Source organism: Limnohabitans sp. (assembly GCF_030158565.1).
Taxonomy (GTDB): domain Bacteria; phylum Pseudomonadota; class Gammaproteobacteria; order Burkholderiales; family Burkholderiaceae_C; genus Limnohabitans_A.
Genome location: NZ_JAOASQ010000040.1, coordinates 1 through 48,967 on the forward strand (window position 1 = coordinate 1; position 48,967 = coordinate 48,967).

General features: G+C 61.1%; 48 protein-coding genes, 1 tRNA gene and 1 pseudogene. 21 read left to right on the forward strand and 29 right to left on the reverse strand.

Features of this window, described 5'->3' with window-relative positions; genetic code table 11:
• Positions 1-57: 57 nt before the first annotated feature.
• From atpG to Q1W40_RS08675, 6 genes are all read left to right on the forward strand, one after another.
• The gene (gene atpG / locus Q1W40_RS08650) at positions 58-945 is read left to right on the forward strand and encodes a F0F1 ATP synthase subunit gamma (protein ID WP_108326835.1); all 888 of its coding nucleotides are present in this window, start codon (positions 58-60) and stop codon (positions 943-945) included.
• Positions 946-983: 38 nt separating this feature from the next.
• Positions 984-2,387: a F0F1 ATP synthase subunit beta gene (gene atpD / locus Q1W40_RS08655; RefSeq protein WP_300710988.1), complete on the forward strand. Its 1,404-nt coding sequence runs from the start codon at positions 984-986 to the stop codon at positions 2,385-2,387.
• A 70-nt stretch (positions 2,388-2,457) separates the two neighbouring features.
• Positions 2,458-2,871: a F0F1 ATP synthase subunit epsilon gene (locus Q1W40_RS08660; protein WP_108326836.1), complete on the forward strand. Its 414-nt coding sequence runs from the start codon at positions 2,458-2,460 to the stop codon at positions 2,869-2,871.
• 179 nt (positions 2,872-3,050) lie between these two features.
• The gene (locus tag Q1W40_RS08665; protein ID WP_300710989.1) at positions 3,051-3,500 is read left to right on the forward strand and encodes a nuclear transport factor 2 family protein; all 450 of its coding nucleotides are present in this window, start codon (positions 3,051-3,053) and stop codon (positions 3,498-3,500) included.
• A 1-nt stretch (position 3,501) separates the two neighbouring features.
• On the forward strand, positions 3,502-4,515 hold the full coding sequence (locus Q1W40_RS08670) for an alpha/beta fold hydrolase (protein WP_300710990.1): 1,014 nt from the start codon (positions 3,502-3,504) through the stop codon (positions 4,513-4,515).
• On the forward strand, positions 4,508-5,050 hold the full coding sequence (locus Q1W40_RS08675; protein ID WP_300710991.1) for a DUF2946 family protein: 543 nt from the start codon (positions 4,508-4,510) through the stop codon (positions 5,048-5,050). Before Q1W40_RS08670 ends, Q1W40_RS08675 begins: the two co-directional genes overlap by 8 nt.
• Positions 5,051-5,091: 41 nt before the next feature.
• On the opposite strand, the gene Q1W40_RS08680 is transcribed toward Q1W40_RS08675, so the two are convergent.
• A complete protein-coding gene (locus Q1W40_RS08680) occupies positions 5,092-5,613 on the reverse strand; it encodes a c-type cytochrome (protein WP_300710992.1) in 522 nt (173 codons plus the stop codon).
• Between the two features lie 141 nt (positions 5,614-5,754).
• On the opposite strand from Q1W40_RS08680, the gene Q1W40_RS08685 reads away from it, so the two are divergent.
• A tRNA-Arg gene (locus tag Q1W40_RS08685) sits at positions 5,755-5,830 on the forward strand.
• 59 nt (positions 5,831-5,889) lie between these two features.
• On the opposite strand, the gene Q1W40_RS08690 is transcribed toward Q1W40_RS08685, so the two are convergent.
• A complete protein-coding gene (locus tag Q1W40_RS08690; RefSeq protein ID WP_300710993.1) occupies positions 5,890-6,633 on the reverse strand; it encodes a helix-turn-helix transcriptional regulator in 744 nt (247 codons plus the stop codon).
• Complete coding sequence (locus Q1W40_RS08695) at positions 6,621-8,147, reverse strand: TolC family protein (protein WP_300710994.1); 1,527 nt, start codon at positions 8,145-8,147, stop codon at positions 6,621-6,623. The genes Q1W40_RS08690 and Q1W40_RS08695 overlap by 13 nt, the downstream gene beginning before the upstream one ends.
• Before the next feature lie 562 nt (positions 8,148-8,709).
• Here Q1W40_RS08695 and Q1W40_RS08700 point away from each other — a divergent pair.
• A pseudogene (locus Q1W40_RS08700) lies at positions 8,710-10,578 on the forward strand (carboxyl transferase domain-containing protein); the annotation flags it as partial.
• 169 nt (positions 10,579-10,747) lie between these two features.
• Here the strand turns inward: Q1W40_RS08700 and Q1W40_RS08705 are convergent.
• Entirely contained in the window at positions 10,748-11,716 is a 969-nt protein-coding gene (locus tag Q1W40_RS08705; protein ID WP_300710995.1) for a Bug family tripartite tricarboxylate transporter substrate binding protein, read from the reverse strand.
• Positions 11,717-11,948: 232 nt separating this feature from the next.
• On the opposite strand from Q1W40_RS08705, the gene Q1W40_RS08710 reads away from it, so the two are divergent.
• The 6 genes from Q1W40_RS08710 to Q1W40_RS08735 are packed head-to-tail and all read left to right on the forward strand — an operon-like array spanning position 11,949 to position 18,297.
• Positions 11,949-13,145 (forward strand): CaiB/BaiF CoA-transferase family protein, encoded by a 1,197-nt coding sequence (locus Q1W40_RS08710; RefSeq protein ID WP_300710996.1) that lies wholly within the window; start codon positions 11,949-11,951, stop codon positions 13,143-13,145.
• A 32-nt stretch (positions 13,146-13,177) separates the two neighbouring features.
• Positions 13,178-13,513, forward strand: coding sequence for an EthD family reductase (locus Q1W40_RS08715; protein WP_300710997.1), 336 nt, complete (start codon positions 13,178-13,180; stop codon positions 13,511-13,513).
• A gap of 10 nt (positions 13,514-13,523) precedes the next feature.
• Positions 13,524-14,276, forward strand: a complete 753-nt coding sequence (locus Q1W40_RS08720; RefSeq protein ID WP_300710998.1) for a glucose 1-dehydrogenase — start codon at positions 13,524-13,526, stop codon at positions 14,274-14,276.
• 21 nt (positions 14,277-14,297) lie between these two features.
• Positions 14,298-16,244, forward strand: coding sequence for a hypothetical protein (locus tag Q1W40_RS08725; protein WP_300710999.1), 1,947 nt, complete (start codon positions 14,298-14,300; stop codon positions 16,242-16,244).
• Between the two features lie 2 nt (positions 16,245-16,246).
• A complete protein-coding gene (locus Q1W40_RS08730) occupies positions 16,247-17,176 on the forward strand; it encodes a LysR family transcriptional regulator (RefSeq protein ID WP_300711000.1) in 930 nt (309 codons plus the stop codon).
• Positions 17,173-18,297: a CaiB/BaiF CoA-transferase family protein gene (locus tag Q1W40_RS08735; protein WP_300711001.1), complete on the forward strand. Its 1,125-nt coding sequence runs from the start codon at positions 17,173-17,175 to the stop codon at positions 18,295-18,297. The genes Q1W40_RS08730 and Q1W40_RS08735 overlap by 4 nt, the downstream gene beginning before the upstream one ends.
• A 79-nt stretch (positions 18,298-18,376) precedes the next feature.
• Here Q1W40_RS08735 and Q1W40_RS08740 read toward each other — a convergent pair whose 3' ends face one another.
• From Q1W40_RS08740 to Q1W40_RS08770, 7 genes are read right to left on the reverse strand one after another with little or no spacing between them, the layout of a single operon-like run.
• Positions 18,377-18,679 carry a DUF1330 domain-containing protein gene (locus tag Q1W40_RS08740; protein ID WP_300711002.1) on the reverse strand — a complete coding sequence of 101 codons (303 nt, stop codon included), beginning with the start codon at positions 18,677-18,679 and terminating at the stop codon, positions 18,377-18,379.
• Between the two features lie 6 nt (positions 18,680-18,685).
• Positions 18,686-19,600: an NAD(P)-dependent oxidoreductase gene (locus Q1W40_RS08745; RefSeq protein ID WP_300711003.1), complete on the reverse strand. Its 915-nt coding sequence runs from the start codon at positions 19,598-19,600 to the stop codon at positions 18,686-18,688.
• 31 nt (positions 19,601-19,631) lie between these two features.
• Complete coding sequence (locus Q1W40_RS08750; protein ID WP_300711004.1) at positions 19,632-20,867, reverse strand: ABC transporter substrate-binding protein; 1,236 nt, start codon at positions 20,865-20,867, stop codon at positions 19,632-19,634.
• A 35-nt stretch (positions 20,868-20,902) separates the two neighbouring features.
• Entirely contained in the window at positions 20,903-21,769 is an 867-nt protein-coding gene (locus Q1W40_RS08755; protein ID WP_300711005.1) for an ABC transporter ATP-binding protein, read from the reverse strand.
• A 2-nt stretch (positions 21,770-21,771) separates the two neighbouring features.
• Entirely contained in the window at positions 21,772-22,563 is a 792-nt protein-coding gene (locus tag Q1W40_RS08760) for an ABC transporter permease (RefSeq protein WP_300711006.1), read from the reverse strand.
• Entirely contained in the window at positions 22,560-23,393 is an 834-nt protein-coding gene (locus Q1W40_RS08765; protein WP_300711007.1) for an ABC transporter permease, read from the reverse strand. The genes Q1W40_RS08760 and Q1W40_RS08765 overlap by 4 nt, the downstream gene beginning before the upstream one ends.
• Before the next feature lie 21 nt (positions 23,394-23,414).
• Entirely contained in the window at positions 23,415-24,227 is an 813-nt protein-coding gene (locus Q1W40_RS08770) for an SDR family oxidoreductase (RefSeq protein ID WP_300711008.1), read from the reverse strand.
• Between the two features lie 181 nt (positions 24,228-24,408).
• Between Q1W40_RS08770 and Q1W40_RS08775 the strand changes: the two genes are divergently transcribed.
• The 4 genes from Q1W40_RS08775 to Q1W40_RS08790 are packed head-to-tail and all read left to right on the forward strand — an operon-like array spanning position 24,409 to position 28,261.
• Positions 24,409-25,332 carry an SMP-30/gluconolactonase/LRE family protein gene (locus Q1W40_RS08775; protein ID WP_300711009.1) on the forward strand — a complete coding sequence of 308 codons (924 nt, stop codon included), beginning with the start codon at positions 24,409-24,411 and terminating at the stop codon, positions 25,330-25,332.
• 25 nt (positions 25,333-25,357) lie between these two features.
• Positions 25,358-26,503 carry a mandelate racemase/muconate lactonizing enzyme family protein gene (locus tag Q1W40_RS08780; RefSeq protein WP_300711010.1) on the forward strand — a complete coding sequence of 382 codons (1,146 nt, stop codon included), beginning with the start codon at positions 25,358-25,360 and terminating at the stop codon, positions 26,501-26,503.
• Positions 26,500-27,402 carry a DUF2520 domain-containing protein gene (locus Q1W40_RS08785; RefSeq protein WP_300711011.1) on the forward strand — a complete coding sequence of 301 codons (903 nt, stop codon included), beginning with the start codon at positions 26,500-26,502 and terminating at the stop codon, positions 27,400-27,402. The genes Q1W40_RS08780 and Q1W40_RS08785 overlap by 4 nt, the downstream gene beginning before the upstream one ends.
• 25 nt (positions 27,403-27,427) lie before the next feature.
• Entirely contained in the window at positions 27,428-28,261 is an 834-nt protein-coding gene (locus tag Q1W40_RS08790; RefSeq protein WP_300711012.1) for a CoA ester lyase, read from the forward strand.
• An 87-nt stretch (positions 28,262-28,348) separates the two neighbouring features.
• Here the strand turns inward: Q1W40_RS08790 and Q1W40_RS08795 are convergent, their stop codons facing one another.
• Complete coding sequence (locus Q1W40_RS08795; RefSeq protein WP_300711013.1) at positions 28,349-29,782, reverse strand: aldehyde dehydrogenase family protein; 1,434 nt, start codon at positions 29,780-29,782, stop codon at positions 28,349-28,351.
• Between the two features lie 139 nt (positions 29,783-29,921).
• On the opposite strand from Q1W40_RS08795, the gene Q1W40_RS08800 reads away from it, so the two are divergent.
• Positions 29,922-30,833: a LysR family transcriptional regulator gene (locus Q1W40_RS08800; protein ID WP_300711014.1), complete on the forward strand. Its 912-nt coding sequence runs from the start codon at positions 29,922-29,924 to the stop codon at positions 30,831-30,833.
• A gap of 19 nt (positions 30,834-30,852) precedes the next feature.
• Here the strand turns inward: Q1W40_RS08800 and Q1W40_RS08805 are convergent, their stop codons facing one another.
• The 11 genes from Q1W40_RS08805 to Q1W40_RS08855 all read right to left on the reverse strand — a co-directional run bounded on the left by Q1W40_RS08805 (position 30,853) and on the right by Q1W40_RS08855 (position 40,214).
• Positions 30,853-31,479 carry a glutathione S-transferase N-terminal domain-containing protein gene (locus Q1W40_RS08805; RefSeq protein ID WP_300711015.1) on the reverse strand — a complete coding sequence of 209 codons (627 nt, stop codon included), beginning with the start codon at positions 31,477-31,479 and terminating at the stop codon, positions 30,853-30,855.
• Positions 31,480-31,503: 24 nt separating this feature from the next.
• A complete protein-coding gene (locus tag Q1W40_RS08810; RefSeq protein WP_300711016.1) occupies positions 31,504-31,923 on the reverse strand; it encodes an ester cyclase in 420 nt (139 codons plus the stop codon).
• Positions 31,924-31,959: 36 nt separating this feature from the next.
• Positions 31,960-32,883: a glutathione S-transferase family protein gene (locus Q1W40_RS08815; protein ID WP_300711017.1), complete on the reverse strand. Its 924-nt coding sequence runs from the start codon at positions 32,881-32,883 to the stop codon at positions 31,960-31,962.
• Between the two features lie 72 nt (positions 32,884-32,955).
• A complete protein-coding gene (locus Q1W40_RS08820; protein ID WP_300711018.1) occupies positions 32,956-33,711 on the reverse strand; it encodes a 3-oxoacyl-ACP reductase family protein in 756 nt (251 codons plus the stop codon).
• 42 nt (positions 33,712-33,753) lie between these two features.
• Positions 33,754-34,704, reverse strand: coding sequence for a branched-chain amino acid ABC transporter permease (locus Q1W40_RS08825; RefSeq protein WP_300711019.1), 951 nt, complete (start codon positions 34,702-34,704; stop codon positions 33,754-33,756).
• Positions 34,697-35,626, reverse strand: a complete 930-nt coding sequence (locus Q1W40_RS08830; protein WP_300711021.1) for a branched-chain amino acid ABC transporter permease — start codon at positions 35,624-35,626, stop codon at positions 34,697-34,699. The genes Q1W40_RS08825 and Q1W40_RS08830 overlap by 8 nt, the downstream gene beginning before the upstream one ends.
• The gene (locus Q1W40_RS08835; RefSeq protein WP_300711023.1) at positions 35,626-36,360 is read right to left on the reverse strand and encodes an ABC transporter ATP-binding protein; all 735 of its coding nucleotides are present in this window, start codon (positions 36,358-36,360) and stop codon (positions 35,626-35,628) included. Before Q1W40_RS08835 ends, Q1W40_RS08830 begins: the two co-directional genes overlap by 1 nt.
• Before the next feature lie 13 nt (positions 36,361-36,373).
• Complete coding sequence (locus tag Q1W40_RS08840) at positions 36,374-37,150, reverse strand: ABC transporter ATP-binding protein (RefSeq protein WP_300711025.1); 777 nt, start codon at positions 37,148-37,150, stop codon at positions 36,374-36,376.
• Positions 37,143-38,081 (reverse strand): branched-chain amino acid ABC transporter permease, encoded by a 939-nt coding sequence (locus tag Q1W40_RS08845; RefSeq protein ID WP_300711027.1) that lies wholly within the window; start codon positions 38,079-38,081, stop codon positions 37,143-37,145. The genes Q1W40_RS08840 and Q1W40_RS08845 overlap by 8 nt, the downstream gene beginning before the upstream one ends.
• Before the next feature lie 26 nt (positions 38,082-38,107).
• A complete protein-coding gene (locus Q1W40_RS08850) occupies positions 38,108-38,992 on the reverse strand; it encodes a branched-chain amino acid ABC transporter permease (protein WP_300711029.1) in 885 nt (294 codons plus the stop codon).
• A 22-nt stretch (positions 38,993-39,014) separates the two neighbouring features.
• Positions 39,015-40,214: an ABC transporter substrate-binding protein gene (locus Q1W40_RS08855; protein ID WP_300711031.1), complete on the reverse strand. Its 1,200-nt coding sequence runs from the start codon at positions 40,212-40,214 to the stop codon at positions 39,015-39,017.
• 249 nt (positions 40,215-40,463) lie between these two features.
• On the opposite strand from Q1W40_RS08855, the gene Q1W40_RS08860 reads away from it, so the two are divergent.
• A complete protein-coding gene (locus Q1W40_RS08860) occupies positions 40,464-41,597 on the forward strand; it encodes a CaiB/BaiF CoA-transferase family protein (RefSeq protein WP_300711033.1) in 1,134 nt (377 codons plus the stop codon).
• Between the two features lie 90 nt (positions 41,598-41,687).
• On the opposite strand, the gene fahA is transcribed toward Q1W40_RS08860, so the two are convergent.
• The 4 genes from fahA to Q1W40_RS08880 are packed head-to-tail and all read right to left on the reverse strand — an operon-like array spanning position 41,688 to position 45,425.
• Entirely contained in the window at positions 41,688-43,013 is a 1,326-nt protein-coding gene (gene fahA / locus Q1W40_RS08865) for a fumarylacetoacetase (RefSeq protein WP_300711035.1), read from the reverse strand.
• A 22-nt stretch (positions 43,014-43,035) separates the two neighbouring features.
• Positions 43,036-43,224 (reverse strand): DUF2783 domain-containing protein, encoded by a 189-nt coding sequence (locus Q1W40_RS08870; RefSeq protein WP_300711037.1) that lies wholly within the window; start codon positions 43,222-43,224, stop codon positions 43,036-43,038.
• Between the two features lie 10 nt (positions 43,225-43,234).
• Positions 43,235-44,935 (reverse strand): FAD-dependent monooxygenase, encoded by a 1,701-nt coding sequence (locus Q1W40_RS08875; RefSeq protein ID WP_300711039.1) that lies wholly within the window; start codon positions 44,933-44,935, stop codon positions 43,235-43,237.
• A gap of 19 nt (positions 44,936-44,954) precedes the next feature.
• Positions 44,955-45,425 (reverse strand): MarR family transcriptional regulator, encoded by a 471-nt coding sequence (locus Q1W40_RS08880; protein WP_300711041.1) that lies wholly within the window; start codon positions 45,423-45,425, stop codon positions 44,955-44,957.
• A 182-nt stretch (positions 45,426-45,607) separates the two neighbouring features.
• On the opposite strand from Q1W40_RS08880, the gene Q1W40_RS08885 reads away from it, so the two are divergent.
• Positions 45,608-46,693 (forward strand): type I restriction endonuclease, encoded by a 1,086-nt coding sequence (locus Q1W40_RS08885; RefSeq protein ID WP_300711043.1) that lies wholly within the window; start codon positions 45,608-45,610, stop codon positions 46,691-46,693.
• Between the two features lie 81 nt (positions 46,694-46,774).
• Here the strand turns inward: Q1W40_RS08885 and Q1W40_RS08890 are convergent, their stop codons facing one another.
• Positions 46,775-48,283: an FAD-linked oxidase C-terminal domain-containing protein gene (locus tag Q1W40_RS08890; protein ID WP_300711045.1), complete on the reverse strand. Its 1,509-nt coding sequence runs from the start codon at positions 48,281-48,283 to the stop codon at positions 46,775-46,777.
• A gap of 436 nt (positions 48,284-48,719) precedes the next feature.
• On the reverse strand, positions 48,720-48,967 hold a 248-nt coding region (locus Q1W40_RS08895; RefSeq protein ID WP_300711046.1), incomplete at its 5' end, for a LysR substrate-binding domain-containing protein.

Sequence of the window (48,967 nt, forward strand, 5' to 3'; positions counted from 1 at the left end):
GTGGCCGCTTTCAAGAAAAGCTTTGCTTAATTTCTACCTGATCAAAAGGAGCCGCTGATGGCATCGGGCAAGGAACTACGCACCAAGATCAAATCGGTGGAAAACACCAAGAAGATCACCAAGGCCATGGAGATGATTTCCGTCTCCAAGATGCGCAAGGCGCAGGAGCGTATGCGCACGGCCCGTCCTTACAGCGAGAAGATTCGCACCATTGCGACTCATCTCGGGCAGGCCAACCCTGAGTACGTGCACGCCTTCATGAAGCAAAACGACGGCAAGTCCGTCGGCTTCATTGTGGTGACCACGGACAAAGGCTTGTGCGGTGGCTTGAACACCAACCTTCTGCGCGCCGTGACAGGTAAATTGCGTGAAGTGCAAGCTGAAGGCAAGACGCCCCAGGCTGTGGCGATTGGCGGTAAAGGTTTGGGTTTCCTGAACCGCGTCAACGCCAAAGTGGTGGCGCATGTGACGCATCTGGGCGACAAGCCTCATCTGGACAAGTTGATTGGCCCCGTCAAGGTGCTGCTCGACGCTTATGCCGCAGGTGAGGTGAGCGCTGTGTACCTGTGCTACAACAAGTTTGTCAGCACCATGGCGCAAGTGCCCACCATCGACCAGTTGCTGCCCTTGTCTTCTTCCAAAATGGAAGCAGACACCAAGGCAGCGGGTGCTTCGGCTCATGGATGGGATTACATCTATGAACCCGATGCCCAGTCGGTCATCGATGATTTGTTGATCCGTTATGCCGAAGCCTTGGCCTATCAGGCCGTGGCAGAAAACATGGCCTCAGAACATGCTGCACGCATGGTGGCCATGAAGGCCGCTACAGACAACGCTGGCAATGTGATTGGCGAGCTCAAGCTCGTTTACAACAAGACCCGCCAAGCAGCCATCACCAAAGAACTGTCGGAAATCGTCTCTGGCGCAGCCGCGATCAGCGGTTGATTCCCAGTTCAGCAAATTCAAATTATTTGGAGCGAAAAATGCAAGCCCAAGGAAAAATTGTTCAGTGTATTGGCGCTGTGGTCGACGTGGAGTTTCCACGCAACCAGATGCCCAAGGTTTATGACGCACTCAAAATGGAAGGCTCTGCGCTGACCCTGGAAGTGCAGCAGCAACTCGGCGACGGCATCGTGCGTACCATTGCGCTCGGCTCTTCCGACGGTCTGCGTCGTGGCCTGATCGTGTCCAACACCGGTAAAGCCATCACCGTTCCAGTGGGCAAAGCCACACTGGGCCGCATCATGGACGTGTTGGGTGCCCCCATCGACGAGCGTGGTCCTGTCAGCCAGGAACTCACGGCTTCCATTCACCGCAAAGCCCCCGCTTACGACGAACTGAGCCCATCGCAAGAACTGCTGGAAACCGGCATCAAGGTGATTGACTTGGTTTGCCCCTTCGCCAAAGGCGGTAAGGTGGGCTTGTTCGGTGGTGCCGGTGTGGGCAAGACCGTGAACATGATGGAACTCATCAACAACATCGCCAAGGCGCACAGCGGCTTGTCCGTGTTCGCTGGTGTGGGTGAGCGTACCCGTGAAGGTAACGACTTCTACCACGAGATGGCCGACTCCGGCGTCGTGAACCTCGAGAACCTGCCTGAGTCCAAAGTGGCCATGGTGTACGGTCAGATGAACGAGCCACCAGGCAACCGTCTGCGCGTGGCTTTGACCGGCCTGACCATCGCCGAATCCTTCCGTGACGAAGGCAAAGACGTGTTGTTCTTCGTGGACAACATCTACCGCTACACATTGGCCGGTACCGAAGTGTCCGCCTTGTTGGGTCGTATGCCTTCTGCTGTGGGTTACCAGCCTACGTTGGCCGAAGAAATGGGCCGTCTGCAAGAACGTATCACGTCGACCAAAGTTGGCTCGATCACTTCCATCCAGGCCGTTTACGTGCCAGCCGATGACTTGACCGACCCATCCCCGGCCACCACCTTCGCTCACTTGGACTCCACCGTGGTGCTCTCGCGTGACATCGCGTCGCTCGGTATCTATCCTGCGGTGGATCCGCTCGACTCGACCTCGCGTCAGCTCGACCCGAACGTCGTCGGCGAAGACCACTACAACACCGCCCGTGCGGTGCAGGGCACGCTGCAGCGCTACAAGGAACTGCGCGACATCATCGCCATTCTGGGCATGGACGAACTGGCCCCTGAAGACAAGCTGGCCGTGGCCCGTGCCCGCAAGATCCAGCGTTTCCTGTCGCAGCCTTTCCACGTGGCTGAAGTGTTTACCGGCTCCCCCGGCAAGTACGTCACATTGGCTGAAACCATCCGTGGTTTCAAGATGATTGTGGCTGGCGAGTGCGATCACCTGCCAGAGCAAGCTTTCTACATGGTCGGTACCATCGACGAAGCTTTCGAAAAGGCCAAAAAGGCAGCTTAAAGCAGTGCCACGGGTTGGGTGATCCAGCCCTCCCGTAGCCCGCTTGAATGCACCTTTTTAAGGAGTAAACATGAACACCATCCACGTTGATGTGGTCAGTGCCGAAGAGTCCATCTACTCGGGTGAAGCCCGGTTTGTGGCCTTGCCCGGTGAGTCTGGCGAGCTGGGCATTTACCCCCGCCACACCCCGCTGATCACCCGCATCAAGGCCGGTTCGGTTCGCATTGAGACGGCTGACGGTGGCGAGGAGTTTGTTTTCGTTGCTGGTGGCATTCTGGAAGTGCAGCCTGACTGCGTGACCGTGCTGTCCGACACCGCCATCCGCGGCAAAGACCTCGACGAAGAGAAGGCCAACGCTGCCAAACAAGCAGCCGAAGAAGCCCTTCGCAACGCCAGCAGTGAAATTGATTTGGCTCGTGCCCAGTCGGAACTGGCTGTTTTGGCAGCGCAGTTGTCTGCACTGCGCAAATACCGCAAGAAATAAAAGACCCGCTGACGCTGGCCTTTTTCAAAAACCCGGTTCACGCATGTGGCCGGGTTTTTCTTTTGGGGGTACCCAGCGTGAGTCGCAACACAGATCAACGCCCATGGCGCGGAGCGGTGCTGCAAGTCAAGGCTGAAACCGGCACAATTCGATATTCAGATCAGATTGAGCCATTGCCCATGAAACGCACCAAATTGCAAGCGGCCATTGTTGGCGGAACCCCCGATGACATCGAGCAAGCCTTTTATGAGGCTTTGCACAACGCGGATATCGGGCAGTTGATGGGCTGTTGGGCAGAAGAGGATGAGATTGTCTGTGTCCATCCTGGTGGTCCGCGCCTGGTGGGGGCCGGTGCCATACGCGCGGCATTCGAAGCCATGTTTGCCAATGGCAGCGTGCAGGCATTTCCGGAGCGTATCCACAAAATCCAGTCATTGGCCAGTGAGGTGCATCACTTGGTTGAGCGTGTGGAGGTCATCACGCCGCAAGGCCCGCAACAAGCCTGGGTCATCGCCACCAACGTTTTCCACAAAACGCCGCAAGGCTGGCGTCTGGTCGCACACCACACCAGCCCAGGGACATCGAGCGAAGCGCTTGACCAAGGTGTGAAACCCAAGGTCTTGCACTGACATGCATTACAAAGCGCCAGCGTGGCTGCCAGGGGGCCACGCCCAAACCATCTGGCCTGCCCTTTACGCGCAAAGGCGCAAGGGCGAGGCCAAGCCTTGGTTGCGTGAACGTTGGACAACGCCAGATGGTGATTTTGTGGATGTCGACAGACAACACGCGAGCAGTGGCGCCAGACCATTGCTTGTGCTTTTCCACGGGTTGGAGGGGTCCTCGCAAAGTCACTATGCCGAGGCGTTTGCGGACTGGGCCGCTGAACACGATGTCCACTTCGCATTGCCCCATTTCAGGGGCTGCAGCGGTGAACTCAACGAAGGGCCGCGTGCTTACCATTCTGGCGACCACCAGGAGGTCGATTGGATCTTGCAGCGCATGAGGCAAACGCATCAAGGCCAGGGTGGGCAAGTGTTGCTTGCAGCGGGTGTGTCGTTGGGCGGCAATGCACTGATGCGTTGGGCCGCAGAGCACGGTCAGCATGCGAAAGTCAAAGCGGATGCTGTGGCTTCCATTTGCGCCCCGCTTGATTTGGCGCAAAGTGGTCACGCCATTGGGCAGGGCTTCAATCGTCAGGTCTACACCCGCATGTTTTTGCGGTCCATGAAGCCCAAGGCGTTGGCCAAATGGGCGCAGCACCCAGGATTGTTTGACCGCAAGCGATTGATGGCGGCCCGGAATTTGTACGAATTTGACAATGTGTTCACGGCGCCCCTGCATGGGTTCAAGAACACAGACGATTATTGGGCGCGCGCATCGGCCAAGCCTTTGATGGGGCAGATTGGCATTCCTGCACTTGCGCTCAACGCGCTGAATGACCCCTTTGTGCCGGCGCACAGTCTGCCGAAAACGCGTGATGTATCAACGTCGGTGACCTTGTGGCAGCCAGCCCAAGGGGGGCATGTGGGCTTTGCTCAGGGCATCTGGCCCGGTCAAGTGCGTTGCCTGCCAGATGCCGTTGGGGCTTGGCTCATGCGTGCGGCCCATCAAACCTTGAGTGAGAAGGAAGATGCACATGGATGATCTGGTGCGTCAAGCCATGGCCAAATGGCCCCATGTGCCCGATTGCCATGGTTGGTTGGGCTTGGACAGTCGCGGGCAGTGGTACATGCGCGATGACCGCGTACAAATGTTGGGCGCTTTCCAAAGTGGGATTGCCGGCGCCAAAGGCTCAGCCTTGAAGCATGAGAAGCTGATGGCTTTCATTGACCGCAATTACGAATGCGACGCACAAGGTTGCTGGTATTTTCAAAATGGCCCGCAACGCGTTTACATCGAGTTGGAAGTCGCGCCATTCATCTGGCGATTGGATGAACATTTCTTGCCAACCGCCCACACAGGGCAATGCACCACTGTGCTGGCTTGCCTGCTGGACGATGTGGGGCGTGTGTACTTGGATACGCCATTGGGGTTTGGCTTGGTGCACAGCTTGGATGTCGGGCAAGTGGCTCAAGCGGTGGAGCAGGGCTTATGGACGCCAGAAGAATGCCTGGCGCAAGATCTGCCCGAGCGCTTCCACTTTGTGCTCAGCCCGCAAGCGCTTGAAAGTGGGGCATAAAAAAACCGGCCAAAGCCAGTTTTTTTGAGAGGCTGAAGAACTTATTTCTTTTCTTCCGCGGCAGGTGCCTTGGGTTCTTCGAACTTGGCGCCAGCGTTGTTGGCCATGTAAGCCACAGCACGTGCAATTTCGGTGTCATTGAAGTCGCCGCCGCCTTGAGCGCCCATGGCACCCTTGCCTTTGAGGGCAGAAGTGGTCAAAGTCGCCAAGCCTTGCTTGATGCGTGCACCCCAAGCGCCTGCATCAGCAAACTTGGGTGCGCCTGCAGCACCCGTGGCGTGACAAGCCGCGCACTGTGCTTTGTAAACTTCCTCTCCAGCCTTCAAGGGACGGTTGGCATCACGCACTTCAACGGTGCCAACTTTTTGGATACGTTCAGCGACGGAACGCTCAGCATCGCTGGCCCCTGGTGCTTCTTTGTTGGCAGAAGTGACGTAAAACACCAAACCGATGATGATGAACACAGGGATGATGAAAGAAGCCAAGCTGAGCAAAAGCATCTGCTTGGGGGTTTTCACCGGACCGGTGTGGGCTTCGTGTTGATCGTGGCTGTTGTCGCTCATGACATCCTCTTGTTGGGCTGGCCCGTGGGCCTGTGAATTGACCGGAATCAACCGGGCATTATAGCGGTCCAACCTTCACGGAGCTTGCAAGCCAATATGAAAGAGTTCAGCCGTGAGATAATGCGAGTCACCAACAGCGATGCGGCTGTAGCTCAGTGGATAGAGTATTGGCCTCCGAAGCCAAGGGTCGTGGGTTCGATCCCCGCCAGCCGCACCAAACGCTAAGACGGCATCTGTTTCGATGGCTCTTAGTTTGGTGTCTGGCTTGTTGCTCGTTCACCAAGGCCAATAAAGACGGTATGGGCTGTATTCCACAAAAGCGTAAGCACCTGCAGCACCTGCAGCGGTGATCAGCAGCAAGGTGAGGACTATGCCACCCCAGCTGGATTCTTTGCGTTGAGAATCCGTTGCAATATCTGCCATGTAGGGTGGTGTGTTGGGATCAACCAGCAAAGTCTCACTGGCCGGGGTTGTCAGTCCCATGGCAACGGCTTGCGTATCCTTGACCGATGAAAGTTGGTGCGGCTCATCGGCCGTCATGGTGATACGGGGTTCATGTTCGCCGTATGTCTGTGAAGTGGTCGCCCCAGCATTCTGTGAAGCGGCAACCGTAGACGGTCGCTGCAAATGCACCACATTGGATGTGGTTGCGCGTACGGGTTCGTTCTTATCGTCCCCCAACGTATCCCAATCAGCCCCCAGCAGTTGAGCTACACGGCGGCCCGCCTGACGGCGTAAAGAATCAGAATAGAAGCGAGAATAGCCGCCCTCCTCCAGCTCATAAAGCTGTGACAAGGACATGCATGCTTGGGTTGCAAGTAAGGATGGATCGATGCCAACTTGGAGGCGCAATTGACGCAATACGCGCCCTTTTGGGTCCCCTGGTGTATCCATGGGCTGCCCCAACAAGTGCAGCGCTTCCCTGTTGGCGTTTTGCAAGGTGCGCGTACCCCCAGGAGAGCCTGATTTTCGAACCAGAGCCGAGGGCTTCAAGGGTTGGTTGAATTTCAAATCTGACATGAAGCGACCACCCCGGTGAGATAGGCGTGCATCCAAATGGGTGACATGGGACCAGAGACCACCTGGATGGAGTTGGTTGTGCCGCTTGTGTGTTTGGACAAAAGGTCTTTTTCTTCAGTCACCAAAACAACCGACAGAGGTGCACGTCCACGGTTATTGAAGTTTTCGAGCGCCTGGAGGGTTTTTTCTTGTTGCGCGCGTGGCATGGACATCTCAACAACCAGCATGTCTGGCCGATTGCTGGACAAATCCAATAAACCTTCTGTGACAGAGTCAAAAAAAGTGACCTCGGCTGCAAACTGCCAATTCGCACTGGCGAGCATCAATTGAGACATCAATTGAGCGCTTTCGACGACCACAGTGACCCGTGGTTTCATCATGGATTTGATGGCAACGCCCATCGCGCTGCGAGATGCGTTTTGGTAGCCTTCAACAACTTTGTCGCCCACGTCTGATTGCGTGGATCCAACGCCCGCTCGAGATTGGGCGGATGCCCATTCCTGCCAAGCGAGAGCCGCTTTCTCGCGTGCCAGCAGGCGAGCTTCTTCGAGCGCGAATTGAGCTGCTCTGAGCTGTCCTTGAGCGGCCTCGACGGAAGCTGAAGTCGCGCCCCCGTTGAACACAGGTGCATTGACCTGTAGTTGCGTGAAGGTCTCAAAACGCAGAGTATTTGTGTTGTACTGGCGGGACATGGCCGCATCGACAGTTGGCCAGTACTGTCCTTTGGCCATACGGACGGCCGCTTCGGCTGCCACCACTTGTGCTTTGTATTGCGCAATGCTTGGCAAGTCGTCAGTGACGCGCTGTACGGCCTGCGCCAGGCTCATGGGTATTTGCCCAAGGACGCCGTTTTCTGCAAGCGCTGCCTCCAGTCCAACAGGACGAGCGTCCATGTCCTCTGCCCAGAATCGTCGGAGTTTTTGCATGGCTTGGGCCAAATCTGCTTTGCGCTGTTGCAAAGCCAATGAGGCGTTCTCCATGCGAACCAGCGCTTGCTCGTAGTCAATGCGTCGCCCCGTGTCGACTTGAGAAATTTTCTGAATGTCGTCCAGTGTTTCCCGGTGCGAATTCAAGTTGCGTACAGACAGACTGTACAAATCTGCCGTTTTGTCCCAGTTCAAATAAGCTTCAGAAGCTTGCTGGGCCACATCTTCGAGCGTGCCATCGCGCTGCTGTTCGGCCGCTTTGGTCAGCGCCTCGGCACGCTGAGCCTCCGCTTCGATCTTGCCGCCAGACCACAAGTTCAGTTTGGCTGTGGGCGAAATCGTAGTGCGGCCAAGCGACGAAGGTATAGACCCGGATCCATATTGGTTGCCATAAGCTGTGACGCCAATTTGCGGTTGATGCGCACTCCTTGCACGAGCGATGTCCGACTGTGCGGCCTGCGCTTTGGCATTGGCAGTTTGGATCGATGGATAGACTTGCAAGGCACGCTCCACCACTTGAGGCAAAGTCTGAGCCTCCAAACTGGAGAGGCCGAGTCCACTTGCGCATGCCAAAACAGTCAGTTTCATCCCGCCTGCGTTGCACAGGCGGTGCCGCAGAACAGGCCGAAGCAAAGGACTCAGTTTTTGACGAACAAGTTGAAACATCAGCTGGCAAATGCAAATTACGTTAAAAATGCAATTTTCGGTAATAAGGCTTATTTGTAAATCCGCCAATTGGCGTACGCCAATTGGCGGATTTGGGGTATTTGGCACGAAACAGACTTCGGATAATTTTTCTGAGTCATTGATTAGATCTGATATCTATTTTCAAATATCAAATTTAAACATTGTTTTGTAAACCAATGTAATCATAAAAGACTTTTTACCAATTAAAAATGAAGATTCGAGTCGATCTTCATTAGGTAACTCAAATTAATTATCGATTTCACTGGAATAATTGATATTTATGTTTTTATCAATAAATGCTAATTGAAGAAGCTGAGAAATTTTCGACATTTCAATAGACGCGCCAGCGTGCGCTCAACAGGCTGAAAATTAAATCTTCCGGACATTAAATTAGACGCTGGAGTTTGTCTCGCACCTGACCGTTGGCTGATGGGGGGGCTCGCACAATGGCCGCATGCAAAACATCCAATCTCCCCTTCAGGCGCAAGTGGTGCAGTGGCTCGTGCAGGCGGGCGACGTGGTCGCCGCGGGCGATGTGCTGGTCATCGTGGAAGCCATGAAGATGGAGCATGAGATCCGGGCGCCGCAGGCGGGCCGTCTGGGCGAGCTGTTTTTTCAGCCCGGTGAGTCGGTCAACGAGGGCGAGGCGCTGGGCTGTTTGCAGCCCGTCGCAGCGCACGATGCGGTGCACACGGCGCAAGATGCCGCGCCATCATCTGAGCCTGTTGCGACCAGCGCCTTACCCAGCGCCTTAACCGGTGCGACACCCAGTGCGACATCCAGTGCGACATCCGGTGCCCCGCACATCCGCGCCGATCTGCAAAAACTGCAAACGCGCCTAGCCTTCACGCAAGACGCGCAGCGTCCCGAAGCTGTGGCCAAGCGCCATGCCCTGGGCTTGCGCACGGCGCGCGAGAACATCGCCGACTTGTGCGATGCGGGCAGCTTCATCGAATACGGTGCCCTGGCCGTGGCCGCGCAAAGCCGCCGCCGATCTGCAGACGACCTGGTGCGCAACACGCCTGCCGACGGCATGGTGACTGGCATCGGCCAGATCAAGGGTCAGCGCGCGGTGCTCATGTCTTACGACGCGACGGTGCTGGCCGGCACGCAAGGCATGCGCAACCACCAGAAAACCGATCGCATGTTGGCCATTGCGCTGCAAAACAAGTTGCCGGTGGTGCTGTTCGCCGAAGGCGGCGGTGGCCGACCCGGCGATGTGGACGTGGCCATCGTGGCCGGACTCAACCTCACGACCTTTGCCGCCTTTGCCCGCCTCAATGGCCAGGTGCCGGTGATCGGCGTGGTGGCCGGGCGTTGCTTTGCGGGCAATGCGGCGTTTTTGGGGTGCTGCGATGTGATCATCGCCACGAAGGACAGCAACATTGGCATGGGCGGCCCAGCCATGGTCGAAGGCGGGGGCCTGGGCGTGTTCAAGCCCGAGCAGATTGGCCCCAGCGCGGTGCAGCATGGCAATGGTGTGATCGACGTGCTGGTGGACGACGAAGCGCAGGCGGTGGCTGCGGCAAAACATTACCTGTCGTTTTTTCAGGGTGCGCAGGGCGATTGGCAAGCGCCCCCGGCAGAGGCCTTGCGCCAAGTGGTGCCCGAAAACCGCTTGCGTGTGTACGACACGCGCAGCGCCATGCAGGGCATCGCCGATGTGGGCAGTCTGCTGATGTTGCGCACCGGCTTTGGCCTGGGCATCCACACCGCGCTGTGCCGCATCGAAGGCCGGCCCGTGGGCATGCTGGCCAACAACCCGGCGCATCTGGGCGGTGCGATCGATGCCGATGCGGCCGACAAGGCGGCGCGTTTCATGCAGCTTTGCAACGCGCATGGCTTGCCCATCGTGAGCTTGGTGGACACGCCCGGCTTCATGGTCGGGCCTGACATGGAAGAAAAAGCGCAGGTGCGCCACGTCTCGCGCATGTTCATCGCGGCAGCCCATTTGCGGGTGCCTTACTTGAGCGTGGTCTTGCGCAAGGGCTACGGCCTGGGCGCGATGGCCATGACAGCAGGCGGTTTTCACGAACCGCTGTGCAATGTGGCCTGGCCCACCGGTGAGTTTGGTGCGATGGGCCTGGAAGGCGCGGTGCGCCTGGGTTACCGCAAAGAACTGGAGGCCGTGCCCGAAGGCCCCGAGCGCGAGGCCTTGTTTGACGAACTGCTGGCCCAGCAATACGACAACGGCAGCGCGATCAACATGGCCACCACACTGGAGATCGACGCGGTGATCGACCCGGCCGACACCCGCCAGTGGCTGGTGGCCGGTTTGCAGTCAGGGCGAGTCGCGCCAGCTGCAGGGCCATTGGCCATCGATACCTGGTGAGCCTGTCGGAGCTAAAGCTCCGACCTGCCAATGCCGTGTCATTGCGAGGAACGAAGTGACGTGGCAATCCAGCTTCAGCGGGCCTCACACACTGGATTGCCGCGCTGCGCTCGCAATGACGCCATTTGTGCAGGTCGGGAGGCAGCGCCGATGTATGCCCTCAGCAGGCTTATTGCGCCTGAAAACCGCTGGCCTTGATGATGCGGGCCCAGGTGGCGGTGTAGGCTTTTTCGCGGGCGCCCAGTTGCTGGGGCGTCATGTGGCCGACTGTGAGGCCCATGGCGCTCAGGTGGGCTTTCACATCGGATTGCGCCAGCACTTTGGCCACGGCTTCGGACGTGCGGTCGATCACGGCCTTGGGCGTGCCGGCGGGCGCGAAGATGCCGTAGTAGGGCAGGTCCTCAAAACCGCTCAGACCGAGTTCGGCAAAGGTGGGCACATCGGGCAAGAGGGCTTGGCGGTTCTTGCCCAGCAGGGCGACCATGCGCACTTTACCGGCCTTGTGGTTTTCGATGAAATCGGGCACCGAGGCCACGCCTGCAGCGATCTGGTTGCCCAGCATGTCGGCCATCATGGGGGCGCTGCCACGGTAGGGCGCAGCGGCCAGATCGAGCTTGTATTTCTCGCCGATCACCTTGACCAAAAATTCAGGCACCGAGGCGGGCGCTGGCACACCCACGGTGTCCTTGCCTTTGGTCTTGACCCAGGCGACGTATTCGTTGAAGGTCTTCGCGGGTGTGCCGCCCGAGACGGCCAAGCCGTTCACAAAGGTGGCAAAGCCGGCCACGGGTGTGAAGTCTTGCGCGGGGTTGAAGCCGGGGTTCTTGATCACTTGCGGCAGGATCGAGATGGTGTGGTCGTGCGACAAAAAGAGCACCGTGCCGTCGGCGGGTGCGGCCTTCAGGGCTTGCGCGGCGATCTGGCCACCGGCACCGGCCTTGTTTTCGACGATCACGTTGGCGCCCAGCGGCTCCTTGAGTTTGTCGGCCAGCAAACGGGCGATGGCATCGGTGCCCCCACCAGGAGGAAAGCCGACCATCAGCTTGATGGTGTCGGCCTGCGCCAGGGCGCTGAACATGAGGCTGCTGAGCGCCAGGGCTTGAACCAGGCGGCGACGTGCGGGCGAGAACAATGTCATGAAGGGCTCCGAGGGCCAAAGAAGATCTTCCGAATTTATCACTTGCGTTCGCCCGTCTGGCCGGTCGACACCAGTGGGGCGGTGCTTCCCAGGCCTGGGCATCTGGGTGCAATCGGTTTGTCTTGTGTTTCATGCCGGGCAAGGCTCGCTTTGAACATTGGCAATTCCACAATGGCGGATTGGTCCCCACAATCGTTGCAGAAGTTGAAAGACGGGTTTCACCGAGATGTCCATGACCGATTCACACCGCGCCCGCGCAAGCCAGGCCAAAGCCAAATCCACACCCAAACCCAAACCCCTGGCAGGGTTGCTGGTGGTGGCTTTGGAGCAAGCCGTTGCGGCGCCTTATTGCTCCAGTCGTTTGGCCGATGCAGGGGCCCGTGTGATCAAGATCGAGCGCCCGGAGGGTGACTTCGCGCGCGGCTATGACCGCCATGTGCACGGCGAGTCCACTTATTTTGTCTGGATCAACCGCGGCAAGGAGTCGGTGGCGTTGAACCTCAAGCAGCCCAAAGACCTGGTCGTGCTTGAACGCATGATCGCGGGTGCCGATGTGTTTTTGCAAAACCTGGCACCGGGTGCAGCGGCCCGATTGGGGCTGGGTTCGGCCAAGTTGCGCGAACGCCATCCGCGCCTGATCACCTGCGACATCAGCGGTTACGGCGAACACGGCACGCAGCAAGAGATGAAAGCCTACGATTTGCTGGTGCAGGCCGAGTCGGGTTTGATTGCGGTCAGTGGCGCACCGGGCGAGTGGGGTCGCATTGGTGTGTCGCTGTGCGACATCACCGCTGGCATGAATGCGCTGATCGGCATCCAGCAGGCTTTGCTGCAACGTGCCGTGACCGGCCAGGGCAGTGGGGTGCATGTGTCGCTGTTCGATTCAGCGGCAGAACTCATGAGCGTGCCGTATCTGCAGGCCCAGTACGGTGGGCGTGCCCCCGATCGTGTCGGGCTCAAACACCCATCCATCACGCCCTATGGTGTGTTCACCTGTGCCGATGGTCGTGAGCTGGTGATTTCGATCCAGAACGAACGTGAGTGGGCCGAGTTTTGCCGCCAGGTGCTCAGGCGCCCCGATCTGCTGCAAGACCCCCGCTGCGCCAACAATGCGTCACGCTGCGCCCACCGCACGTTTGTCGATGGTCTGGTGAGCGATGTCTTTGGCGGACTGGGCAGTGGTGAAGTCATCGACCGCCTGACGGCGGCCCAGACCGCGTACGGCAACGTCAATTCGGTGTATGACCTGATGCAACACCCGCAATTGCGCACGCGTGTCATGCCTGTGGGGCAGCAGCATGCCCGAGTGCCCGCACTGCCCTGGCAGGTGGCGTGGGAAGACGCCGACTATCCACCAGCGCCGCGAATCGACGAACACGGTGCCGCCTTGCGGGCCGAGTTTGCCACCGCCGACACCCCTGTCTTTTGAAACCCTTTTGATTTCTGAATGGAGAAACCCCTGTGAGCACCCCTCAAACCTACGTCAAACGCCTGGGCATCTTGCGATGCAAGGACGGCATGAGCCACCAGGAATTCACCGAGCACTGGCTCAAGCGTCACGCGGCCTTGTGCCTCAAGTTGCCGGGCCTGCGCCGTTATTCGGTCAACCTGGTGGACCGTGCGCGTTTTCCGCATTTCGACTACGACGGTTTTTCCGAACTGTGGTTTGACTCCGAGGAGGCCTTGGTGAGTTCGCTGTCCAGCCCCGAAGGCAAGACCTTGCTGGCCGATTTGCCAAACTTCGCCAAGGATGTCTCGCCCATCATCTCGGTCGAGCACCAGATGCTCTGGCCTTGAAGGGGTGAACATGAAATCCTTGCAAAACAAAATTGCCATCGTGACCGGCGGCGGCGCTGGTTTTGGTGAAGGCATTGCCCGTCTGTTCGTGGAACAAGGCGCGCGCGTGCTGATCGCCGATCTGGACTTCGAACGTGCCCAGGCCGTGGCCGCCAGCCTTGGCGCAGCAGCCCATGCCGTCCAGTGCGATGTCTCGCGTGCCCAGGATGTGCAAGCGGCCGTCGATGCCTGTGTGCAGCAGTTCGGTGCGCCCCAGATTGTGGTCAACAACGCAGGCACCACACACCGCAACCAGCCCATGCTCGACGTGGACGAAGCCACCTTTGACCGCGTCTTCAATGTCAACGTCAAGTCGATCTACCACATGAGCCGTGCGGTGGTGCCCCTCTTGCGTGAGCAAAAGCAGGGCTCGATCATCAACATTGGCTCGACTGCTGGCTTGCGCCCACGGCCCGGTTTGACCTGGTACAACGCCTCCAAGGGCGCGGTCAATTTGTTGTCGAAGTCGATGGCCGCTGAATTGGGGCCCGACGGTATTCGTGTCAATGCCATCTGCCCAGTGATGGGCGCGACCGGTTTGATCGAACAGTTCCTGGGCACAGCCGACACCCCCGAAGCGCGTGCGCGCATCACCGCAGGCATTCCGCTGGGCCGCATGTCGACGCCCAACGATGTGGCGCAAGCGGCCTTGTACCTGGCCAGCGATGCCTCGGCCTTCATCACCGGTGTCGAATTGCCGGTGGACGGTGGTCGCACCATTTGATGGTTTGCCCGAAAGTCCACCATGTCGGCGCTTGAGCGGCTGGCACTGTACGGTTGTGACGAGCCTTTGCCGCAGCGCTTGACGCTGCGTGCCGGGCCGCTGTCGTTCGAGCTGGTGGGTGGGCGTTTCGGGCCGGTGCATGCCCATGGCCATGAGGTCTGGCATGGGCTGGCTTTTTTGTTCAGGGATGTTGGCTGGGGCACGCCCGAACCGGTGTTCGAGGTATTGAGCCACGACATCGAAGGTGAAGGCTTTGTGCTGCGCTTGCGCGGTCACATTCTCTGTGCGCCAGAGGATGTTGTGGGCCAGCCTGCCGAAGGGGCCTGCATTGGGCTCGACCTGCAGGTTCGGGGCGATGCCGATGGCCGCTTGCATGGGGTGGCCCAGGCGACGCCGAGCCACGACCTGTTGAGCAACCGATGCGGTTGGGTGTTGATGCACCCGATGTCGGCAGCAGGTTGCGCTGTGGAAGTGCTGCATGTGGACGGTCGGATCAGTCGGTCCAGCTTGCCGCAAGAAGTGCCTGCCTGGCCGCCTTTCATGGCGGTGCGCAGCTTGCGTCACGAATACGCGCCAGGGCATTGGGCTGAGGCCCATTTGCCCGGCGAAGATTACGAATTGGAAGACCAGCGCAACAACGCGGATGCATCTTTCAAGACCTACAGCCGCTCCAACAGCATGCCCAGGCCCTATGTGCTGCGGCAAGGCCAGTCCTGGACGCGTGAGCTGCATTTGCGTTTGCTGGGGCAGCCGCCTGAGGTGGCGCCTTCTGTGGCCATGCCAAATTTGCGTTGGCCGTTGAAGCAGGATGCAGCGCCCGCCATGCGTTTGGGTCTGGCCATCACGCCCGACATGACGCGCAGTCCTGAGGCCTGGATCTTGGACGTATTGGCGCAGTGGCGTCCGGCATTCTTGCACCTCACGCTGTGGCCCGGCACACTCAGCGATGCCGTTGATGGGCCGGGCGTGCGCAGCTTGTTGCAAGCCGCCGGTGCTGCGCTGAGGCTGGATCTGTGCGGCCCTGAGGGGCTCGGCGACGGCGGTCCAGCAGACATTTCGTGCCGTGCGCTTGCACAGCAGCTGGCGCGGGTCGGTGTGGTGCCCGCTTCGGTGGCGGCTTTGCCCTGTGGCGCGCAGGCGACCCGCTTTTTGCGACAGCTTTTCCCGGCTTCGGCGATTGGTGGGGGCACGCCACATTTCTTTGCACAACTGAACCGGCTTGAAGTCAGTGGGGGTGAGGATTTCATGGGCTTCACGGTCTGCCCCATCGTGCATGGTGCCGATGACGAAGCCGTGATGAACGGGCTGCAAAGCCTGCCCTCGATGCTGGAGACGGCGCGAAGCAGGCATCCTGGACGCGACTGGCATCTGGGCCCCAGCCGCTTGTCGGCACGTGCAAGCCCCTTGGGGCGTCAGCCGTGCAGCGATGGTCAAAAGCGCATGGCCTTGGCGTCCCGTGATCCGCGCAGTCGCGGCCTGTTCGGTGCGGCCTGGTTGCTGGGTCATCTGGCCGCGGCCGCTCAAGCCCGCGTGCAGGCGGTGACCCTGCCGGCCTTGGTTGGTGAGGATGGCTTGTGGTGGCAGGCCGGTGATGCCTGGCAGATGACGCCTTCGGCGGTTTTGTTGGCCGTTTGTTTGCGCTGGCACACCCTGCAGAATGTGCTGCTGCATGCGGAGGGTGGTCTGCGTACATCCACACCGAGGTGGCCATTGGCCGCCATCACAGGCCACAATGGGCGAGGTTGGCAAATTCTGCTGGCCAACCTCGGTGCACAAGCGCAAACCTTGCGCTGGTCACATGGCCGCCCATTTTCGAAATGGGCATGCCTTGACGCCGAGTCCTGGTTGCAATACCTCGACTCGCCCACAAGCAGTCCCTGGCGTGAGTTGGGTGACTGTCCCGTTGATCTGGCCCTCCCGCCTTATGGTTTGGTCCGGATTGACCTCCACCCTTTACACGGAGGCTGAAGATGCTCCCTGATATCGATTCTCTGGCCTTGTTTGTGCGTGCTGCCGAACTGCGCAGCCTGACCAAGGCAGCAGAGGCTTCGCATATCGGTTTGGCGGCGGCCAGCCGCCGCATGGCTTTGCTGGAACACCGCTTTCGCACCACTTTGCTCGAGCGCTCTTCACGCGGTGTGGAGATGACCGCCGCCGGGGCATCCTTGCTGCCGCATGCACGCGCTTTGCTGGTCGAACTCAACCAGATGCAGGCTGAAATGCGTGACCATGCCAACGGCCGCAAAGGCGCCTTGCGCCTGCTGGCCAATACTTCGGTGATCACCGACACCTTGCCCAACGATCTGGCTGCGTTCGCCCACCACAACCCGGATGTGAAAGTGATCATGCAAGAACGCTGGAGCGAGGAAATTGTGAGTGGATTGCAATCCGCTGAAGCCGATGTGGGCATCGTGGTCGAAGGCACCTCGGTTGAGGGTCTGGAGACCCGCCCATATTGCCAGGATCGCCTGGCGGTGGTGATGCCCCACAACCATGCGCTGGCCGCTTTTGATACGCTGAGTTTCAATGATGTGCTGGACGATGAATTGATCACCCTGGAGGGCGGCTCGTCCATGACCCGGCTGCTGGCTTCACAGGCCGTCATTGCCCAGAGGACTTTGCAGCTGCGCATTCAGGTGCGCAGTTTCGAAGCCATTTGCCACATGGTCGAGGCGGGGCTGGGGCTGGGGCTGTTGCCGGAGCAGGCCGCACGTGTGCTGGCCAAAGGGCTGGACTTGACAGTGCGTCCTTTCAGTGACCCTTGGGCCGAGCGCCGCATGCTGCTGTGTGTGCGCAAAGACCGAGCGGGCATGCCGTCTGTGGCCAAGCTGCTGGATTTTTTGTGTGATCGAGGACATTTGCCCGAGACCGATGGGGCAGCACAAGGGAGTGCATCATGAGTCTTCAACCTTTGCAGGGCCTGTTGGTGGTATCGCTGGAGCATGCCGTTGCCGCGCCTTATTGTTCAAGCCGTCTGGCCCATGCTGGGGCTCGCGTCATCAAGGTCGAGCGGCCCGAAGGCGATTTCGCACGCGACTACGACCGTGAGGTGTACGGCGAGTCTTCGTATTTTGTCTGGATCAACCAGGGCAAGGAGTCGGTGGCGCTGGATTTGAGGCAGGAGGCCGACCATGCGCAGATGCAGGCCTTGCTGGCGCAGGCGGATGTGTTTGTTCAGAACCTGGCGCCCGGTGCGGCCGAGCGATTGGGGCTGGGCTCGGCCAGCTTGCGCGAGCGCTTTCCGCGCATGATCACCTGTGACATCACGGGCTATGGTGAGATCGGACCGATGCAAGACCTCAAGGCCTATGACCTGCTGGTACAGGCCGAAAGCGGCTTGGTCTCGGTCAACGGTGCGCCCGGACCCTGGGGCCGCATTGGCGTGTCGATCTGTGACATTGCCGCAGGCATGAATGCGGCACAGGGCATCCTGGAGGCGCTGTTCTTGCGTGAGCGCACGGGCCAGGGCAGTGCCTTGCATGTGTCCTTGTTCGATTCAGCGGCAGAGCTCATGGCTGTGCCTTATTTGCAGGCACGCTATGGCCGGGCCGCACCTCAGCGCGGTGGCCTCAAGCACCCCAGCATTGCCGCTTACGGCGCCTTCACCTGCCGGGATGGTCATGAAGTCGTTTTGGCCGTGCAAAACGACCGTGAATGGCAGGCCTTTTGTCAGCATGTGTTGCTGCAGCCTGAGCTGGCGCATGATGTGCGCTTTGCCAGCAGTGCAGCAAGAGGCCTTCACCGTGACCAAATCGAAGACATGATTCAGGCGGTGATCGGCGGCCTGACCGGTGGCGAAGTGGCTGATCGTTTGACCGAGGCGCAAACGCCTTTCGGCTCCATCAATTCGGTGCTGGACTTGATACACCATCCTCAATTGCGCACGCGCCAAATTCAGGTGCGCGGCCGGACCGTCGAGGTGCCAGCGCCTGCGTGCATGACCCCTTGGCAAGATGATGGGGCCAAGCTGAGCAGCGCCCCTGCTGTCAATGAGCATGGTGTGTTGCCGGGCTTGAGCTGAAAAAAAGCACCCTACAAACCAAGAAAGGCTTGTGGGGTGCTGACGCTGCCCAACAGGGCAGAGCAGGTGTGCGAGCGTGTCAGCCGGGCAGCATGCCGTCGATGACCACCATGCGGGAGTTGGCCGACAGCTGACGCAAACGTCTGGCCGGTGCGTATTCGGGTGAATTCAGCCAGGCGTGCGCCTGAGCCACACTCGGGAATTCGAGCATGACCAGGCGCTTGGGCTGCCAGTCGCCCTCCAGGGGCGAGACTTCACCGCCACGGGCCAGGAACCGTCCGCCATAGGCCGCCACGGTGGGGGGCGACAGGCGTTTGTATTCCTCGAACCGCAGCGGGTCCGTGATCTCCATGTCATTGATGACGTAGGCGGGCACGGGCATGTCCTCTCAAGCAGCCTTTTGCAAGGCAGCAGGTTGTTGACGGATTTCGATGCCCAGTTCTTTTTCGCGGATGAACATCAGTGCAGCGGTGTCGCGGTCGCCCAGACCCATGGCGATGGCGCGGTCCATGGTGGCTTGCGCGCCACGGCCCACCGAGGCCGTAAACCCCATTTGCTCGGCGGCTTCGCAGGCCAGCCGCACGTCTTTGCAAGCCAGGCGAATGGCAAAGCCGGGGCTGTCGTCGCCGACAAAGGCCTTCTTGGGCATGGCCACGGCAAACTGCTGGTTCCAGGCCATGGTGGTGCGCATGACTTCTTGCATCAGCTCCAGCGTCAGGCCGTTTTTGACGCCGATGGCCAGGGCCTCGGTGTTGGCGACCATGATGGTGGTGGCCAACAGGTTGTTGGTCATTTTCATCGCGTGGCCGGTGCCCGGGCCGCCGCAGTAATAGGTGTCGGTGCCCATGCAGTTGAGCACGGGGGTGGCGCGCTCAATGGCGGGCTGGTTGCCGCCAACCATCAAGGTCAGTGTGCCGGTCACAGCGTGTTCGCTGGTTTTGCCCACGGGCGAGTCCACCAGCTCCATGCCGCGTGCGCGCAGCGCATCACCCACGCGGCGCGATGTGGCCGGATCGATGGTGCTCATCTCGATGACGATGCCGCCTGCAGGCAGACCTTCGACCAAGCCATCGGCGCCCAGCACGACTTGCTCGACGTGCTGCGGTTCGGGCAGCATGGTGACCACGATCTCGCTGGCTGCGCCCACTTCACGGGCGGTGGCCGCCGAGCGTGCACCGGCTTTGACCAGCCGCGCGATGGCTTCGGGGCTGCGGTCGAACACGGTGAGTTCGTGGCCGTGTTTGAGGATGTTCAGGGCCATGGGCGCGCCCATGACACCCAATCCGATGAATCCGACTTTCATGTGGTATCTCCTGTCGTGGTTTTAAAAAATTTCAGCTGCGATCGGACCATTTGTCCATTTCCCAGACCGGGCGGCCACGCAAATCGGCCACATCGGTGCGGGTGAATTCAGCGTTGCCTGGCTTGGCACCCAGACGCTCATAGGCCTGGCGGATCAGCGGGGCAGAGCGCGAGAAAGCGTCTTTGACCTGTGACCACTGCAAGGGCTTGTCAATGACCTTGTTGCCAGCCATGAACTTGGAGGTTTCCAGCACAGCGCGGGCATCGTTTTCGGTGGGCCAAGACCAGCCACGCGAGAACAAGACATCGTCCTTGACGACCTTGGCGCCTTGCGCGGCGTCGAGCTTCCAGTAGTCCTTGACCAGTTGCGACACCGCGCCAGCGTCCATGGCGGTCAGCGCGGCCACAGCCTCTTGCTGGGCCATGAGGAAGGCCACCACCACTTGCGGGTGCTGGTCGATCAGACCATTGCGACCGATCCAGAACGAGCGGTGCAGGTAGTAGCCGTCGGGGAAGAAGGGCGACTTCTTCACACTGGCCAGCATGTGGCCTGCGCCTTTGCCGGCGGGGCCGTCATAGTGCTCTTCGGTGAAGCCAAAAGAGTTGGCAATCGCGACCGTGCCGCTGGCCTGCGCAGCCAGGTAGGCCGGGTAGATCGTGCAGGTGGCGTCCACACCAGTAGGCACCGAAGCGGCTTGCGCGTGGGTGGGCATGTTGACGAACTTGATGCCGGTGTCCTTGATGTCTTGCACGCCAAGCTCGAACATCAGCATCTGGAACAGCGCGCTTTGCGGGTCACCGCCGAGCGACACGCCCACGGTCTTGCCACGCAGGTCCTGCAGGTTGCGAATCGGTGAGCCCTTGCGAGTGGTGATCAGGAAGCGCAGGTGGCCTTCGCCCACGCACAGCAGGCTGATCGGCAGGCCGCTGGAAATCCCACGCGTGATGGGCGTGTTGCCCCACATGCCGATGTCCAGGTTGTTGCCCACCATGGCTTCCACCATGGGCAATGCGGTCGGGTACTCGCGCCAGTCGATGGTCAGGTCGTAGCCGAATTCGGCCGCACGCTTTTCCATCAGCTTGTTGTTGATCATGTACTGGCTCATGGGCGAATTGCCCGCAGCCCATGGGATGCGTCCGATGGACACTTTGAGTGCGCGGCGTGCGTTTTGCGCGCGTACAAAGGCCGGTGCAACGGACAGGCCTGCGGCGGCAGCGCCACCGATGAGCAGGCCACGGCGGGAAGTGGGAAATTGAGGTGTGTTCATGCTTGTCTCCTGGGTTGTTGTGATGGATGGACCACTCAAGCGGTGGCTTCTTCGGTGGGTTGGGCAAAGGATTCGTCACCGCCGATGGCGCGGTAGGCTTCATCGCGAATGAGCGACCAGATCTGTTCGACCAGCACGCCAAAGCGCGGATGCGTGCGAGCGGTGCCTGCACGGGGGCGAGGCAGGTCGATGGTGACCACTTCACGCACGCGGCCTGGGTGGCTGCTCATGACCACCACGCGGTCGGCCAACAGCACCGCTTCTTCGATGTCGTGGGTGATGAAGACGGCGGTCTTGCGTTCGGTGACCGGTGAGGTCTCGCCCCAGATGCGCAGCAGCTCGGCTTGCAGGATCAGGCGCGTCTGCGCGTCCAGTGCGCCCAGCGGTTCGTCGAGCAACAGGATGTCCGGACCGTTGGCCAACAGACGGGCCAGCGCCACGCGTTGACGCATGCCGCCCGAGAGCTGGTGCGGGTATTTGTGCTCCGAGCCGCGCAGGCCCACCAGTTCGATGAAGTGGGCAATGCGCTGGTTGCGTTGCGCTTTGTTGAGGTTTTCGCCGGGGGTGCCGTGGCGCAGGCCAAAGCCCACGTTGTCTTCCACCGTTTGCCAGGGCATGAGGGCGTAGTCCTGGAACATCACGCCGCGGTCTGCGCCAGGGCCACGAATGGCTTGTCCGTCTTTTTCGATGAGGCCGCCCGTGGGCACGTCCAGGCCAGCGATCATGTTGAGCACCGTCGATTTGCCGCAACCCGAAGGTCCGACGATGCAGATGAATTCACCGGTCTGGATGTCGAGGCTCATTTCGGCCACGGCCAGCGTGCTCAGGCCGGTACGTGGTGCCACGAAACTTTTGGTCACGCCAGTCAGGCGCAGCTTGGGGGAGGGGGCGTTGTCGCTCATGGTCATGGTCTCCAGGGAATCAGGCGCTTTTCGATCACACGGAACAGCTGGTCGATCAGCAGGGCAACCACACCGACAACCGCCATGCAGACGACGATCGCGTTGAGGTCAATGTTGTAGGCGTAGAAAACAAACATCATCTGGCCGATGCCCCCCGAGCCGCCACCGCCCGACTTGGCACCGACAGCCAGTTCGGCGGCGATGATGGCGGTCCAGGCCACCCCCATGGCCAGGCGTGTGCCCAGCAAGATGGCGGGCAGTGCACCGGGCAACACCACCCGCGTGAGGATGGTCGCGCGCGAGATGCCCATGGTGCGCGCGGCCAGCACGAGCTTGCGGTCCACACGGCTGACGCCGTGAACGGTGTTGATGAGGACCGGGAAGAAAGAGGCGTAGGCGACGATGGCCAGCGCCGTCGGTGTCCCCGTGCCCAACCAGAGGATGGCGATTGGCAAGATGGCCATGGGGGCGATCGGGCGAAAGCTCTCGATGATCGGGTCCAGGTTCTCACGCATGGCGGGGCTGGAGCCCATCAGCAGGCCCAGTGCAATGCCCAGCACCGAGGCCAGCGCAAAACCCAGAACCACACGACCGAGGCTTTGCACTGTGGCGGACAGCAAGGAGCCTGCACTCAGCAAGTCAGCCAGGGTTTGCAGCACTTTCAGTGGGGCTGGTGCAGGGCTGCCGGCAGGCAATGTGCTGGCCCAGATTTGCCACACCACGATCAGCAGCACGGGCAAGGTGAGGTTGCGCACCAGCACCGATGCCCGGTTGTCGAAGGTCTTGTTTTTCATGATGAGGCTCCTGTGCCTTCGGCCCATGGGGTCAGTCGGCGCTGCAGTTTGCGCAGACCCAAGTCACACACATAACCGACCACACCGATGGCCAAAATGAAGGCAAACACCTTGGGGGTCATCAGCATTTGACGGTACCACTCGATGGCAAAGCCCAGCCCGCTGGGCGAGCCGATCAATTCCGCCGCCACAATTGCCGCCCAGCTGGCGGCAAAGGCCAGGCGAATGCCCACCATCACGGTGGGCAGCGCCGAGGGCACCAGCACATGAATCAACAATGGCCAGCGGCCTATGCCCATGGTGCGTGCCGCAGCCAGCAAGCGGGCATCGGTTTGTCGCACGCCAGCGACCGTGTTGAGCAAGATGGGGAAAAAGCCGACGTAGAACATGATGAATACCGGCAGTGTGTCGCCCACGCCGAAGATGAACAGCGCTAGCGGCAACCAGGCGATGCCTGAAATGGGACGCAGCATTTCGACCAAGGGATCGATGTACTGCTCGACACGTTGTGAAAGCCCCATCAGGAAGCCCAAAGGCACGGCCACCGCGATCGACAACGAGAGCGCCAGCAGCATGCGCAAGGTGCTGACCGAAGCGTGTTCGGCGATCTCGCCTTCGCGCAGCAGACCCCACAAGGCTTCGAACACCTTGAGAGGCGAAGGCAGTTGCAGCGGGTTGCCGTTCCACCAATGGAGCAGCCACCACAGCAGGAAAAACACAGCAAAGGACCGCAGCGAGACCCACAGCGTGCGGTAGGCCGACAGCCCTGGACGCCGGGTGGGGCTTGGGGTTTTGACTGTGCCTGCAGGCACAGGGTTCGATACCGTCATGGTGACTCCCATGCCAGTCCTTCAGCGGGTAACGGCCAGGAAGCCGCCATCCACATAAAGGGTCTGACCGTTGATGTAAGCGCCAGCGCCGGAGGCCAACAAGAGTGCCGCACCGCAGAGGTCTTCGGGTTGACCCCAGCGGCGGGCGGGTGTCCAGCCGGACACAAAGGCGTTGAACTCGGGGTCCTTGGCTTGGCTGAACTCGGTGTGCGTGTAGCCGGGCGCCAGCGCATTGACGGTCACGCCTGTACCTGCCAGGTCAGCGGCCATGGCGCGTGTCAATGCCGACACACCGCCTTTGGCCACCACATAAGGCACCAGGTTCGGGCGTGCCACGTGGTTCATGATCGAGCTCAGGTGCACGATGCGGCCGCTGCCCTGGGCCACCATCAGCTTGGCCGCATGCTGGGCCATCAGGAAGCAGGCGGTCAGGTCCGTGTCCAGCACTTTTTGCCATTCTTCGCGCTTGAGCTGCAAAAACGGCGTGCGCACAATGACGCCAGCGTTGTTGATCAGCACATCCAGACGACCATGGCGCTCGATGACCTGCGCAAAGGCTTGGGCAATCTCGTCTTCCTTGGTGACGTCAAAGGCGAGCGAGTCAACGTCCATGCCGCTGTTGCGCCATTGCACAGCCAATTCATGGATGCGTGGGTTCAGGTCGCAGACCACCAGCTTGGCGCCCGCTGCGGCAAAGCCCCGTGCCAGCGCGCCGCCAATGCCACCGGCGGCGCCGGTGATCAGGACCACTTGGCCTTGCAGGGAGAAAAGTTGTTGGGGTGCCAAGTCCGCAAAAGCGTTGGGTTTGGCAGCTGCCGGTATGGAAGCGGTCATGTTTGTCTCATCCTTGTCGTGTCATGGGGTTGGATGCTAGGCGCCGGTGGGGCGGACTGGAATTGGAACTTGGGCAATGCACACTTCACCCAAACGCAAGGCTTGGCATTGCGTTTGGGTAAAGACCAGTTTGCCGCAAATTTGATTCCCTGGCAGGACGGTGCCTCCTAGCATCGAGCGCATGAACCACATCACGGCCTCACCCACGCTAGACACCCCGCACGCCCTCCAGCGTGTGGGCACACAGACCGACATCCTGGGCGAATGCCCGCTTTGGGACGACACCGCGCAGTGCCTGTACTGGGTGGACATCCGCTTGCCAGCCATCCGCCGCCTGTGTCACGCCACGGGCGAAGTGAACACCTGGCCCATGCCCGAGCTGGTCGGCTCGATCGCATTGGTGGATGACGGTCGCCTGCTGGTGGCCTTGCCCAGTCAGATTGCCTTGTTTGACCCCGCCAAGGGCGCACTCAGTGCTTTTGTGCCGAGCTTGCCGATGCCTGAGGGTCATCGATTCAACGATGGCCGTTGCGATGCGCGTGGGCGCTTTTGGGTGGGCAGCATGCACAACATCACGCGCGCACCCGAAGGGACGCTGTTTTGTCTGGAGGGCGCGGGGCCGCTCAAGGCGGTGCGGCAGGGCATCTGCATTCCGAACAGCCTGGCCTTCAGCCCCAGTGGTGACACCTTGTATTTCGCCGACTCGCTGCACTACCGCATCTATGCCCATCCCTATGCACCCGAGTCTGGGCGCATGGGCGAGGCGCAGGTGTTTGCCGAAAGTGCGCCACCGGCCTTTCCCGATGGTTCGGCGGTGGATGCCGAAGGCTTTGTCTGGAACGCCGAGTTCAATGGCGGACGCTTGTTGCGTTATGCGCCTGACGGCAGCATCGACAGGGTGATCGCCTTGCCGGTTGACCGTCCCACTTGCTGCGCATTTGGCGGCCCCGATCTGGACATTCTGTTCATCACCAGCACCTCGCAAAACATGACTGAAGCTGAGCGCCAGGCCCACCCAATGGCGGGTGCCTTGATGGCGATCCACCCCGGTGTGCGTGGATTGCCCGAGCCGCGTTTTGCTCTCAACGGTCCTCGTACCGAATAAACCTTTTCACCGAAAGCAATTGACCATGACCACCCTGTCCTTTACCTTGGCTTCGATCGAAGCCTTTTGCATCCGTGTGCCCGTCAAGACGCCCATCAAAGTGGCTTTTGGCACCTTCCGTGACCGCCCCATGGTGCTGCTGCGCGTGGTGGACACCGAGGGTGTCGAAGGCTGGGGCGAAGTCTGGGCCAACTGGCCCGCCAGCGGTGCCGAGCACCGCGCACGCCTGGCCATCGACCTGGGGGAGCGCGTGGTGGGCAGGCGCTTTGAATCGCCCGAAGCCATGTTCCTGCAGCTCAGCCGTGAGCTGGAAGTGCTGGTGCTGCAAACATTGGAGGTCGGCCCGATCGCCCAGGTGATCGCCGGTCTGGACATTGCCTGCTGGGATCTGGTGGCACGGCGTGCGGGCAAGCCTTTGCACCGGATGCTCAGTGACCGCGAGGTCAGCCGTGTACCGGTGTATGTCACGGGCATCAACCCCGATCAACCTGAAGTCTTTGCCGCAGCACGCCAGGCCGAAGGCTTCCAAGCCTTCAAGCTCAAGACGGGTTTCGGACACGACAAGGACGTGCGGAATCTGCAGGCCATGCGCGAGGTGCTGGGCCCGGATGCCGTGCTGACCTGCGACTCCAACCAGAACCTGGACTTGCCGTCTGCGGTGGCGTTTGCGCAGGCGATTGCGCCTTTGAACCTGAGCTGGTTTGAAGAGCCCTTGCGGGTGGATGCGCCCGAGGCCGACTGGCAAGCGCTGGCCCGTGCCAGCAGCACGCCGCTGGCGGGTGGCGAAAATTTCCACGGCCTGCAATTCGATCAGGCATTGGTCAGCCCTGTCTTGCAGGTGATTCAGCCTGACATCACCAAATGGGGTGGCATCAGTGGCAACGCTTCGGTGGCGCGCCGTGCCGTGGCGGCAGGCAAGCGTTACTGTCCGCACTATTTTGGTGGCGGTGTTTCATTGCTGGCTTCGCTGCAGGTGCTGGCGGCGGTGGGCGGCGAAGGCCTGCTCGAATTTGACGCCCACCCCAACCTGGGCCGCGAAGCCGTGGTGGGTGATTTGCTGCCGGTCAGCGATGGCAGTGTGCCCGTGCCCACTGGACCTGGCTTGGGCGCCGTACCCGATCTGGTCCGACTGGCGGGCCATCAAACCTGGACTGGAAGGATTCAAGCATGAACAGCCCTCACACCTTGTTGACGTGGCCAGGCGGTGTTGCTGATGTGCGCATCGGCTTCATCGGCGCTGGTCGCTTGGGTCAGGCATTGGCCTGGAGTTTGGCGCGGGCAGGTTTGAAGGTGGTGGCGGTCAGCAGCATGCTCGAAGAACATGCCCGTGCGCTGGCCGAGCCTCTAGAGGCTTGCGTGTGCATGGAACCCCAGTCGGTGGTGGACGCTTGTGATCTGGTTTTTGTGACCACGCCCGACAGCGTCATTGGTGCCACATGCGACAGCTTGACCTGGCATCCGGGGCAGGCCGTGGTGCATTGCAGCGGCGTGACCGATGTGGGCGTGTTGACGCATGCGCTGGCGCAAGGCGCCAGCATCGGCGGCTTTCACCCGATGCAGACCTTTGGCGATCCCCATGCGGCTGCGCAGTCATTGCCTGGTTGCACCATCACGGTCGAGGCTGGGCACGCTGAGTTGATGCAACTCTTGCTGGCCCTGGTCGAGCGGCTCCATTGCGTGCCCAACCGCTTGCCCGCAGGCATGCGTGGGCGCTACCACGCCGCAGCGGGCTACACCTCGCAGTTCATCAATGCCCTGTTCGATCAGGCCGTCCGCCTGTGGCAAACCTGGGGCGCGACCGAGGAGGAAGCACTGCGGGCCTTGCTGCCATTGGCGCAGGGCACACTCAGCGCCATCCAGACGGCCGGTGTGGCGCGTGGCATGCCCGGCCCGGTCTCTCGTGGCGATCTGTCATCCATCGAAAAGCACTTGAGCGCGATCAAACCCATGGGCCCCGAGATGCTCGACTTTTACAGAACACTGTGCGCCGTCACGGTGCCATTGGCCCGTCAGGCGGGCGGCATCGACGAGGCGCAGGCACAAAAATTCATCGATTTGCTCAAGGCCTGAACTCCCTGTTTTCTTCAATTTATCCATGACGCATTCCTCATCACTCGCTTGCGCCCGTTCCTTTTTGTTTGTGCCGGGCAACCGACCCGAGCGTTTCCTCAAAGCCATCGACAGCGGTGCTGACGTGGTGATTGTCGATTTGGAAGACAGCGTGCCTTTGCAAGGTAAGGACGCCGCCCGCGCAGGCGTGTGCCAGGCCTTGCCCACGCTGCCCGCCAGCGCCTGCGTGGTGGTGCGCATCAACAGCCCCGATACCGACATTGGGTTGCAAGATGCGCAAGCGCTGGCCGCTTATCCCCAGCTGGCAGGTTTGATGGTGCCCAAGTGCGAGTCGGCCCAGATGCTGCAGACCGTGTCCACGCTGCTGCCGGGTCTGCCCCTGTTGCCGATCATCGAAAGCGCGGCCGGTTATCTGGCTTTGCCGCAGATCGCTTTGGCCTCCAATGTGTCGCGCTTGGTGGTCGGCCACATTGACTTTTTGGCCGACACCGGCATGGTTTGTTCCCCTGATCAGCGCGAGCTCGACACGCTGCGTTTTCAGGTGGCTATGTGTACCCGCGCTGGCCAGTTGGCGGCGGCCATCGACGGTGTGACCGTGTCGGTGGATGACGAGGCCGTCCTGCAGGCCGACACCGAGCGTGCTGTGCGTTTTGGCATGGGCGGCAAGTTGTGCATTCACCCCCGTCAGGTGCAGGGGGTGCATGCCGCATTCAGGCCTTCGGCTGCCGAGCAAGATTGGGCGCAACGCGTGCTTGCTGTCATGGCCGCTTCGCTGGGGGCCGCCGTGCAGCTCGATGGCAAGATGATCGATGCCCCGGTGTTGCTGCAGGCGCAGCGCATTCTTGCCCGCGTGCGCTGACAACTGGGCTGAAAAAATCGGGGCCTGTGACGCGTCATCGCTGACGGTGTCACAGGTCCCCTTGGGGACCCGAGGGCAAACCTGGGTTTAACCGTGGTAGTGCACCAAGGTCTTGGTGGTGCTGACTTCTTCGAGCGCGAGGAAGCCCTTTTCACGGCCGTGGCCGCTGCGCTTGGTGCCACCGAAAGGCAATTCCACGCCGCCGCCTGCGCCGTAGCAGTTCATGAAGACTTGGCCGGCTTTCACCGACTTGGCCACGCGGTGCAAACGCCCTGCGTTCTCGGTCCACACAGCGGCCAGTAGGCCGTATTCGGTGCCGTTGGCCAGCGCGATGGCGTCTGCTTCGTCTTCGAAAGGCATGGCGGCCAGCACCGGGCCAAACACTTCTTCGCAGGCCAGTGCGGCGGTGCGTGGCACGGGGCCAAACAAGGTGGGTTTGACAAAGTGGCCGGTGGCAGGCGCATCGGCCGCGATCTGACCTTCGGCCAGGACTGGGATGCCTTGCTCGCGTGCTTGGTCGATGTAGCGCTGTACGCGTTGGTGCTGGGCCGGGTTCATGACCGGGCCGCAGTCCAGATCCATCTCGGGCGTGCCCACACGCACCTTGGCAAAGGCTTCGGCCACCTTCGCTACAAAGCTGTCGTAGATGGAACGCTGCACCAGCAGGCGGCTGCCGGCGGTGCAGGTTTGGCCGGCGTTTTGCACGATGGCGCGCACGATGATGGGCACGGCACGCTCGACGTCCACATCGTCGAACACGATCTGGGGTGATTTGCCGCCGAGCTCGAGCACGCATTTGACGGCATTCTTGGCTGCAGCTTGCTGGATCAGTGTGCCGACTTCGTTGGAGCCGGTGAAGGAGATGAAGTCAATGCCAGGGTGACCCGACAAAGCGGCCCCCACCTCTTCGCCCAGACCGGTCACAATGTTGAGTGCCCCAGCAGGCAGTCCTGCTTCGAGCGCCAGCTCGGCAAAGCGGATGGCCGACAGGCTGGTGTCTTCGGCTGGCTTGAGCACCGTGCCGTTGCCCATGGCCAAGGCGGGTGCCAAGGTGCGACCCAGCATCTGAGCCGGGTAGTTCCAGGGGATGATGTGGGCCGTCACGCCCAGCGGCTCGCGCAGCAGGCTGACCTGGTGGCCGTTGAGGAAGGGGATGGTCTCACCGTGCAGCTTGTCGGCGCCACCAGCGTAAAACTCGAAATAGCGCGCCAGCACCTTGATGTCGTTGCGCGCAGTGGTCATCGGCTTGCCGGTGTCCTTGGCTTCGATCTGTGCCAGCTCTTCTTCGTGGTCGAGCACTTTTTGCGCAATGCGCATCATGATGCGGCCACGTTCGCTGGCATTGAGCTGACCCCAGGCGCCCGTCAGCGAGGTGCGCGCGGCCTGCACCGCGCGATCGACATCCTGGGCTGTGCCACGCGGGATCTCGTCAAAGGCCCGGCCATCGCTGGGCGATACAACACTCAGGGTGCGACCATCGCTGGCGCTGACCCACTGGTCTCCAATCAACATGTTCTTCATAAGTTTTCCTAGTTGGTTCAGATCAATACACGATGGGTTGACTATAGGCAGCGTTGCGCGGCAGGGGAATTGGAAAGTGGGCAACGGCGCGTTGCATCCTCTGCAAGTCAAAGCCGGGCTATATCGATAAAATCCCTTCATGCTCCCAGACATCGACTCACTGGCGCTGTTCGTCAAAGCGGCCGAATTGCGTAACCTGACGCGCGCTGCCGAGGCTTGCTTCATCACGGTGCCTGCGGCCAGTCGCCGTCTGTCGCTGCTGGAGCATCAGTTCAAAGCCCAGTTGTTCGAGCGCCACTCCCGCGGCTTGCAGCTCACGCCCGCAGGTGATCACTTGCTCAAGCATGCGCGCGAGGTCATTGCAGACGTCATCCACATGCGCGCTGAGATGCTCAACTACGCATCGGGACGCAATGCGGTATTGCGCATCTTGGGCAACACCTCAGCCATGGCCCAGTTTCTGCCATCGGACGTGGCGCAGTTCCAGAACCTGCATGAAAACGTGCGCATCGTGCTTGAAGAATCTTGGAGCGACGAGGTGGTTCGGCGCGTCCGCTCGGGCGAGGCCGATTTGGGCGTGGTGGTGGAGGGGGGCGACACCGAAGGCCTGTGGTGCCAGCCTTACCGCAGCGATCAGCTGGCTGCCGTCTTGCGCAAGGATGACCCGCTGGGGGGCCAGGCCGTGCAGTTTGCGGACTTGATCGAGCGTGACCTGGTAGGGCTGGAGGCGGGCAGCACGCTGACCCGCTTGTTGACATCGCAAGCCGAAGTGTTGATGCGCCCCATGGCTTTGCGGGTGCAGGTGCGCAGTTTTGAAGCGGTGAGCCGTGCTGTGCAGGCGCAGCTGGGCATTGGCATTTTGCCGCTGGCCGCAGCGCGCAGTCTTGCGCACGCCATGCAGCTCAAGGTCTTGCCTTTGTCAGACAGTTGGGCGCTGCGCGGCATGCAAATTTGCATGCGCAGCCGACCAGCACAGCAAACGCCGCTGGGCCAGCTGGCCCAGCACCTGCAAGCCATTGCGGCCGCAGACGACGCGCAGTTGCCCGGCTGAGCAGCGGGGGGCTGATCCTTCAGCGAGGCAAGGTCTGAGCAAACGATGCCCGTGCGCGCACGGCTTCCGACAAGGCCTTGAGCTTCGGGGTGGACGGTAGCCAGGGCTGGTCGCCGTAGCGAAATTGCTGGTAGTCAAACAGCACCACGGCGCAGATGGTGTCCAGGCCGGGTGCTTTTTGAGCCACATTGCCATCTGACATTTCAGCCGCCACGGCTTCCAAGCGTTGCATGCCCTCGACCATGGTACGGCGGCGGCGCAGACCCACGGGTGTTTCGTCAAACAGAACAGGCGCTGTGACCTTGCGCGTGATGATGGTGTGCACCGATGCCTCGATAGCGCCCAGCGCGATCCCTGCGCGCGCGAGCACGTCTGCAATGCGTTTGGGGTCAGCACCCAGCAAGCTGGGCCATTGGGGTGCTGTGCGTGTGGCTTCAAGCCATTGCACGATCAACAGGCTCTCGGTCAGCGGGATGCCGTTGTCCAGCACCAGGGTAGGCACACGCGTGGCGGCGTTCGCCTCGCGCAGGCGCGCATCGTCGGCCCAGGGGTCAACCAAGGTGGGTTCAATCTCCAGACCTTTTTCGATCATCGCGATGCGGGCAATGCGCACAAAGGGGGAGGTGGTATTGGCCAGTAATTTCATGAATATCTCCCAAAGAGGATCAGATCACTGCGGCAAAGCGCCCAACTGTTTGAGCATGCCCAGGTTGTCGAGCAAGGCCCAGTGTTCGACCAGCACGCCATCCTTGAACTGGAACAGGTCGAGCACGTCGATGTCGATCTTCTTGCCGGTGGCGGCCATGTCGCCGAAGGCGCCGGTGTGTGTGCCTTGTACTTTCAGTCGCACCAGCACCTTGTCGCCTTCGGCCACGAAGTCCAGCAGTGGCAATTCCATGTCGGGGAAGGCGGGCAAGAGGGCGTCGTGCAATTGCGCAACGCCCTGGGGGCCGCGCACTTCAAAGGGCAGTCCGGGGTCGTGACGCACAAATTCGGGCGCGATGTGGCGCGCCATCCAGGCGGTGTCACGGGCCAGAAAGGCCTTGAAATAATCGCGACACAATTGTTTGTTGTGGTCTTGAATGCTCATGTTTGTCTCCTGAGTTGAATGGGTGAAGGGACGGGATCAAATCGCCTCGAGCGTGTAGCCCAGGCGCGGGAAATGGATGTGCAGATCACCCGCACGCTCATCGCGGCGGTGGATCACGACTTCAAAGGCATTGGCCGCCACCAGCGTGCCGGTGACCGGTACGCGGGCGTTGTCGTCGGGCGTCACGCGCACCGCCGTGCCAGCTTGCAGGCCGCCAGGATCGCCGTTGGGGCTCAGGTGCGTCACGGATGCTGGCGTGGCTTTGCAGGCGACTTCGAAAGCCTCTTCTTGGCTCATGGGCGTGGATTGGCCGTGGCCAAAAGCCAGGATGCGGTCGTACCAAGCCAGGATCGGGGCCAGGCCCAGCAGACTGTCCACATCGGGTGGGCAGTTTTTGCGCAAGAGGAAAATCGTCTGCCAGCAGGCCAGGTCGGCGGCGCTCGGTGCATCGCCGAACAGAAAGCGCCGTCCGGCGAGCGCTTGCGCCAGCCAGGCGATTTGCGCGCGCACGAATTGCACATGCTCCTGAAACTGCGGCGCCATGGCGGCTTGCGAGATGTCGATGCCCAGATACCCTTCCTTGCGGTCCTTGATGAACTCGGGTGGAATGTGTTCGCCGATGTAATGCACCAGCACACCGATGGTCGGAATCCACATCTGACGCTCCCAGGCAAAGCCCAGGCCTCGGGACAGACCCGCGCTGCCTGAGGGTTGCAAGCTGGGGGTCACTTGCAAACGGTCCAGCGCGTCCAAGATCACATGCGTGTCGCAATAGATGTCGGCGCCCACCTGCAGCACCGGTGCACGGCGGTAGCCGCCGGTCAGCGGCGTCAGCCAGGGGCGCGGCGGCAGGCCGGGAATGTCCACCGAGCGCCAGGCCAGCTGCTTGAAGCCCAGTGTGGTGCGGACCTTCTCTGAGAAGGTTGAAAACTCGTAGTGGTGAAGGATGATGTCTTGCATGTTTGTCTCCTGCGTTGGAATGGTTTTATGCGGTGTGGCATTCAAGGCCGTGTCCTTGAATGCAAAGGGGCATCAGTACATGATGTGGCCGCCGTCGACCACGATGGTTTGGCCTGACACGAAAGCCGACAGGTCTGACAGCAGGTACACGGCGGTGCCCACCAGGTCGTCGGGACGCTGCTCGCGCGCGATCGCACGGGCCTTGAGGAAACTTTGTTGCCACTCAACGGGGCGGTTCTTGGTCGCGTCGGTCAGCACGAAGCCCGGGGCGATCACGTTCACACGCACATTGCTGGCGCCGCACTCCTTGGCCAGACCTTTGGTCATGGACAGCACGGCACCTTTGGAGGCCACGTAGTGCAGGTAACCCGGCTGGCCCGCTACCGCCACCACCGAGGCGATGTTGACGATGGCGCCGCTGTTTTGCGCGCGCATGGCAGGCATCACCGCTTTGCAGCAGTTCCACACGCCCTTGACGTTGACCTGGAAGATGCGGTCCCAGATCACGGGATCGATTTCTTCGAAGGGGGTCAGCTTGACTTCGCGGAAATAGGCGGCGTTGTTGATCAGGCCATCGATGCGGCCAAAGCGTGCCACGGCGGCAGCGGCCATGGCGTCGACCGAGCCCTGGTCGGCCACATCGACTTTCACGGCCAGCGCTTTGCCGCCTGCGGCCTCAACAGCGGCCACGGTTTCGTCGGCGGCGTTCATGTCGGCCACGACCACGTTGGCGCCCTGGCTGGCGCATTGCACAGCAAAAGCCTGGCCGATGCCGGTGGCCGCGCCGGTGATGATGATGGTGCGTTGGTCAAGAAGAGGGGTGTGCATCGTGCAAGTTCCTTGGAGGGGGTCAGAAAAGAAAAAACCGTTTCAGGGCTGGCCTGTCACGGATGTGGAAACTGTGTGGCCTCGGCTTTGCCACGCCGATCTCAAGCGGTAAAGCAGTGTTTCGTCCAGCAGGCCGCGTGGCCGCCAGCGCAGGAAGATGGCGACCAGGGTGCCAAACAGCACCATGCGCCAGCCTTCAAACCAGCGTGTGGCTTCGATCAGGCCCAGGTCGAACGCTGCGCCCAGCAAGGGGCCCAAAGGGGTGGCCAGGCCGCCGAGCATGGAATAGCCCACGGCATGGATGCCCAGCATGGGGTCAAACAGCGCTGGTTCGATGTAGGTCAGTTGGTGGGCATACAGGCCACCTGCAAAAGCGGCCACAGCGCCCGCCAGCGCGGTGACCAAAAGCCGCAGTCGGTGCACGGGCAGACCTTGGCTGGCGGCCAGTGTTTCATCGTGACCGACCATCTTCATGGCCAGCCCCAGGCGGGTGCGCGAGAGGACCAGCAAGGCCAGCACCACGGCGATCAGCACCGCGCTGGCCCAGATCAGGTAATCGGATTGGCTGACCTGGTGGTCAAACAGCCAGCGGATGTCGCGAAAACCGTGCACACCGTCAGGGCCAACCTGTGTACCTGCGGGGCCCGGTATCTGATAACGCCAGCCTGACAGCCCCAGGCGCACCAGTTCGGCCACCGCCAGCGAAGCGACGGCGTAGTGCAGCCCCGGCAAACGCAGCAGGGGCCATGACATCAGAGCCGCAGCGATTGCGCCGCTGATGGTGGCAGCCAGCAATGCGGCATCCAGCGGCCATTGGCCCACTGTGGTCAGCCATGCGGCGCCATAGCTGCCTATGCCGAAGTAGGCTTGTTGGCCCAGTGAGATGCGGCCCACGCGCAGCACCAACCAGGCCGACAAGGCCACCAGGCACAGCACGATCATCTGGATGGCCAGCCCGATGCCGGGCTCGCTCGCGCACAAGGCGTCACGCATGCAAGCCTCCCGCAGGTGCCCATGCAGTCTTTCTTGCAGACCTGATCAACAGGGCGAGCAACAACAGGCCCCAGGTGGTGGCATCACGGCCCAGTGGCCCGAACAGGGCCTGTGCATGGGCTTCGGCCACGCCCAGCAAAGCAGCACCCCACAACAGACCGCGCAGACTGCCTAGGCCACCGATCATGGCGGCGGCCAGTCCTTTCATGAGCATCCACATGCCAAACATGGGGGTGACTTGTCCTTCCAGTGACAGTACGGCGCAAGCCGCCACGCCCGACAGGCCGCTGGCCAGCACAAATCCCCACTGCTGCAGCAAGGGCACGCGCAGACCGCTGAGGTGAGCGGCCAGCGGATGGTTTGCCGCCGCACGCAGGGCCAGGCCCGTGCGGCTGGTGCGGATCCAGTGGGCCACCCACATCACCAGGGCCGCTGCGGCGATGCACATCAGTAGGCGATCGGGGCGCAGACCCAGCTGGCCCAGTGTCCACTCCTGTGTGACGGCGACATCCGGAAAAGGGTTGAGGTGGCGTGGCAGCAGGTTCACGCACAGCTGTTCGAGTTGCATCCAGACGGCAAAGCTGGACGCCAGGGCCACCACTTCACGTGCATCGGCCCCGCTGACGGCTGAGCTGGCACGCTGGGCCGAGCCGGTGGACTGTTCGGTATCCGTAAAGCACAGCCATTGCACATACAGCCCGGTCAGCGCCGTAACGAGCACCACGCAGGGCAGCACCGCCCAGACGGGCCAGTCCAGCCGCACATGCAGCCATGAGCCCGCATAAGCCCCCACCATGGCGCTGGCGCCATAAGCCAGATTCACTCGGCGCAAGATGCCAAAGCCCAGCGTCAGGCCCAGGCCGACAAGCGCGTATGGACCTGCCTCCAGCAAGCCGTCGAGCGTGCGCTGGAGGAAGTCCATCAGACCTCGGTGGCCTCAGGTCGGCGCTCGGCACCGGCCAGGTAGGCGCGCTGGATCACATCGTCTTCGGCCAGCTCGGTGGGCGTACCTGAGAAGGTCACGCGGCCTTGCTGCAGCAGGAAAAACTGCTGCGCGACCTTGAGCGCCATGTGCACGTTCTGCTCGACCAGGAAGATGCTGGTGCCTTCGGCATGCAGTTGGCGCACGATGCCAAAGATCTCGGCCACCACCTTTGGGGCCAGGCCGACCGAGGGCTCATCCATCAGCAACAGGCGTGGGCGTGACATGAGCGCACGCGCCAGGGCCAGCATCTGCTGCTCGCCACCCGAGAGGGTCCCGGCCAGTTGGTCGATGCGTTCGCGCAGACGCGGGAAGCGGTTGAGCTGGTGTTCAATGTCGTTGGCAATCGCTGCGCGGTCCTTGCGGCGGTAGGCACCGGCCATCAGGTTGTCACGCACGCTGAGCGCGGGGAACACCAGGCGGTTCTCGGGCACGAGGGCCAGACCCCGGTCCACGATCTGCGCAGGGGAAAGACCCAGCAGGCTTTCACCTTCAAAAGTGATGCTGCCGCGTGTGGGCTGCAAGATGCCTGCGAGCGTCATCATCAGCGTGGTCTTGCCGGCACCGTTGGGGCCCAACAGGCAAGTCACTTCGCCGACCTTGGCCGACAGGCTCACGTTGCGCAGCGCTTCGATCTTGCCGTAGGCGCAGGCCAGTTCACGTATTTCGAGCATGGCACTTGTCTCCTCAGGCCGCGAGCGCGGCGTTCATCAGTTCGTCGTTGTCGTCGGCGCCCAGATAGGCGGCGCGCACTTGGGGGTCATCCTGCACTTCCTGTGGTGCGCCTTCGGCGATCTTGCGGCCGAAGTTAAGCACCACCACGCGGTCGCACACACCCATGACCAGCTCCATGTGGTGTTCGATCAACACCACCGTACGGCCCTGGTCGCGCAGCGCGCGGATGCGCTGGTCCAGGTCTTCGATTTCGGCCGCGTTCATGCCAGCGGCCGGTTCGTCCAGCAGCAAGAGCGGTGCGCCCGACACGGCTGCGCGGGCCAGCTCCAGACGGCGTTGTTCGCCAAAGGCCAGATTCCCGGCCAACACATCGCGCTTGCCTTGCAGGCCGCTGAATTCGAGGATCTGCTCGGCTTGCTCGCGTCCCTGATCGGCGCCTGCCAGCCAGCGTGCCTTGAAGCCGTCCCAGCCGGTACCGCGCTCCACGCGTGCGGCCCAGAGGTTCTGCCACACGCTCAGTTGCGAGAACAAGCGGATGTTCTGGAATGTGCGGGCAATGCCGCGCTGGGCGCGCAGGTGCGTGGGCAGGGTCGAGATGTCTTCACCCTGGAACACGACGCTGCCGCCCGAAGGCGCGTACAGGCCAGAGATCAGGTTCACTGTCGTGCTTTTGCCCGAACCATTGGGGCCGATCAGGCCCAGGATCTCACCTTGGCGCACCTGCATGTCCAGGCCGTCCACAGCTTTGACACCGCCAAAGTGGCGGGACACATGGCGAAGTTCAAGCATGTCGGGTCCTTTCGGCAGAGATCACGGAGTCAGTGGTCGACGCCGCAGTGCGGCGCTTGAACGAGGGCCAGCGCAATGGCGCACCCAGCACGCCGCCGGGGCGCACCAGCATCACCAACAGGATCAATGCGCCAAACAGCAGGCTGCGCCAGTCGCCCAAAAATCGCAGACCTTCGATCAGCACACCCTGGATGAACACGACCGCGACCAGCGTGCCCGCCAGGCTTTTGAGACCGCCCAGGATCGGGTAAGCAATCGCAAAAGTGGCCAGCAAGATGGTGAAGTTGCCGTGCTCGATGTGGGTGGTGTTGTGGCTGAACAGACCGCCAGCCAGACCGGCGATGGCGCCACCGATGCCAAAGGCCGAAACCTTGGCTGCCGTCAGGTTGATGCCCGCGCTTTGGGCGGCGACTTCGTCTTCGCCCACGGCGCGCCACAGCGTGCCGATGCGGGTGCGGTCGAGCGACCACAGCAGCAGCATCACGGCTGCCACCAGGCCCCAGATCAGCAGCAGCACCTGCACACTGCTCCAGGCGTTGGCCTGGAAGTAGCGGATGCCGCCAAAGCCCAGACCTCCGTCAGGTCCGATCAGACCCTGTGGTGTCTGCACCTTCCACGAGAGATTGAAAAACACCAGGCGCACGATTTCGGCAAAGGCGGTGGTGGCGACCACCAGCATCAGGCCCTTGACGCGCAGCGCGGGGAAACCCACCGCCACCGCCACAGCGCCTGCCAGCAAGGCCGCCACCAGCAAAGCCCCGCCCAATGGCCAGCCGAACATGGTGGTGAGCATGCCGGCGCCGTAAGCGCCAATGGCAAAGAAACCGCCTTGGGCCAGGCTGACCTGCCCCGTGTGCAGCACGCACCAGGCCGACAGGCCCAGCAGCGAGTGCACACCAATGACTTGCAACAAGCCAAGGTAAAAATCCATGATTTGAACTCCGATGACGGCCTGGTTCAGTCGCGACCGCCGGGTGCCGCAAACAGGCCACCGGGACGGAACACCAGGAAGGCGAACAGCATGAGCATCACGTAGATGTCGCGCTCGCTGACGCCGCGCAAAAATTGAAAAAGGTTTTCCACACCGCCGACCACCAGGCCCGCGATGATGGCGCCCGGGATGCTGCCCAGGCCACCGATCACGGTGACCACCAGACCTTTGACGGTCATGGGCAGCGTGAGCAGTGGCGAGAGCACGCCAATGGCTGCACCGGTCATGGCGCCGGCCGTGCCCCCCAGGAAACCCGCGATGATGAAGGTGGTGGCATTGGTGGTGGACACGCTCATGCCGCACAGGCGCGCAGCCACCGATTGCTGTGCCACGGCACGCGTGGCAAGACCCAGACGGGTTTTTTCCAGCATGAGCTTGAGGCCGACCATCGCTGCGCAACCGAGTGCAAAGACGAACAGCAAGTCGCCGCGCACCATGAATGGCCCCATATCGAAAACCACGCCTGCAAACAGCGAGGGGTAGTTTTGCGGCATGCCCGCTGTGGCATGCACGATGGCTTCTTCGAGCAACAGCAGCATGCCGACGGTGGACATCAGTGTGGCCAGCGGCTGGTCCAGTGGAAGGAAGCGAAAGCACACCAGGTACACCAGTGCACCGAGCACACCGCCCAGCAGGGCGGCGCTCAGGTACACCAGGGGTGTCGGTGCGATTTGGACGACCAGCAGGCTGAGGTAGGCCGCGCCGATGGAGGCGGCGGCATAAGACAGGTTGATCTTGTGCATCACGCCAAAGATGAGCGTGAAGCCGATGCCAATCAGCGCATAGGTCGTTCCAAACATCACGCCGTCAAACACGGACTGCACAAGGTCCAGCAGGTCGATCCAGGTCATGGTTTTCTCCTGTCAGGCGGGATCAGTTGGGCTTGTGGGCCACAGCCCACTCGCCCTTTTTGGCCTGCACGAACAGGAAAGGTTTGACGGCTTCACGGTCATCGGTGCGACCGATCTTGCCCAGCAGACCGTTGGTTTCCTTCATGCCAGCCAAAGCTTCGCGGATCTTGTTGCGGTCAGCTTGGGTGGTGTCGGGCTTGGCCATGATCTTGGCTTTTTCGATCAGGTCCTTCAGCGTGAAGATGTTTTCCCAAGCAGCAGCGTTGTGCAGGTCCATGTTGGCACCGGCCGCCTGAACCGCTTTGGCGGCTTGACGTGCCTGATCGGTCACGGGAGCGAAGCTGGTCGGAATTACCAGGCCTTCGGCCTGGGCGGCGCAGCCTTGCAGGGTTTCCAGGCTGGAGGAGCTGGTCAGGCCCACCAGCATCTTGGGTTTGACGTTTTGACGCTGCATTTCCTTGAGCGCACCGCAGGTGGTGAAGGGGTGGGCCGAGATCATGACCAGGTCGGCTTCGCCACGGCGCATTTCGCGCACCTGGGTGGAGAAGCTGGTGTCGGCCAGCAGCCATTCGCTTTGGCCTTTGACTTCAAAGCCAGCCTTGGTGGCGAAGTCTTTCATCACGTTGAAGGTGGCGTTGCTGTGCGCAAAGTCTTTTTCTACACCACCCCAGATGGTCTTGACTTCTGGGTGTGTGGCTTTGATCCACTCGAACAAGCTCTTGTACATGGCGGCTTCGCTGGGCACGTTGCGGAAAGCCCACTGCGACATCGCGGCCAGGCCACCTTTGGCGGCCACGTCGGTGTAGATCGGGAACTGCAGACCCGAGTCGCTGGCATCGCCCAGCTTTTTTTGCAAAATGCCGAACACGGGTTCCGCCACGTTGGAGCATGTGGGGCCCACGGCGACAAACGCGTCTGCAGAAGCGGCAATGCGGCGTAGCGCGTTGATGCCTTCTTCGGCGTTGCAGCGGTCGTCCAGGTACTCAATGACCAACTTGCCCTTGGCGCCATCGCCCAAGGTCACGCCACCGGCCTTGTTGATCTGCTCGGCGGCGGCTTTCATGGCCGCTTCGCTGTTGAGGCCAAAGATGCGGACCACGCCGCTCTTGGCGCCGAAAGCGTAGATCTTGACTTCGCGGGTTTGGGCCTGCACGGCGCTGCCCATGAGTGCTGCGGCCAGTGGAACGAGTAACAGAGCACGGCGGATGGATCGGGATGTCATGGGTTTGTCTCCAGGTTGTTTGATGGATGCGTACTGTGCTGGAGGGGGCCGGGTGGCGCAATTTCAAAAAAGTTCACGCTGTGTTGCCGCCGCCGCAACAGGCGTGTTGCGATGACTGCAATGCAGTTTTCGAGCAATTGAAATGTCCTGCTCAAGCGATGCGCGACACAATCGATGAGAACCAGTCATCACGGAGCCAGCATGCGCAGTACAACCGCCCACCCATCAACGAGTCACCCCCCTCGCCCCTTGGATGGCATTCTGGTTGTGGCCCTGGAGCAGGCCGTGGCGGCGCCTTATTGCAGCAGCCGCTTGGCCGATGCGGGGGCCCGGGTCATCAAGATTGAACGACCCGAAGGTGACTTTGCACGCGGCTATGACCGCGCAGTGCATGGTGAATCGTCGTACTGGGTCTGGATCAACCGCGGCAAGGAGTCGGTGGCCCTGAACCTCAAGGAACAAGGCGACTTGCAATTGCTGCAAAGCATGCTCGCTCAGGCCGATGTCTTCATCCAGAACCTGGCCCCTGGCGCCACCGAGCGTCTGGGCATTGGGTCCGACGCCTTGCGCGCGCGCCACCCTATGCTGGTGACCTGCGACATCAGCGGCTATGGTGACGAGGGTCGGCTGTATGGCCTCAAAGCCTATGACCTGTTGGTGCAGGCAGAAAGCGGTCTGGTGTCCGTCAGCGGCGCTCCCGGCGAGTGGGGCCGCATTGGTGTGTCGGTGTGTGACATCACGGCTGGCATGAACGCCCTGATAGGCATCCAGCAAGCCCTGATGCAGCGAGAGCGCACGGGTAAGGGCTCAGCGGTCAAGGTGTCCTTGTTCGGCTCGGCGGCCGAACTCATGAGCGTGCCCTACCTGCAGGCACGCTACGGCGGCAAAGCGCCTGAACGCGTGGGCCTCAAGCACCCGACGATTGCGCCTTATGGGTCTTTCACCTGCGCAGATGGCCGTGACATCGTGATCTCGATCCAGAACGAGCGCGAGTGGGCCGACTTCTGCCGCTTGGTGTTGCGCCATCCCGATCTGTTGGAGGATGCGCGCTGCCGCAACAATGCCAGCCGCGTCGAGCACCGTGAGTTTGTGGACAGCTTGGTGGCTGACGTGTTTGGCAGCCTCTCCAGCGCACTTGTGGTGGACCGTTTGGCTGAAGCGCAGACCGCGTTCGGACAGGTCAATTCTGTGCACGACCTGATTCAGCATTCGCAGTTGCGCACCCGCCACATGCCCGTGCACGGGCGTGACGTGCTGGTGCCTGCATCACCTTGGGGTGTGGAGTGGGACGGTGACAGCTTCGCACCAGCACCCGAGCTCAATGCCCACGGCCCAGCCATTCGTGCCGAGTTTTTACCGCAAGGAGATCAGGCTTCCGCTTGAGCCTGTTGGCGATGATTCTGATGTGTCGGAGCGGAAGCCGCCGGCCTACGCCCCCCCGTAGGCCGGCGGCTTCAGCCCCGACAAGCGATCTCAGCCCTTGATCGTCCGCGCTGGCAACACCGTGCCCACGCATTCGCCAAAGCCGATGCGGGCCGCGCCTTCGCGCTCGCACCAGCCGCGCAGCACCACGCTGTCGCCATCTTCCAGCCAGGTGCGTTGCTCGCCATTGTGCAGCGCAATCGGGTTTTTGCCGCCTGTGGTCAGCTCGATCAGGGCGCCCGCTTGGTCCAGCGTGGGGCCGGACAGGGTGCCGCTGCCCAGCAGGTCGCCCGGCTGCAGGTTGCAGCCGTTCACGGTGTGGTGCGTGAGCATTTGCGCCACCGTCCAATAGGCGTGGCGGTAGCTGGTGCGGCAGATGCTGGCGTCGGCCTGACCGGCAGCGCGCATTTGCGGCGTTTGCAGACCCACTTGCAGATGGATGTCAAAAGCGCCGCCGCTGCGGTTGGCGTCACTGTCCAGATAGGCCATGGGTTGTGGGTCACCTTCTGCGCGGGTGAAGGCCACGCGGTACGGGGCCAGCGCTTCGAGCGTGACGACCCAGGGCGAGATGGTGGATGCGAAGTTCTTGGCCAGGAAGGGCCCGAGCGGCTGGTATTCCCAACCCTGAATGTCGCGTGCCGACCAGTCGTTGAGCAGGCAGATGCCAAACACATGGTCTTCGGCTTCGTTCATGTCCACGGCCTCGCCCAAGGCATTGCCACTCCCAACAAAGATGCCCAGCTCCAGCTCAATGTCCAGCCGCTTGCAGGGGCCAAACGAGGGCTCGGTTGCGCCAGGCGGCATGGTTTGCCCCACAGGGCGTCGGAACTGCTGGCCCGACACGCCGATGCTCGATGCCCGGCCGTGGTAGCCAATCGGCACCCATTTGTAGTTGGGCAACAGCGGGTTGTCAGGGCGGAACTGCTTGCCGATGTTCGTCGCGTGGTAGACCGAGGTGTAGAAGTCGGTGTAGTCGCCGATGCGGGCGGGCACGTCGTATTCGGCCTCGGCTTGCGGCACGAGGCAAGTTTGCAGGGCGGCTTGCTCGGCAGAGCCTTCACGCAGCGCACGCGACAGGGCCAGGCGCAACGCGCTGCAGGCGTTGATGCCCAGCGCCATCAGCGCGTTGAGCTTGTCTTGTGCACCGACTTGCGCGGCGGCAGCGGCTTGCCCCGTCAGCACGCCCGACTTGGCGACTGCAGCCAGGTCCAGGATCTGGTCGCCAATGGCCACGCCGCCCCGGAAGGCTTCAGATGAGCCCTTGCGGCGGAACACCGCAAACGGCAGGTTCTGGATGGGGAAGTCGGTGCCTGGCATGTTGGCCGAGGCGAGCCAGCTTGTCAGCGCAGGGTCGTGGGTTTCGTTCAAGGGGCTCATGGGTGTCTCCTTGTTTTGTTGTTCAAAGGTCTTGCAGGGCCGCGTTGACCTGCTGCTGGAATTGCGCTTCATCGCCCAGGGCGTTGGCCTGGAGCAAGGCGAGTTTCACCAGAAACAGCTGGGCCTTGTCGGGCCCCGCCTGGTCGATGGCGGTGGCCAGTGCATCGTAGACGGTTTCAAGGCCGCCAATGGTCAGTTGCTTGTCGGTCATGGTGTTTTCCTTATTGCGGCAAGGCAGTGTTCAGGGCGGCTTGCAGGCGTGTGGTGTCAAGCGTCAGCCAGCGGGCGCAGATGTGCTGATCGGGGCGCAGCAGATACGCTGCGCCGTTTCCGCTCTCATCCACGGGCACGCCGTAACGCGCGCGCAGGTGGCCGTCGGTATCGGGCAAGTGTTTGTCTGCGCCTGCGACAGGCTGGGCCGCACCGACCGCGATCACCTTCAAGGGCATCCCTTTCGCACGCGCTATCTTGATCACTTGTTGCAGCGACTCAGGCAGGTCGGTGTCGGTGAAGTACAGCAGGTCAAAACCACCGCCCAGGTGGTCGAGCAAAAAGTCGTTCGCACCCAAGCGCACGTTTTGCGGTGGCGCGCCGTGCGCCGGGCCGCTCTTGAACAAGCCGTTGTCGTCGCCCATGCTGTTGAGCATGGAGTGGGTGTACTCGTGCGGACGCGAGGTGCGCCAGTGGTAGAGCGGTCGCACAAATTCCTGGGTGAGCGAGAGCGACAAGACCGCATCGCGCAGCAGCCTGAAACCGGGGCTGGGCGGCGCCATGAAGCGGGTGCTTTTGCCCGCCTCGGTGATGATCTCGCGTGCCGCGCCCACGCGTTCGGTGCTGTGGTTGGCCAGCAGCTTGTGGCTTGCCAGACCCTTGACCACAAAGGCCAGGTGCCAGCCCAGCGACTGCGCATCTTGGAACGCGGTGTTGGCACCGCGCACACCAAAGATGGGCAACAGGTGGGCCGCGTCGCCCGTGAAGATCACGCTGCCGTGGACAAAGTCGGGCAGGGTCAGCGTGCGAGCCGAGTAGACCGAAGACCAGTCCATTTCCCACTTGGCTCCCGCATGCCCGATCATGGCCAGCTGTGCGTCGATGCGTGCCTTGAACGACTCGGGGCGCAGCGCTTCTTCGGGCGTCTCGCCCGGGGGCAGCTGGTAGTCCACGCGCCAGATGCCGTTCGGTTCGCGGTGCATCAAGATGGTGTTGCCGGGGTTCCAGTCGGGGTCAAAAAAGGCCAGGCGCTCGGTGGGGAAGGGCAGGTCGATCTTGATGTCGGCAATGACGAAAAAGCCTTCGTAGGACGCGCCTTCCATCTGCAAGTTCATGGCGCTGCGGATGCCCGAGCGCCCTCCATCAGCGGCCACGACCCAGTCGCTCTCCAGCGCATACGGCCCTTCGGGCGTGTCCACTTCGAGCACTGCGTAGCCGTCTTTCTGGTCGATTTTTTCCAGCTTGTTGCCCCAGCGGAAATCGATCAGCGGGTTGGCTTTGCAGGCGTCGTGCAGGTACTCCTCCATGAACTGCTGCTGCACGTTGATGATCGGGAAGAAGCGGTCGTCCGGGTCGTGCGGCGCTTCCATGCGGAACACACGTTGGCCCCTGTAAAACGAATTGCCAAAGCGCCAGGGCAAACCGCCTGCCGTCATGCGGTCAGCCACGCCCACTTGTTGCAGGATTTCCATCGAGCGGCGGGTGAAGCAAATCGCCCGGCTGCCTTGCGAGAGCTGCAACTCGGCCGACAGCACCACGCTGGGCACGCCGTGGCGGGCCAGCTCCAGTGCGGTCACCATGCCCGCAGGGCCAGAGCCCACGATCACGACTTTCTTTCTGTCTTGCGCAGGGTGTGCTGAGGCCAGCCAGGGTTTGAAAACCTCGTACTGGTAATAGATCGAAGGACGGGCTTCTGTGGTGGGGGTGTGCATGGGGTGTCGTCCAGGTGTGTCAGCGGGGGCGTGCGTGCGAGATCAGTCGGTCGAACATGCCGCTCAAAGTCGCTTGTTCTTTTTCCGTCAGGCAGCCAAAGATGTCTTCGTTGCGTTGGTGAATCATGGCCATGGCGCGTCGGAAAACCTTGCGCCCGGCAGGCGTCAGGGTCAGCACCACGCCACGGCCATCGTCGGGCCGGTCTTCCTTGCGCACCAGACCTTGGTCCACCAGCGCCTGCGCAGCCCGGCTGGCCTGGCCTTTGTTCAGGTTGGCTTTCTCAGCCAGCGCCTTGACCGACAAAGGCTCGAACGTGCCGATCGTGGTCAGGCATCGACCATCGCTCATCGACAGGCCCGTGTGCTCCGGATAGACCGACTGGCTGTCCGCATCGGTCAGCTTGTGCAGTTGGTGCAGGCGGTAGGTCAGCGTGCGGTCGAGCGTATCGGTTGTCTGTACAGAAAGTGTGGGTGTTGCGCGAGTACTCATAGACCAAATTGGTATTTGGTCGGATTGTAGGGGTAGTTGGTTGCGCGCGCAACTAATTATGAGTGGCTCGTTGCTGATGCCGGAGTTCAAATTGGGCTGGTCTTCTTTCGAGTTTTATAAATTCAAATTAAGTCTATTGAACATAAAATTCAGTTCTTATGAATAAAATTATTTGAGGATGTATGGACTTCATTGATCGAATCAGAGTCATTGCTTCACGTGCAGAGACAACCATAGAACTTCTCCAAACTGAGGAGGCTACAAAGAACGCATTGATCATGCCGATGATTCAGGCGTTGGGCTACGACGTGTTCAATCCCATGGAGGTTATGCCCGAACTTGTTGCAGATATAGGCACTAAAAAAGGGGAAAAAGTCGACTATGCCATTTTGAATGAAGGCAAGCCGGCCATCATCTTTGAGTGCAAAAAAGCAGGCGGAGACTTGAACATCAATCATGCGAGTCAATTATTTCGCTACTTCCATGTAACAGCGGCTCGTTTCGCCGTGCTAACGAATGGACTGAACTATCGATTTTTCACGGATTTGGAGCAGCCAAATGTGATGGACAAGCAGCCCTTTTTTGAGTTCAATATTCTTAGCTACAAGGCATCAGATCTGGATGAGCTGAAGAAATTTGCCAAAGCAAGTTATGACCTTGACAACATTCTCAATACAGCGAACCAACTCAAGTACGTTCGGGGCGTTAATGCCAAGTTGACAGAACTTGTAGCAAATCCGTCGGATGAGTTCGTGAAGTTGCTGGTGACTGATCTTCTTTCTGGAAAGAGATTTACGCCGGCAATTAAGGACCAATTTGCCACGGTCGTTAAACAAGCGATTGATCAGTTCATCGGTGAAAAGATCAATCAAAGATTGAAAGGCGCAATGACGCCAGAAACGACGAGTTCTAATTCAATCCAATCATCGCCTGTGGAAATTGAAGATAAAACGAAAACTGAAACGACTCAAGATCCGATCGTCACGACGGCACAAGAACTTGAAGGGTTTCATAGCGTCAAGGCCATCTTGCGGGAAACAGTTGATCCCAAGCGCATCACAATGCGTGACGCCCAAAGTTACTGCGCCGTCTTGTTGGACGATAACAATCGAAAACCTTTGTGTCGCCTCATGTTTAACAACTCGAATCGATTGCGATTGGCGGTGTTTAACAAGGATAAAGAAGTGGAAGTTTTTGATCTCAGTTGCGTTGATGACATCTTTAAATATGCCGAGCAACTCAAAGCAACTGTGCTGATGTACCCTTGAGTGACGCTGAAAATGATCAAAACAAAAGGCCCCTTGCGAGGCCTTTTGACAATTTAAAGTTGGAAATTGATCCCGTGATTTTCAGAAGCGTTCCAGCTCCGGGTGCTTGATCGCCCCTGCCCGCACCAGCATCTTGCCGTACTCGGCGCAGCGGTTGAGCGTCGGAATCACCTTGCCGGGGTTGAGCAGGCCTTGCGGGTCGAAGGCGCGTTTGACGGCGAACATCTGCTCGTTTTCTTCAGCTGAAAACTGCACGCACATGCTGTTCACTTTTTCGATGCCCACGCCATGCTCGCCTGTCACGGTGCCGCCCATGGCCACGCTGGTTTCGAGGATGTCGGCGCCAAACAACTCGCAGCGGCGCAACTGGTCGGCGTCATTTGCATCGAACAAGATCAGCGGATGCAGGTTGCCATCGCCCGCGTGGAACACGTTCAGGCACTTGAGGCTGTATTTGATTTCCATCTCAGAGATGGCTTCCAGGATGTCGGCCAGACGCTTGCGCGGAATGGTCGAGTCCATGCACATGTAGTCGGGGCTGATGCGGCCCGAGGCGGGGAAGGCGTTTTTGCGGCCACTCCAGAATTTCATGCGCTGCGCTTCGTCGCGGCTCACGGTGATGGCGGTCGCGCCGCAGCCGCGCAGCACTTCGCTCATGCGGCCGATTTCTTCTTCCACTTCTTCGGGCGTGCCGTCGCTCTCGCACAGCAAAATCGCCGCCGCGCTCAGGTCGTAGTCGGCGTGCACAAAGTCTTCCACCGCAATCGTCATGGGGCCGTCCATCATCTCCAAACCGGCGGGGATGATGCCTGCCGCAATGACGGCGGCCACGGCGTCACCCGCTTTGCGCACATCGTCAAAGCTGGCCATGATGCAGCGCGCCAGCTGGGGCTTGGGCACCAGCTTCACGGTGACTTCCGTCGTCACAGCCAGCATGCCCTCGCTGCCCACCAGCACGGCCAGCAGGTCGTAGCCTGGGGTGTCGAGCGCGTCGCTGCCAAATTCGATCGGTTCCCCCTCAATGGTGAAGCCTTTGACTTTGAGCACGTTGTGGACTGTGAGGCCGTATTTCAGGCAGTGCACGCCGCCCGAGTTTTCGGCCACGTTGCCGCCGATGGTGCAGGCGATCTGGCTGGACGGATCGGGCGCGTAGTACAAGCCGTAGGGAGCAGCCGCCTCGCTGATGGCCAGGTTGCGCACGCCGCATTGCACGATGGCCGTGCGGCTGATCGGGTCCACGGTTTTGATTTGGTTGAAGCGCGCCATCGACAGCGTCACGCCCAGGCGGTGCGGCATGGCCCCACCCGACAAGCCCGTGCCCGCGCCGCGTGCCACCACCGGCACTTGCAGGGCGTGGCAGGCTTTGAGCACGGCTTGCACCTGCGCCTCGGTCTCGGGCAAGGCCACCACCAAAGGCCGCTCGCGGTAGGCGGTCAGGCCGTCGCATTCATACGGTGTGGTGTCTTCAGGGGTATAGAGGATGGCGTCCGCTGGCAACACGCGGCCCAGAGCTTGCACCACGGTGCGTTGGCGCTCGGCGCGTTCAGCGGCAGTCAGTTGCTGTGTTTCGGCAGGGGTGTGGGCGCTCATGGCATGCAAGACCTTGAAAGAAGGCCTCCACTGTACGCCCAAGCCCGTCGCAGAGGGCTGAAGAATCTTTAAGGGACTTGTGAATTTAAGCCTGGTGTTGCTGTTGCTGTTGCTCTTGCCGAGGCAAGTGGCAAGTGGCAAGTGGCAAGTGGCAAGTGGCAAGTGGTAGGTGGTAGGTGGTAGGTGGTAGGTGGTAGGTGGTAGGTGGTAGGTGGTAGGTGGTAGGTTGTCACCCCGGACGAAGATCCGGGGTCCATGCCCCCCTGCACCCATGCGCGCTTGAATCCAACAGCCTGGATACCGGGTCAAGCCCGGTATGACACGTTCATATATGACGCATGACAAATGACACATCCGCGTACATCGCATCCACTCATGGCGTATCCACGCATGACGCACCCAATGGGGCGGTCACTTCAAGTGGCCGCTTTGGCTTTCAGGCCAGCGCGCTTTTGAGCCAGTCGGCGAAGGTCGCGCATTCCCAGCGTTCCATGGTGCCGGTGCGCCAGCACAGGTAGTGGGCGTGGGGGCTGGGCACGCTGCGGTCAAACAGGCGCACCAGCTGGCCGTTTTCCAGCCAAGGCGCGCCCAGCTTGGTGCGGATCAGGCCGATGCCCAAGCCTTGGGCGGCGGCGTCGCACATCAGGCCGATGTCGTTGAAGGACGAGCCGTCGATCGGTTCGG

What these genes read in the sequence shown, in the direction of transcription:
- Q1W40_RS08770 (WP_300711008.1), bottom strand. Translation starts at nt 24,227, where the DNA reads ATGACCGCTTCCATACCGGCAGCTGCCAAACCCAACGCTTTTGCGGAC.
- Q1W40_RS08835 (WP_300711023.1), bottom strand. Translation starts at nt 36,360, where the DNA reads ATGCTCGAAATACGTGAACTGGCCTGCGCCTACGGCAAGATCGAAGCG.
- Q1W40_RS08690 (WP_300710993.1), bottom strand. Translation starts at nt 6,633, where the DNA reads ATGTCAGATTTGAAATTCAACCAACCCTTGAAGCCCTCGGCTCTGGTT.
- Q1W40_RS08710 (WP_300710996.1), top strand. Translation starts at nt 11,949, where the DNA reads ATGACCGATTCACACCGCGCCCGCGCAAGCCAGGCCAAAGCCAAATCC.
- Q1W40_RS08830 (WP_300711021.1), bottom strand. Translation starts at nt 35,626, where the DNA reads ATGGACTTCCTCCAGCGCACGCTCGACGGCTTGCTGGAGGCAGGTCCA.
- Q1W40_RS08855 (WP_300711031.1), bottom strand. Translation starts at nt 40,214, where the DNA reads ATGACATCCCGATCCATCCGCCGTGCTCTGTTACTCGTTCCACTGGCC.
- atpD (WP_300710988.1), top strand. Translation starts at nt 984, where the DNA reads ATGCAAGCCCAAGGAAAAATTGTTCAGTGTATTGGCGCTGTGGTCGAC.
- Q1W40_RS08695 (WP_300710994.1), bottom strand. Translation starts at nt 8,147, where the DNA reads ATGAAACTGACTGTTTTGGCATGCGCAAGTGGACTCGGCCTCTCCAGT.
- fahA (WP_300711035.1), bottom strand. Translation starts at nt 43,013, where the DNA reads ATGAGCCCCTTGAACGAAACCCACGACCCTGCGCTGACAAGCTGGCTC.
- Q1W40_RS08735 (WP_300711001.1), top strand. Translation starts at nt 17,173, where the DNA reads ATGAGTCTTCAACCTTTGCAGGGCCTGTTGGTGGTATCGCTGGAGCAT.
- Q1W40_RS08730 (WP_300711000.1), top strand. Translation starts at nt 16,247, where the DNA reads ATGCTCCCTGATATCGATTCTCTGGCCTTGTTTGTGCGTGCTGCCGAA.
- Q1W40_RS08845 (WP_300711027.1), bottom strand. Translation starts at nt 38,081, where the DNA reads ATGGATTTTTACCTTGGCTTGTTGCAAGTCATTGGTGTGCACTCGCTG.
- Q1W40_RS08670 (WP_300710990.1), top strand. Translation starts at nt 3,502, where the DNA reads ATGCATTACAAAGCGCCAGCGTGGCTGCCAGGGGGCCACGCCCAAACC.
- Q1W40_RS08760 (WP_300711006.1), bottom strand. Translation starts at nt 22,563, where the DNA reads ATGAAAAACAAGACCTTCGACAACCGGGCATCGGTGCTGGTGCGCAAC.
- Q1W40_RS08745 (WP_300711003.1), bottom strand. Translation starts at nt 19,600, where the DNA reads ATGAAAGTCGGATTCATCGGATTGGGTGTCATGGGCGCGCCCATGGCC.
- Q1W40_RS08705 (WP_300710995.1), bottom strand. Translation starts at nt 11,716, where the DNA reads ATGACATTGTTCTCGCCCGCACGTCGCCGCCTGGTTCAAGCCCTGGCG.
- Q1W40_RS08820 (WP_300711018.1), bottom strand. Translation starts at nt 33,711, where the DNA reads ATGCACACCCCTCTTCTTGACCAACGCACCATCATCATCACCGGCGCG.
- Q1W40_RS08840 (WP_300711025.1), bottom strand. Translation starts at nt 37,150, where the DNA reads ATGCTTGAACTTCGCCATGTGTCCCGCCACTTTGGCGGTGTCAAAGCT.
- Q1W40_RS08665 (WP_300710989.1), top strand. Translation starts at nt 3,051, where the DNA reads ATGAAACGCACCAAATTGCAAGCGGCCATTGTTGGCGGAACCCCCGAT.
- atpG (WP_108326835.1), top strand. Translation starts at nt 58, where the DNA reads ATGGCATCGGGCAAGGAACTACGCACCAAGATCAAATCGGTGGAAAAC.
- Q1W40_RS08750 (WP_300711004.1), bottom strand. Translation starts at nt 20,867, where the DNA reads ATGAACACACCTCAATTTCCCACTTCCCGCCGTGGCCTGCTCATCGGT.
- Q1W40_RS08885 (WP_300711043.1), top strand. Translation starts at nt 45,608, where the DNA reads ATGGACTTCATTGATCGAATCAGAGTCATTGCTTCACGTGCAGAGACA.
- Q1W40_RS08660 (WP_108326836.1), top strand. Translation starts at nt 2,458, where the DNA reads ATGAACACCATCCACGTTGATGTGGTCAGTGCCGAAGAGTCCATCTAC.
- Q1W40_RS08680 (WP_300710992.1), bottom strand. Translation starts at nt 5,613, where the DNA reads ATGAGCGACAACAGCCACGATCAACACGAAGCCCACACCGGTCCGGTG.
- Q1W40_RS08805 (WP_300711015.1), bottom strand. Translation starts at nt 31,479, where the DNA reads ATGAAATTACTGGCCAATACCACCTCCCCCTTTGTGCGCATTGCCCGC.
- Q1W40_RS08815 (WP_300711017.1), bottom strand. Translation starts at nt 32,883, where the DNA reads ATGCAAGACATCATCCTTCACCACTACGAGTTTTCAACCTTCTCAGAG.
- Q1W40_RS08790 (WP_300711012.1), top strand. Translation starts at nt 27,428, where the DNA reads ATGACGCATTCCTCATCACTCGCTTGCGCCCGTTCCTTTTTGTTTGTG.
- Q1W40_RS08850 (WP_300711029.1), bottom strand. Translation starts at nt 38,992, where the DNA reads ATGACCTGGATCGACCTGCTGGACCTTGTGCAGTCCGTGTTTGACGGC.
- Q1W40_RS08785 (WP_300711011.1), top strand. Translation starts at nt 26,500, where the DNA reads ATGAACAGCCCTCACACCTTGTTGACGTGGCCAGGCGGTGTTGCTGAT.
- Q1W40_RS08780 (WP_300711010.1), top strand. Translation starts at nt 25,358, where the DNA reads ATGACCACCCTGTCCTTTACCTTGGCTTCGATCGAAGCCTTTTGCATC.
- Q1W40_RS08880 (WP_300711041.1), bottom strand. Translation starts at nt 45,425, where the DNA reads ATGAGTACTCGCGCAACACCCACACTTTCTGTACAGACAACCGATACG.
- Q1W40_RS08725 (WP_300710999.1), top strand. Translation starts at nt 14,298, where the DNA reads ATGTCGGCGCTTGAGCGGCTGGCACTGTACGGTTGTGACGAGCCTTTG.
- Q1W40_RS08765 (WP_300711007.1), bottom strand. Translation starts at nt 23,393, where the DNA reads ATGACGGTATCGAACCCTGTGCCTGCAGGCACAGTCAAAACCCCAAGC.
- Q1W40_RS08875 (WP_300711039.1), bottom strand. Translation starts at nt 44,935, where the DNA reads ATGCACACCCCCACCACAGAAGCCCGTCCTTCGATCTATTACCAGTAC.
- Q1W40_RS08795 (WP_300711013.1), bottom strand. Translation starts at nt 29,782, where the DNA reads ATGAAGAACATGTTGATTGGAGACCAGTGGGTCAGCGCCAGCGATGGT.
- Q1W40_RS08810 (WP_300711016.1), bottom strand. Translation starts at nt 31,923, where the DNA reads ATGAGCATTCAAGACCACAACAAACAATTGTGTCGCGATTATTTCAAG.
- Q1W40_RS08870 (WP_300711037.1), bottom strand. Translation starts at nt 43,224, where the DNA reads ATGACCGACAAGCAACTGACCATTGGCGGCCTTGAAACCGTCTACGAT.
- Q1W40_RS08800 (WP_300711014.1), top strand. Translation starts at nt 29,922, where the DNA reads ATGCTCCCAGACATCGACTCACTGGCGCTGTTCGTCAAAGCGGCCGAA.
- Q1W40_RS08675 (WP_300710991.1), top strand. Translation starts at nt 4,508, where the DNA reads ATGGATGATCTGGTGCGTCAAGCCATGGCCAAATGGCCCCATGTGCCC.
- Q1W40_RS08720 (WP_300710998.1), top strand. Translation starts at nt 13,524, where the DNA reads ATGAAATCCTTGCAAAACAAAATTGCCATCGTGACCGGCGGCGGCGCT.
- Q1W40_RS08825 (WP_300711019.1), bottom strand. Translation starts at nt 34,704, where the DNA reads ATGCGTGACGCCTTGTGCGCGAGCGAGCCCGGCATCGGGCTGGCCATC.
- Q1W40_RS08775 (WP_300711009.1), top strand. Translation starts at nt 24,409, where the DNA reads ATGAACCACATCACGGCCTCACCCACGCTAGACACCCCGCACGCCCTC.
- Q1W40_RS08890 (WP_300711045.1), bottom strand. Translation starts at nt 48,283, where the DNA reads ATGAGCGCCCACACCCCTGCCGAAACACAGCAACTGACTGCCGCTGAA.
- Q1W40_RS08740 (WP_300711002.1), bottom strand. Translation starts at nt 18,679, where the DNA reads ATGCCCGTGCCCGCCTACGTCATCAATGACATGGAGATCACGGACCCG.
- Q1W40_RS08755 (WP_300711005.1), bottom strand. Translation starts at nt 21,769, where the DNA reads ATGAGCGACAACGCCCCCTCCCCCAAGCTGCGCCTGACTGGCGTGACC.